Raw genomic sequence first — 57,671 nt, 5'->3', positions numbered from 1 at the left:
ATTGCCGTGTTCTTCCGCTATTCCTCGCTGGCGGCCCTGGTGGCCTCCGTGTTCGCCCCCGTCTACTACCTCCTGTGCAGTGGCGTGGTCTGGTATGCCGAGACACCGATTGCCGCCGCCATCGTCGCCATGGCGGCCCTGCTGATCTGGCGCCACCGCGAGAACATCCAGCGCCTGATGGCCGGCAAGGAATCCAGGCTGGGCAGCAAGAAGGCCGACCCGGCAGCCGCCGCTGCCAAGTCCGGCACGGCCAAAGGCAAGCCGCATTGACCGCCGCCACCGTGCTGCGCTCCACGGGCGCAGCTTGCGTGAATGGCGTGGCCGGCCAGCCGCGCTCCAGGCCCTCTCACCACTGACGACCTTCCCACATGGCATCGAGTCCATCGCAGCGCGTCTACCGCGCACCTTGCCCCGGCTGCGGCGCGCCCGTTGAATTTTCCAGCGCCCAGGCCAGCTACGCCGTCTGCGAGTTCTGCCGCAGCACCGTGGTGCGCCAGGGCGATGTGCTGCAGCGCCGCGGCTCCATGGCCGAGGTCTTCGAGGACTACAGTCCCCTGCGCATCGGCGCCACGGGCCAGATGCTGCGCAACGGCAAGCCCGAGCACTTCACCCTGGTCGGGCGGCTGCAACTCAAGAGCGAGGCGGGCGCCTGGAGCGAATGGGTGGCCGCGTTCAGCGATGGTGCGCTGGGCTTTCTGAGCGAGGACAACGGCCAGTTCGTCTGGTCCTGGCCCTGGCAGGCCGAGGTCCTGCGCAACGGGCCGTTCAAGGCCTCCGACTGGCTGCTGGGCTCGCAGCGCGTGCTGGGCGGCAAGAGCTTCACGGTCAGCAGCGTGCAGAACGCGCGGCTGGTATCGGCCCAGGGCGAGCTGGCGCAGCTGCCCGAGCCCGGCACGCCGTACCGGCTGGTGGAGCTGCGCAGCGAGCAGGGCCAGGTCCTGTCCGTGGACTTCTCGGCCCAGCCGCCTGCGCTGAGCCTGGGCGAACGCGTGGTGCTGGACGACCTCAGGCTGCAGGGCCTGCGCGACGGCGCCTCGCTCAAGGGCGAACAGGGCCGGCACTTCAACTGCCCCAAGTGCGGCGCCGTGGTGCCTGTGCGCTTTTCCACCACCAAGAGCCTGAGCTGCCCCAGTTGCGGATCGCTGGTGGACCTGAGCCAGGGCATTGGCAAGGAGCTGTCCTATGCCGAACAGAACGAGCCCGTGCGCCCCGCCATCCCGCTGGGCAGCAAGGGCGCATTGGAAGGCCTGCAATGGCAGGTGGTGGGCTTTCAGCACCGCATGGGCCAGGAGCCTGGCGACGATGAGAGCTTTGGCTGGGAGGAATACCTGCTGTTCAGCCAGAAGGCCGGCTTCGCCTTCCTGGTCGATTCCTCCGATGGCTGGAGCATGGCCCGCGTGACCACGGGCGTGCCCAAGCTCTCCAAGAACCGCAGCACGGCCAAGTACATGGGCCGGCAGTACCAGCTTGAATCGCGCTACACCGCCGAGACCACCTATGCGCTGGGCGAGTTCTACTGGCCCGTGCAGCGCGGCCAGACCACGCGCAATGTGGACTATGTGAGCGCAGGCGCCCAGAACAAGGCCTTTCTGGCCAGCGAGACCGAGAACGGCGAGACCACCTGGTCGCATGGCAGCGCCGTCTCGGCCACCACGCTGGCCACGGCCTTCGGCCTCAAGCAGCTGCGGGACCGCTCGCAGGTCGGCGTGATGTCGGGCAGCCGCTTCGGCCTGTGGACCATCGTCATCGGCGTGGTCATCCTGTGGCTGGTGTTCGTCATGCTGCGCGGCTGCATGTCGCGCCCGAACTGCGACCCGAACACCGATCCCAACTGCAACAGCTACACCCGCAGCAGCGGCGGCTCCTGGGGTGGCTACACCTCGGGCGGCAGCCACAAGTAAACAACGGAGAAACTGATCATGAACTTCGACTGGTTCAACCCCGCCGCCTTCTTCGGCTCGATCCTCTATGCGCTGGTGGGCGTGGTGGTGTTCTGGCTGTGCTTCATCATCATCGACAAGATCACGCCCGTGGACATGTGGGCCGAGATCGTGGAGAAGCACAACAAGGCGCTGGCCATGGTGGTGGCCGCCATGTGCCTGGGCATCAGCATCATCGTCGCTGCCGCCATCCACTGAGCGAGGCCGTCCGGCCCCGCATATCCCCTTTCCTGCTGCCACGCAGCCCGCCTGGCCAGGTGCGGCTGCGCTGCGCATTGCGGCGTTGCTGTGCTGCAACAAATTCATTGTTGATAATGAGCTTGCAAATGATATGCGTTTGCATTATCAATAAAATTGCCCCTTCATTCGAAGAGAGGGGGTTCCATGACCGACCATCAAGCTGCCCGCAGGCCAAGGCTTTCAGCGGGTGTGACCGCTGGCATCATCACCACTGCGCTGGCCGGCGCAGTGCACGCCCAGGAGGCCGATCCAGCTGCGGCGCAACAGGCGCAACAGGCACACACCTTGCCCACGCTGCAGGTCAACGCCTCCCAGTACGACCCTGATGACGTGCGCCCCGAAGGCGTGACCACGGCGACCAAGACCTATCTGGCGCCCAAGGACATCCCGCAGACCATCGATACGCTGGAGGTCAACAAATACAAGAGCTACGGCATCAACGACCTGGCCACCATGCTGGACGGCGTGCCGGGCGTGAACACCAGCTACGACATGCGTGGCGAGGGCGTGTACATCCGCGGCTTCAAGGCCGACGAGAGCGACATCTACCGCGACGGCGTGCGCGAAAGCGGCCAGGTGCGCCGCAGCACGGCCAATGTGGAGCGCATCGAGATCCTCAAGGGACCGGCCTCCGTGCTTTACGGCCGCAGCGCGGGCGGCGGCGTGGTCAACATGGTGAGCAAGCAGGCGCGCTTCGACGCCAAGAGCAGCATCACGCTGCGCGGCGGCTCCTGGGACAACGTGGGCGGCACCATCGACATCAACCGCGTGCTCAACGAGAACGTGGCCGTGCGCCTGACGGCCGACCGCGAGCAGGCCCACAGCTTCCGCGAAGGCATACGCAACCGCAACGAGATGGTCTCGCCCAGCATCCTGGTGGACACCCGCACGGGGTGGCGCTGGACCGGCCAGTACACCTATGACAACGTCTGGCGCGTGCCCGATCGCGGCCCGGTCTATGACCAGTTGCCAGCCGGCGTTTCCATCCGCAAGGGCTTCGCGGCACCGGGCGACTACGTGGAAGATCGCCTGCGCGTGCTGCGCTCCGACCTGTCCTACGACTTCAACAACCGATGGAACCTGCGCTGGGTGGCCAGCAAGCGCGAGGCCAGCCAGGACTTCGACCACTATTTCGCTGGTACCTACCGCGCCGCGACCGGCAAGATCACGCCCAACTACGCTTGGCAGCAGACCCGCAACACCACGCTGTCCAACACGCTGGACCTGACGGGCAAGTTCAGCACGGGCAGCATCAAGCACGACCTGCTGGTGGGCCTGGAGGCCAGCGAGGAAGAGCGCGCGCCGCGCATCGGCCAGCCCGGCAGCACGTTCTCCTACGATCCGTTGCAGCCCATAGTCTGGCCCAGCCGTCCGGTGCAGGGCAATCCGACCCAGGACAACTATCACAAGGGCAAGGGCCAGGCGCTGTACATGCAGGACCTGGTCAGCCTGACCGAGCAGTGGAAGCTGCTGCTGGGCCTGCGCTACGACAGCTACGACTTCCAGAGCACCAACAGGATCGCCAATCTCACGCGCAAGACCGACGGCAACGGCTTCAGCCCGCGCGTGGGCGTGGTGTGGCAGCCGGTGCGTGAGCACAGCTTCTATGCGTCCTGGAACAAGAGCTACTCGCCCTATGGCGGCCGCGGCATCCTGACCGTGGATACCGCCGTGGGCGCGGTGCTGGACGACGAGCCCCAGTACTCGCGCCAGTCCGAGGTCGGCGTCAAGAGCGACTGGCTCGGCGGTGCGCTGTCCACCCAGGTCTCCGTCTACCAGCTGGAGAAGTACAACATCCGCTACCGCCCCGATCCCGAGAACGATCCCTACACCTGGGCCATCCGGGGCAAGGACCGTTCGCGCGGCATCGAGTTCAGCGCGGCTGGCCGCGTGGCCAGTTCCTGGTATGTGCGCGGCGGCGTGGCCTTCATGCAGGCCAAGGTGGCTGAAGACGCGCAAAACCCTGCCAACGTGGGCCTGTACCTGCGTGACACGGCCAAGCGCAACGGCAACCTGTTCCTGCGCTATGCGCCCAAGGGCCCCTGGTATGGCGAAGTCGGCGTGACCTACACGGGCAGCCGCTTCACCAACGCCGCCAACACGGCCCTCCTGCCCGGCTACACGCGCTGGGATGCGCTGGTGGGCTGGCGCCAGGACGCATGGACGGTGACCGTGGCGCTGTCCAACCTGTTCGACAAGCAGTACTGGCGCTCCAGCTCCATGCCAGGCGCACCGCGCAGCGTTCTGGTCAGCGCCAACTACCAGTTCTGACGGAACCCCCAGGAGGCGCGCAGCGCCTTCTCCCGTTGCACGGCGCCTCTCTCGCGCACGGGGGGCGCATCGCGCACAATACCGGCCGTGCAAACCTCAGCCCCTCTTGCCGGCGTGCAGCCGGCGCGTCCCATCGACATCGCCCTGCTGGTCAGCGTCTTCGTGATCGCGGCCTGCGGCCTGCTTTACGAGCTGGCTGCGGGTGCGCTGGCTTCCTATCTGCTGGGCGATTCGGTCCTGCAGTTCTCCACCATCATCGGCAGCTACCTGTTCGCCATGGGCATAGGCTCATGGCTTTCGCGCTATTTCGAGGACCATCTGCCCGCGCACTTTCTGCGCATCGAGCTGATGGTGGCCCTGGTGGGCGGCGCGCTGCCGGCCACGCTGTTCATTGCCAATGCCTACGCGCCCGGCGCGTTCCGGTTCCTGCTGTACGGCATGGTGCTGGTGGTGGGCACCCTGGTGGGGCTGGAGATTCCGCTGGTGATGCGCATCCTCAAGCGCAATGTGACGCTCAAGGACCTGGTGTCCCAGGTGCTGACCTTCGACTACCTGGGCGCGCTGGCCGTGTCGCTGGCATTTCCGCTGCTGCTGGTGCCCAAGCTGGGCCTGGTGCGCACGGGGCTGCTATTCGGCTTCATGAATGCGGCGGTGGCGGTCTGGGCACTGCTGCTGTTTCGGCATGAGCTGCGGCGCCCGCGCGCCCATGCCCTGGCCTGCGCGGCCGTGCTGGCCCTGCTGGGCACGGGCATCTGGGGCGCCGACCATCTGACGCGCCTGGCCGACGACCATTTCTACCAGGACCGCATCGTGCTCTCCAGCAGCTCGCCCTACCAGCGCATCGTGGTGACGCAGGGGCGCCAGGGCGCGCGGCTGTACCTCAACGGCAACCTGCAGTTCGCGCAAAGCGACGAGTACCGCTACCACGAGGCCCTGGTCCACCCCGTGATGGCCGCGCATGGCGCGCCCAAGCGCGTGGCCGTGCTGGGCGGCGGCGACGGCATGGCCGTGCGCGAGGTGCTCAAGTACCCCTCGGTGGAGTCGGTCACCCTGGTGGAGCTGGACCCGGCCATGACCGACCTGTTCAAGGACAACGCCATGCTGCGCCGGCTCAATGGCGAAGCGCTCAGCGATGCGCGCGTGCACATCCTCAATACCGATGCCTTCCACTGGCTGCAGCAGGGCGGGGAGACCTTCGACGTGGTCATCGTCGATTTCCCCGACCCGACCAATTTCGCCATCGGCAAGCTGTTCACCAACAGCTTCTATGCCTTGCTGGACAAGCGCCTGGCGGCCAGCGGCTACGCCGTGGTGCAGACCACCTCGCCCCTGATCGCACGCAGGAGCTACTGGACCGTGGTGCAGACCATCGAATCCATCGGCCTGCAGGCCACGCCCTACCACGCCCATGTGCCCAGCTTTGGCGAATGGGGCTTCGTCATCGCCAGCCACCGGCCTTGGCGCGAGCCCGATGCCCTGCCTGCGGGCCTGCGCTTTCTGAGCGCGCAGACCATGGCGCTGATGTTCGACTTCCCGCTGGACATGGCGCGCGTTCCGGCCGAGGTCAACCGCCTGTCCAACCAGGTGCTGGTCAACACCTACGAGCGCGAATGGGGCAGGGTGGAGCGTTGAGCACCGGCCTCTCGCCCCTGTGGAGCCGGCGCCAATGGCTGAAGGGCATGGCCGGCGGCGCGGCCCTGGGCCTGGGCCTGCCCGGCTGCACGCCAACGCCACCGCGGCTTGAGGACCTGCCCGGCGGATTCAGCGGCGTGGCGCTGGAGCGCGGCCATGCCTTGCGCGCGTTCTGGCAGCGCCTGGCCCAGGGCCTGGCGCTGCCGCCGCCGGCCATGGTGCACCGTGCCAAGGTGGTGATTGCCGGCGGCGGCATGGCAGGCCTGGCCGCCGCGCGCGCACTGGAGCTGGCGGGTGTGCAGGGCGTGGCCCTGCTGGACACGCAGCAGGCCATGGGCGGCAACAGCCAGGGCGGCAGCATTGCGGGCCTGCCCTGTCCGCTGGGTGCCCACTATCTGCCCCTGCCCGGCGACGATGCGGCCGAGGTGCAGGACTGGCTGGAGGCCGTGGGCCTGCGCCAGCGCCGCGCGGGCCGCTGGCAGTACGACGAGCGCCATCTGTGCCACAGCCCGCAGGAGCGCCTGTTCTGGCAGGGCGCCTGGCATGAGGGCCTGCTGCCCGTCGATGGCGTGGCGCCGCGCACGCTGGAGCAGTACGAACTCTTTGCGCGCAGCGTGGCCCAGGAGATGGAGAGGGCGGTCTTTGCCATGCCGTCCATCCGTGTCTGGCAGCGCGAGGGCCGGCTGCCCGCCGCGCATGCCGCGCTGGACGGCCAGACCATGCAGGCCTGGCTGATCAGCCAGGGCATCGATGATGCGCAGCTGATCTGGTATCTGGAGTACTGCTGCCGCGACGACTTTGGCGCGGGCCTGGCGCGGGTGTCGGCCTGGGCCGGTATTCACTATTTCGCCAGCCGCCATGGCTTTTCGGCCCCGCGCCGCCAGGACGAGCGCACGGCCGAAGAAGCGGGCGACGCCGTGCTGACCTGGCCCCAGGGCAATGGCTGGCTGTCGCAGCAACTGGTGGCCGGGCTGGGCTCCACCGACCTGCAGACGGATTGCAGCGTGCTATCCATCGCCGAAGGTGCCGACGGTGTGGAAATCGACGTCTACCACCATGGCCGCCAGCAGCACGAGCGCTGGCTGGCCGCGCGCTGCGTCGTGGCCCTGCCCAGCTTCATCGCGGCACGCGTGGTGCGCGATGCGCCGGATTTCCTGCGCGCGGTGGCGGGCCGGCTGGACTGGGCGCCCTGGCTGGTGGCCAACATCCATCTGCAGCGGCCGCTGGCCGACCGGCCCGGCGCCGATCCGGCCTGGGACAACGTGCTCTTTGCCGATCCGAATGCGGGCGGTCTGGGCTATGTCGATGCCGGCCACCAGCGCCTGGATCGGCTCACGCCCCGGCCCACGGTGCTCAGCTACTACCAGGCGCTGGGCGACTGGCCTGACGGGCGCGCGCAACTGCTGGGCCAGCCTTTCAGCTTCTGGCGGGAGCGCATCGTGCGCAGCCTGCTCGGGCCACACCCCGATCTGCCGTACAAGGCCACGCGCATGGAGATCACGCGCTACGGCCACGCCATGGCCATTCCCCGGCCTGGCGACCAGCAAGTGCTCAGCCAGGTGGCGCTGCAGTCGCACCACCGGGGCCGCAGCGCGCTGTGCGCCGGCGAGCGCGTGGCCCTGCTGCCCACGCCGGGCACGCGCCGCCTGTGGTTCGCGCATTCCGACTGGGCCGGCTACTCGGTGCTGGAAGAGGCCTTCACGCGCGGCCACCATGCGGGCCTGTGGGCCGGCATGCGGACCTGAAACGGGTCAGCGCGCCGGCGTCGCGCGCTTCGGGCGTCACATTGTTCAGACAGGCCCGGGCACCTGCACCATGCGGTACAGCGACTGGCTGCCGCGTGCGGCCAGCACGCCCAGCTGCGCCAGCGTGCGCGGGTCCAGCTCCAGCGTGATGGCGGCGCGCGCCAGTGCCGAGCGGATGCGGGGGCCTTGCTCGCCTTCATGGATGACGGGCGGGTAGAGGCTGGCACCATCGGCGCCGATCACGCTGGCCACCAGCGGCGGCTGCGGCGGCTCGCCACGGCGCAGCACCACGGCGATGTCGCCGTTGTCCAGCCGCACGTAGGTGCCCGGTGGGCACAGGCCCACGGCGCGTACCAGCGCGAAGCCCACCTCGTCGGAGTAGCGCTGCTGCTGGGTGAGTGCGCGCAGCGATTCGGCGGCGCTGCGGCCTTCGCGTGACTTGCGCGGGCTGATCAGGGCCGCGTAGCGGTCCACCGTGCCCAGGATGCGCACCAGGCGCTGCACCGTGGGCAATGTGGCCAAGGGCTGCTGGGGTACGGCTTCATGGTGGCGGGCCACCAGCTCCAGCCACAGCGCGTCGTTCATGAACAGGCGCGCCAGCAGGGCCTGGCTTTGCAGCGGATGGCGCTGCACGGCCTGCTGCTGGGCGGGGGTCAGCGGCTCGCGCTGCAGCGCCAGTTCGTCCTGCAGCGCGTTCATGCCCATGTTCATGGTCAGCGCGCCGCGCACCAGGGTGCGGTGCTCGACCTCGTCCAGGCGCAGCTCGCGCGCCAGCACATGGCACAGGCAGGCGCAGACCAGGGCATGGGAGGCGCTGTAGCCCACGGTGGAGGAGCAGGCGCGCTGGAACATCAGGTACAGCGCGGCATCGCTGTCGTGGGCGATCAACTCCTGCAGCCACAGGTCGATCTGCTGCAGCTTGACCAGGAAGCCCTGCACCTGCAGCGGCGCGGACAGCAGCACGGACAGCGCGGCCTCCAGGTCGGACCACAGGCCCAGTAGGTCTTCGTAGGAATCGTCGGGGCGTCGGCTCATCGGTGGCAGGGTGCGGACAGCGGGGCGCGTGCAGGCTGCATCAGCGCCGCTCCAGCACCATCTCGCTGCCCTGGCGGGTCATCTGTACGTGGGCCAGAAAGCTGTTGCCCAGCAGCACATAGGGCATGGCAAGAGGGGCGACCACGGCGTCCACGCCAAAGACCTCGACATCGCCCACGCGCACCGAGTCCAGCCGCAGGCGCCAGCCCTGGGCATCGCCGTTGGCGGTGCGCATCATCACGGGCTGGCCCTTGAGAAAGGGCAGGCCCATGCGTTCGGCGTCGGACCGGCCTATGGCGACCGAGCTGGCGCCCGTGTCCACCATGTAGACCATGGTTTTGCCATTGATCTGGCCGCGTTCGATGAAATGGCCCCGGTTGTCGGCCTTGAGCACCACGCGCCGGCCAAGCGCGGGATCGCCCGCCGCCGCGCCCCGGCCGCCCAGGCTGATGGGCGCTTCGCCCAGGCGCAATGTCTGGCGGCGGCCCTTGATTTCCACCTCGGCCGTGTCGCCCGATACCTGCAGCACGCGCACGTCCTGCAGGCTGTCGCCGGCCGCCAGAGCGCGTGGCGTGCCGCCGTCGATGACCAGCAGGGCCTTGCTGCCCAGCACGCCGCTGAGCGCCACGGACTGCGCTGTTGCCGGTGGCGGAGCCAGCACGGACACGCCGGCCAGGCTCAGAAGTACGGCACGCAGGTGGCGCATGGGGATTGTGGTGCAGGGGCGGATGCCGGGTGATCAGTCGCGAAAGTTGTTGAAGGACAGGGGATGGTCGGCCAGGTCCTTGCGGATCAGGGCCATGGCCGCCTGCAGGTCGTCGCGCTTGGCGCCCGTGACGCGCACGGCGTCGCCCTGGATGGCGGCCTGCACCTTGAGCTTGCTGTCCTTGATCAGCTTTTGCAGCTTCTTGCCCAGCTCGGCCTCGATGCCGTTCTTGACCTTGATGGTCTGCTTGAGCTTGTCGCCGCCGATCTTCTGGGCCTTCTGGATGTCCAGGAAGCGCACGTCCACGCTGCGCTTGGTCAGCTTGTTGCGCAGGATGTCCTCGACCTGCTGCAGCTGGAAGTCGGCATCGCCGAACAGCGTGATTTCCTTGTCCTTGAGTTCGATGGCGGCCGAGGTGCCCTTGAAGTCGAAGCGGGTGCCGATTTCCTTGGCGGTGTTCTCCACGGCGTTCTTCACTTCGACGAAGTCGGCTTCGCACACGGTGTCAAAAGAAGGCATGGCAAATATTTCCTGTAAATGTTCTGAAAAAGTATCGCAGCGCGGGACCGGGCGATGCGGGCATCGGTGCCGAAGGCGTGGTGACGCGGTGCGACAATCCGGCTGATGTTAGTCGAGAAAAATGTTCCGCTGCAGCATTGCAACAGCTTCGGCATCGCCGCCCGTGCCCACACCCTGGTGCGTGTGCGCAGCGACGAGGATGTGCGCCATTTCCTGGCCGATCCGCTGTGGGGCCGCCAGCCCGTGTTCGTGCTGGGCGGCGGCAGCAACGTGGTGATCACGGGCGATGTCGATCCCGTGGTCCTCAAGATGGAGATAGCGGGCATGCGCCTGCTGCGCGAGACCGAGCGCCACTGGATCGTCGAGGCCGGTGCCGGTGAGCGCTGGCACGATCTGGTGGCCTGGACCCTGTCGCAGGGCTATGGCGGCCTGGAGAACATGGCGCTGATTCCCGGCACCGTGGGCGCATCGCCGGTGCAGAACATCGGCGCCTACGGGCTGGAGCTGCAGGACCGGTTCGAGTCGCTGGATGCCATCGACCTGGCCACGGGCGAGTCCTTCACTCTGGATGCCGCGCAATGCGCCTTCGGCTACCGCGACTCGGTGTTCAAGCACGCCCCGGCCGAGCCCACGCCCGTGGCGCGGGCACGCATGAGCGGCGTGCCGCCGCGCGGCATGGGCCTCAAGGGCCGCGCCGTGATCACGCGCGTGCGCCTGGCCCTGCCCAAGGACTGGAAGCCCGGCCTGGGCTACCTGGACCTGCAGCGCCGCCAGGCCGAGGCCGGCGTGGCCGAGCCCACGGCCCGCCAGATCTTCGACTGGGTCTGCGAGATCCGCCGCGCCAAGCTGCCCGACCCGGAGCAGATCGGCAACGCCGGCAGCTTCTTCAAGAACCCGACGGTGACGCCCGAGCAGTGCGCCGACATCATTGCGCGCGAGCCCAAGATCGTGCACTACCCCATGGACGACGGCTCCATCAAGCTGGCCGCCGGCTGGCTGATCGATGCCTGTGGCTGGAAGGGCAAATCCATGGGCCGCGCCGGGGTGTATGACAAGCAGGCCCTGGTACTGGTCAACCGGGGCGACCGGCACAGCATGGACCGCAGCGTCACCGGCGGCGAGGTCATGACGCTGGCCGGCGCGATACAGACCAGCGTCTACGAGCGATTCGGCATCCGCCTGGAGCCCGAGCCCGTCGTGGTCTGATCGATCGACGGCCTCAAAGAAACAGCGGCCCGCAGACCATGGAGGCCTGCGGGCCGCTTTGCTTGCTTTGTATCGGCGCTTCAGTGCTTCAGCGCATCAGTGGGCGGAGTGGCTGCTGCGCCAGCTCATGTAGTCCTTGTCGGTCATCAGCACCCACAGCGCCAGCACCATGACCACCACGCCGGACACCACGGCATTGCGCATGGCATCCATCTGGCCGGCAAAGCCCAGCGCCCAGGGCGAGATCACCATCCACAGTCCCAGCAGGCCTTCGGTCCATTCCTCCCACGCGCGGGGAATGAAGATGGCCCCCAGCGCAGCGGCAATCAGCGCCAGGCCGATGACCACGCCATTGGCCGTGGGCGCCATCTGGTCCTGGAACCCGAGCACCCAGGGCGAGACCGCCAACCAGGCTCCCAGCAGGACATTGATCGGGTCCTGCCAATGCTTCATGTATTTCATGGCTGCACCTCCTGCCGCCACGACGAATGAGGGCGGCAACTCGTTGGATCAAGGCCGCAGCATGCAGGTTCCATGAGGATTTTTGTGAAAGTGCCTGCTTACCAGGGCATCTCGCCCTTGTTCACCTTGGCGCCAATGTCCAGCGACAGCGCCATGCCGGCCTGCGGGTAGGCCTGCTTCATGGCGCCGATCAGCTCGGCACTGTTTGCGGCCTTGGCGGCGGCGGCCTCGAAACGCAGGAGATAGTCGCGTGTATAGGCGATGGCGCTGGCGTCCATGGCGGTGCCGGCCTGCATGTGGCCGGGCACGACGATGGCGGGCTTGAGGGCCTGCATCTCGTCCAGCTGCGCCAGCCAGGCCTTGCGCTCGGCGCTCTTTTGCGTGTCCGCCGTCCAGACATGCAGGTTGCCGAACACGCCCACGTTGCCGACGATGGCCTGCAGCGCAGGCACCCAGACATAGGGGCGGTGGGCCAGCGGGCCGGTGGTGCCGCGCAGCTCCAGCGCCTGGCCGTCCACGGTCACCGTATTGCCCTGCAGGGCCTCGGGCAGCACGGGATGGCTGGGGGCGTTGGCGCCCATCTTGGGGCCCCAGAAGGCCAGCTTGCCCTGCAGCTTGGACTCGATCTTCTCGCGCACGGCGGGCGTGGCCACGACCTTGGCCTGCGGGAACAGGTTCTTCAGCACCTCGGCGCCGAAGTAGTAGTCGGGGTCGGCATTGCTGATGAGGATGGTGGTCAGCTGCTTGCCGCTGTCCAGCACATTGGCGGCAATGCGCAGGCCGTCGGCGCGGGTGAAGCCGCTGTCCACGACCACGGCCTCCCTGGCGCCGGTGATCAGGGTGGAGGTCACGGCAAAGCTGTGTTCGTCGGCCTGGTAGACCTTCATCTGCAGCGGGGCGGGCGCCTGGGCGTGGGACAGGCCGGCCGACAGGGCCAGGGTGAGCGAAAGCACGGTGGTGCGAAGCATGTCGATTTCCTTTGAAAAAAGCACAAGACAGAAAACGGGTGGCAGCGCCGTGCTGCCATGGGTCGTACTTTAGTTTTTGAAATCGAGCAGATAAACCGCAGAATATGCGCTTGTTTGTTGCAGAAATCGAGCAGATTCATGGACCGATTGCTGGCGATGCAGGTGTTTGCCACGGTGGCCGAATGCGGCAGCTTCACGGCGGCGGCCGAGCGGCTGGACCTGTCGCGTGCCATGGCCACGCGGCATGTGGAGTCGCTGGAGCAGTGGCTGGGTGCGCGCCTGCTGCACCGCACCACGCGCCGCGTCTCGCTCACCGATGCCGGCGCGCAGTGCCTGCGCTACAGCCAGCAGATGCTGGCCCTGGCCGATGAGGTGCAAAGCGAAATGCGCGCGGGCGACAGCCAGCTGCGCGGCCTGCTGCGCGTGACCTGCAGCATGTCCTTCGGCCATGCGCAGATGGCGCCGGCCATTGCGCAGTTCATGCGGCTGCACCCGCACCTCAAGATCGACCTGCTGGTGGACGACGGCGCGCTGGACCTGGTGCAGCAGCGCATCGACCTGGCCATACGCATCAGCGCCGACCCGGGCGCCGCACTCATCGGCCGGCCGCTGGCCGTGTGCGAATCGGTGCTGGTGGCCTCGCCTGCCTACCTGGACGCGGCTGGCCGGCCGCAGACACCGGCCCAGTTGCAGGCCCACCGCTGCCTGGGCCACATGCGCGTGGGCCGCAATGTCTGGCAATTGGCGCGGCGTGACGACGAAAGCGATGAGCAGCAGATCGCCGTCACCACCTGGTTCAACGCCAACGAAGCCACCGTGCTGGCCGCCGCTGCCGTCGAGGGTGCGGGCATCGCCTTCCAGCCCACCTACCTGGTCCAGCCCATGCTGAAGGCCGGCCAGCTGGAGCTGGTGCTGCCGGACTGGCGCCCGCAGCCGCTGACCGTGCATGCGCTGTACAGCTCGCGCCGCCACCTGCCGGTGGCCGTGCGCGCGCTGCTGGATTTTCTCGTGCAGCGCTTCGAAGGCGCGCGCTGGTAGTCGGGGCGTAAAAAAGCCGCCTTGCGGCGGCTCTTCGGACTTTGCGGCGTGCGCCGCAGGCCGTGGCTCAATCCTTGCCGCCCAATTGGGGCAGGGCGGTGCTGGTGCCCAGCGACAGCAGGCCGGCCTTGGAGTAGATGGCCAGCTTGTCGCGCGTGTCCATCAGGTCCAGGTTGCGCATGGTCAGCTGGCCGATGCGGTCGGCGGGGCTGAAGGGCGCGTCCTCGACCTTTTCCATCGACAGGCGCTCGGGAGCGTAGGTCAGGTTGGGCGATTCGGTGTTCAGGATGGAGTAGTCGTTGCCGCGGCGCAGTTCCAGCGTCACGGTGCCGGTCACGGCGCGGGCCACCCAGCGCTGGGCGGTTTCGCGCAGCATGATGGCCTGCGGGTCGAACCAGCGGCCCTGGTACAGCAGGCGGCCCAGGCGCAGGCCGTTGATGCGGTACTGCTCGATGGTGTCCTCGTTGTGGATGCCGGTCACCAGGCGCTCGTAGGCGATGTGCAGCAGGGCCATGCCGGGGGCTTCGTAGATGCCGCGGCTCTTGGCTTCGATGATGCGGTTCTCGATCTGGTCGCTCATGCCCAGGCCGTGGCGGCCGCCGATGCGGTTGGCTTCCAGGAACAGCTCCACGGGGTCGGCGATTTCCTTGCCGTTGATGGCCACGGGGCGGCCTTCGTCAAAGGTCACCGACACTTCCTCGGCCTTGACCTCGACTTCGGGCTTCCAGAACGCCACGCCCATGATGGGGTTGACGATGCGGATGCCGCTGTTCAGGAACTCCAGGTCCTTGGCCTCGTGCGTGGCGCCCAGCATGTTGCTGTCGGTCGAGTAGGCCTTCTCGGCGCTCATCTTGTAGCCGAAGCCTTCCTTGGTCATGAAGGCCGACATCTCGGCGCGACCGCCCAGCTCGTCGATGAAGGTCTGGTCCAGCCAGGGCTTGTAGATCTTCAGCGCGGGGTTGGTCAGCAGGCCGTAGCGGTAGAAGCGCTCGATGTCGTTGCCCTTGAAGGTCGAGCCGTCACCCCAGATGTTGACGTCGTCTTCCTTCATGGCGGCCACCAGCATGGTGCCGGTCACGGCACGGCCCAGGGGCGTGGTGTTGAAATAGGTGATGCCGCCCGTGGAGATGTGGAAGGCGCCGGCCTGGATGGCGGCAATGCCTTCGCCGGCCAGCTGCGCGCGGCAGTCGATCAGGCGGGCCTGCTCGGCGCCGTACTCCATGGCCTTGCGGGGGATTTCGTCGTAGTCGGCCTCGTCGGGCTGGCCCAGGTTGGCGGTGTAGGCGTAGGGCAGGGCGCCCTTGTTCTTCATCCAGCGCAGGGCAGCGCTGGTGTCCAGGCCGCCCGAGAAGGCGATGCCGACCTTCTGGCCGACGGGAACGTTTTGCAGGATGGTTTCCATACGATGCTTCTCTCAATAACGATGGCGGCTGGCGTGCGGGACGCGGCTGCCGGAAAACACGGAAGGCGCCTTGGCGCCGTCAGGTCGAATGCGTCGGTCTGCTCAGGCGCTTAGGCGTAGTGGCAGATGTAGTGGTAGGCCTCGGTCACGCGGATGTCGAACTTGGAGTTCGCAGGCACCTGGAAGGACTCGCCGGCCTTGGAGGTCAGCCACTGGTCCGAGCCGTCGAGCTTGTACTCGCAGGAGCCGGCCACGCATTCCATGATCTCGGCAGCGGCCGTGCCGAAAGTCAGCTGGCTGGGCAGCACCACGCCGGCAGACTTCTTCGTGCCATCGGCCAGCGTGAAGCCGTGGCTGATGCATTTGCCGTCGAAATAGACATTGGCCTTGGTGGTCAGGGTGATGCCAGAGATGGTTTCGGTGGTCATGGAAGCTGGGCAGAGGGTGGACTAAACCGCCCATTTTAGGCCAGCACCCGGCCGCTGCCCGTACGTGCGGGCCGCCGCCATGCAAAAAGCCCCTTGTCGGGGCTTGCGGGGCGAGCGCATGGCGGCCTCAGCGGCCTCAGCGGCGCCAGCCATGGCGGTAGCCGCCGCGCCAGCCGTGATAGCTGGGGCGCGAGGCGTAGTACACGCCGGCAGCAAGGGCTGCACCAATCACCACGGGCGCCACATAGTCACCTGCCGAATACACCGGTTGCACCGGCTGGGCCGGGTAGTAACCACCGTCGTAGTAATTGTTTTCATAGACCACGGGCGGCGGCACGGGCGTGGTGGAGTACGCGGCCTGGGGCGGCTGGTTGGTGCTGTAGTAACCATTGCTGCCGTAGGCGCCGCTGTTGGCGGCGGGCTGCACGCTCAGTGCAATCCAGTCGCCAGGCGGCGTGGCGGTCCGCGTCGTGTAGTTGCGGCCCGCGTACTCATAGACCACGTCGTAGGCCACGGCGCGGTTCTGGTAGTAGGTCTGGGTGGTGCAGTTGCGCACCGTCTGGTATTGGGGCTGCTGTCCCGAGGCTTCAGCCTGGTTGCCCAGCATGGCGCCGCCAATCACGCCGGCTGCCGTGGCCGCGGCGCGTCCGCCGCCGTGGCCGATGGCGTTGCCCACCACGCCGCCCGCCAGCGCACCCAGCACGGCGCCCGCGCCCGAAGTGCTGCGCTGGCCCGAGTAGACGTTCTCATCGCGGCAGACCTGCTGGGGCACGGCCACCTGTTGCGTCACCGGGGTCACGGAAAGCACCCGGCCTTGCTCCTGGGCCAGGGCTACGGTGGCGGTCGTGGCCGCCAGCGTCAAAAGAACCAGGGATTTCATGATTGCACTCCTGTTGCGCTGGCGGTACTTCCTGCCAGGCTCCATGCAAGTGTATTCCTCGGGCCCGAAAAGCAGTTTGCGGCCGCGTAAATCCACGTAATAAGCTGTTCCAGGCCTGACGGCAGAGTCAGCGCTTGCCCTCGTGGGCCAGCTCTGCCCAGGTATCGGGCGCAAAACCCACGGTGATGCGTCCCTGCGGCCATTGGACGACCGGGCGCTTGATGACGCTGGGCTGCTGCTGCATGAGGGCTGCGGCACCGGCCGCATCCTGGGCGCCGGCCTGGGTGTCGGCATCGAGCTTGCGCCAGGTCGTCCCCTGGCGGTTGAGCAGCTTTTCCCAGCCCACGGCCTGCATCCAGGCGGGCAGTTGCGCGGCAGGGACGCCCTGTTTCTTGAAGTCGTGGAATTCGTAGGCGATGCCCTGGTCGGCAAGCCAGGCGCGGGCCTTCTTGACGGTGTCGCAGTTGGGAATGCCGTAGAGCGTCACAGTGTTTGAGGTGGTCATGATTGGTTGCAGTTGCCGCAGTCCGCGGATGGCGAGGACCCCATAAGGACACTGTCCCTGGGTAACAATAGCGCGCAGTATGCACACCTCATTTCCCACATTGGATGCATGGCTCGCATATTGCGAGCGCCTGCACCCCAAGAATATCGCGCTGGGCCTGGATCGCGTGCGCGAAGTCGCCCAGCGCCTGGACCTGCGTTTCGACTGCCCCGTGATCACGGTGGCGGGCACCAATGGCAAGGGCTCGACCTGCGCCATGCTGGAGGCCGTGGCGCTGCAGTCGGGCTTTCGTCCCGGCGTCTATACATCGCCGCATCTGGTGCATTTCGAGGAGCGCTGCCGCGTGGGCGGCGAGATCGTGAAGGCCGCCGAGCTGCTGCCGCAGTTCGAGGCCGTGGAGCAGGCGCGCGTGCAGGGCACGGAGGTGGCGCTCACCTATTTCGAATTCACCACGCTGGCCATCCTGCGGCTGATGAGCCAGTCCAGGCTGGATGTGGCGATTCTCGAGGTAGGCCTGGGCGGGAGGCTGGATGCCACCAATGTGATCGACGCCGATTGCGCCGTCATCACCAGCATCGATATCGACCATGTGGAATTCCTGGGCCCGGACCGCGAGAGCATAGGCCGCGAGAAGGCCGGCATCATGCGCGCCGGCCGGCCGGTGGTGGTCAGCGATCCCATGCCGCCGCAAAGCGTGCTGGACCATGCACAGGCCATTGGCGCCGATCTCTGGCGCCTGGGCCAGGACTTCAACTTCTCGGGCGACAAGCAGCAGTGGGGCTGGGCAGGACGCGGGCGGCGCTATGCGGGCCTGGCCTATCCGGCGCTGCGCGGCGCCAACCAGCTGGTCAATGCATCGGGTGCGCTGGCCGCGCTCGAAGCCATTCGCAGCCGCCTTCCGGTCACGGCCCAGGCCGTGCGCACGGGGCTGGCCATGGTCGAGCTGCCGGGGCGCTTCCAGATCATTCCGGGCCAGCCCACGCTGGTGCTGGACGTGGCGCACAACCCGCATTCGGTGGCGGCGCTGACGGCCAACCTCGACGCCATGGGCTACTTTCCCTGCACGCATGCGGTGTTCGGCGCCATGCACGACAAGGACCTGGCGCCCATGCTGGGCAGGATTGCCCCGCTGATCGACCGCTGGTACCTGACCGACCTGCCCACGCCGCGCGCCGAAAGCGCCGAAGTGCTGCGTCAGAAGATCGAAGCACTGCCGCCCGCACCCGGCGTGCCCCGCGAGCTGTCGGTGGCCACCTTCGCAAACCCGCAGCTGGCGCTGGATGCAGCGGTTCTGGCAGCAGGTCCCACTGATAGAATCGTGGTCTTTGGCTCGTTCTTCACGGTGGGCGGCGTGCTGCAGGACGGCCCGCCCCGGCTGAACGCCAAGCATCTGGGCACCTGAATCCAGTGATCCGCACTGCAAGCGGCCATCGTGGCCGCTGTGGTGGCCGATCTGAACGAGTCCGCACTCCATGGCATTTTTCAATTTTCGTTGGCCCGGCAAAAAAGACGACGGTGATTCGTCGTCCGCATCGAGGCGGCCCACACGGCTGGGACAGGCGGAAAGCGTCGATGTCATGCGCCGCCGGGCGCGCCACCGCCTCATTGGCGCTGCCGTGCTGGTCCTGGCGGGCGTGGTGGGTTTCCCCCTGCTGTTCGACACCCAGCCGCGTCCGATTCCCGTAGACATCCCCATCGAGATTCCTGACCGCGACAAGGTTGCGCCCCTGGTCGTGCCCGGCGCCAATGCCGTGGACGCCCATTCGCATGGCGCGGCTGCGCCGACGGGCCGCGTGTCGGCCCAGGCCTCGCTGGGTGCCGATGAGGAAGAGGTTCCCATGGGCAGGCCTTCGGCGCCGTCCGTGCCGTCCGTGCCTGTGGCGCCTCCCGTTTCCCAGGTGGCTCCGGTCAAGCCTGAAGCGAAGCCCGAGGCAAAGCCGGAGCCCAAGCCCGCCGCCAAGCCTGAGACCAAACCCGAGCCCAAGCCGGAACCCAAGCCCAGGCCGGAGCAGCCGAAGCCCGAACACAAGCCGGAGCCCAAGCCCGAACCGAAGCCGGATCCCAAGCCAAAGCCCGAACCCAAGCCCGAGCCGTCCAGGAGCGATGATGCCGCGCGTGCCCGGGCCCTGCTGGAAGGACGCAGCGCGCCCGCCGCTTCAACGGCGGCCGCGGCGACGGACGAACGCTTCATCGTGCAGGTCGGTGCCTTCTCCGACGCCGGCAAGGCCCAGGAAATCCGCGCCAAGCTGGAGCTGGCGGGCCTGAAGACATTCACACAGGTGGTGGACACCAAGGACGGCAAGCGCACGCGGGTGCGTGTGGGCCCGTTCAACGGCCGGGCCGAAGCCGACAAGGCGGCGGCGCGCGTCAAGGGCCAGGGCCTGCCGGCGTCGGTGCTCAAGCTCTGACGCGGTGACGTACATCTTGCAAAGCGGCACGGGCGCACAGAAATAGCGTATGTCCACGGTGGACTGGGTTTTGCTGGCCTGCGTGCTGGCCTCGATGCTGCTTGGCGCCTGGCGCGGGCTGGTGTACGAGGTGCTGTCTCTGCTGGGCTGGCTGGTGGCCTTTGTCGTGGCCCGCATCTGGGCGGCCGACGTGGCGCTGTGGCTGCCCATGCAGGACTGGGACATGCAGCTGCGCTACGCCGCAGGCTTTGTGCTGTTGTTCGTGCTGGCGCTGTTCGGCTGGGGCCTGGTGTCCTGGCTGTCTCGCCGGCTGATCGAGGCGGTGGGCCTGAGGCCCGTGGACCGCACGCTGGGCGCGCTGTTCGGCGTGCTGCGCGGGGCGCTGCTGGCCCTGGTGGCAACGATGGTGATCAGCTACACGCCGCTGCACCAGGGGCAGTGGTGGCAGGATTCAGCCCTGGCGCCATGGCTGATGCAGGCGCTGGCTGTGGTTTTGCCACAGCTGCCGCAGGAATGGGGACGCTATCTGCCGGCTGCATGACAAGGCGCTGCAGCGCAGGAGTCGGCCGGCAGAAACAGTTTGGATAGAGCAATCGGGCGCAGGCGTGGCCAATGGGTGGCTGCTACGGCCCAGACAGCGAAGGGCGACCTTCGCAAACGGATGGAACGCAACTATGTGTGGAATCGTTGGTGTAGTCAGCACCGCGCCCGTGAATCAACTGATCTATGACGCCCTGCTGCTGCTGCAGCACCGTGGCCAGGATGCCGCAGGCATCGTGACCCAGCAGGAGCGCAAGTTCTTCATGCACAAGGCCAAGGGCATGGTGCGCGACGTGTTCCGCACCCGCAACATGCGTGCCCTGCCGGGCACGGTGGGCCTGGGCCAGGTGCGCTACCCGACGGCCGGCAACGCGACCAGCGAGGAAGAGGCCCAGCCCTTCTACGTGAACGCGCCCTTCGGCATCGTCATGGTGCACAACGGCAACCTCACCAATGCCAAGCAACTGCGCGAGGAGCTGTCGGACACCGACCACCGCCACACCAACACCGAGAGCGACTCCGAAGTCCTGCTCAACGTGCTGGCCCACGAGCTGGCCCGCGCCAGCAGTGGCGCGCCGCTCAAGAGCGAAGACGTGTTCCAGGCCGTCAGCGCCGTGCACAAGCGCATCAAGGGCTCGTATGCGGTGATCGCGCTGATCGCCGGCTACGGCCTGCTGGCCTTCCGCGACCCGTTCGGCATCCGCCCCCTGTGCATGGGCCGCGGCGCCGACGGCTCGGTGATGCTGGCCAGCGAGTCCGTGGCCCTGGAAGGCACGCTGCACCAGCTCGAGCGCGATGTCGCCCCGGGCGAGGCCGTGTTCGTGCACAGCGACGGCCAGGTCGAAACCCGCCAGTGCGCTGAAAAGAGCGAGCTGCACCCCTGCGTGTTCGAGTACGTGTACCTGGCCCGCCCGGACTCCGTGCTGGATGGCATCTCCGTCTACCAGGCCCGCCTGAACATGGGCGAGACGCTGGCCAAGCGCGTGGTCTCCACCGTGCCGCCCAACGAAATCGACGCCATCATCCCGATTCCCGAATCCAGCCGCCCCAGCGCCATGCAGCTGGCCCAGCTGCTGGGCATTCCGTACCGCGAAGGCTTCGTCAAGAACCGCTACGTGGGCCGGACCTTCATCATGCCGGGCCAGTCCTCGCGCAAGAAATCGGTGCGCCAGAAGCTCAACGCCATCGGCAGCGAGTTCAAGGGCCGCAAGGTGCTGCTGGTGGATGACTCCATCGTGCGCGGCACCACCTCCAAGGAAATCGTGCAGATGGCGCGTGATGCCGGTGCCGTCAAGGTCTACCTGGCCTCGGCAGCGCCTCCGGTGCGCCATCCCAACGTCTACGGCATCGACATGCCCACGCGCGCCGAACTGGTGGCGCATGGCCGCACGGTCGAGGAAATCCGCCAGGTCATCGGTGCCGACGCGCTGATCTACCAGGACGTGGCCGCCATGAAGCAGACCGTGGGCAAGATCAACCCGCAGGTGCAGGGCTTCGAGGCCTCGTGCTTCGATGGCGTCTACATCACGGGCGACATCTCCGAGGACGAAGTCACGGCACTCAATGAAGGCCGCAACCGCGGCGGCGAGGAAGAGTCCAGCGACGCCTCGCGCCTGTCCCTGCCCAACGCCCAGGAAGCCTGAGCCCGAGTCCGAGCGATCGGGCTTCAGTGACAATACGGGGGCGGGCCTGAGGCCCGCCCTTTTTTGACAAATGAGCTAAAAGCGCTGGTGCTGGAGGACTGCAGGCTGCAACGCCCCGGCAGTCCCCAGGTGACAAGTGTTTCTAGCTCCTTTTTTCCGGGCACCGCCGCCATCGGCGGGCCGCGCCCGACCCCAAGGACCATCAACGTGACGAACAAGACACTTCCCGAAGGCCTGCATCCCGATACGCTGGCCCTGCGCGTGGCCGTGGAACGAAGCCAGTGGGGCGAGCACAGCGAAGCCCTGTACATGACCAGCAGCTTCGTGCAGCCCGACTGCGCAACGGCAGCGCGCCGCTTTGCCAACGAAGAGCCCGGCTACACCTACAGCCGCACCTCCAACCCCACGGTGACCAGCTTCGAGCAGCGCCTGGCCGCCATGGAAGGCACGGAATGCGCTGTGGCCACGTCCACCGGCATGTCGGCCATCTTGCTGGTGGCGCTGACCACGCTCAAGGCGGGCGACCATGTGATCTGCTCGCAGTCCATGTTCGGCTCCACCATCAAGCTGCTGGGCGGCGAGATGGCGCGCTTCGGCATCGAGACCAGCTTTGTCTCGCAGACCGATGCGCAGGCCTGGAAGGCCGCCATCCGTCCCAATACGCGATTGCTGTTCGCCGAGACGCCGACCAACCCGCTGACCGACCTGTGCGACATCGCCGCGCTGGCCGAACTGGCGCACGCCCATGGCGCGCTGCTGGCGGTGGACAACAGCTTTGCCTCGCCCGCGCTGCAGCGGCCCGCCCAGTTCGGTGCCGACCTGGTCGTGCACTCCGGCACCAAGCTGCTGGACGGCCAGGGCCGCGTCATGTCGGGCGCGGTCTGCGGCACGACGGCGCTGGTGGACAAGGTCATGGGCACCTTCCTGCGCAGCGGCGGCCTGAACCTGGCGCCGTTCAACGCCTGGGTGGTGCTCAAGGGTCTGGAGACGCTGTCCCTGCGCGTCAAGGCGCAAAGCGCCGCCGCGCTGGAGCTGGCCACCTGGCTGGAGGCCCATCCCAAGGTCGCCCGTGTCTACTACCCGGGCCTGGCCAGCCACCCGCAGCACGAGCTGGCCATGCGCCAGCAAAACGGCATGGGCGGCGGCGTGCTGTCCTTCGACGTGGTGGGCGAGGGCGCCGAACAGCTGCGCGCCAACGCCTTCCATGTGGCCGACAGCACCCTGGTGTGCTCGATCACGGCCAACCTGGGCGACGTCAAGACCACCATCACCCACCCGGCCAGCACCTCGCATGGCCGCCTGAGCGAAGAGCAGCGCCGCGTCGCCGGCATCGGCCAGGGCCTGCTGCGCATCTCCGTCGGACTGGAATACCTGGGCGACATCAAGAACGATCTGTCCCGCGGACTGGATACCCTGCAATGACACAAAAAGTACGAACCCGTTTTGCCCCGTCTCCCACGGGCTTCATCCACCTGGGCAACATCCGCTCGGCCCTGTATCCCTGGGCCTTCGCGCGCGCCACGGGTGGTGATTTCATCCTGCGCATCGAGGACACCGACGTGGAGCGTTCCACCCAGGCCTCGGTGGACGTGATCATCGAAGGCATGGCCTGGCTGCAGCTGGACCATGACGAAGGTCCGTTCTATCAGATGCAGCGCATGGACCGCTACAAGGAGGTGCTGGCCGGCCTGCAGGCTTCGGGCCATGTCTACCCCTGCTACATGAGCGTGGAAGAACTCGACGCCCTGCGCGAGCGCCAGATGGCCAACAAGGAAAAGCCGCGCTACGACGGCACCTGGCGCCCTGAAGAAGGCAAGGTGCTGCCGCCCGCGCCCGAAGGCGTGCGCCCCGTGCTGCGCTTCAAGACGCCGCAGGGCGGCGTCGTGGCCTGGGAAGACAAGTGCAAGGGCCGCATCGAGTTCCAGAACAGCGAACTCGATGACCTGGTGATCGCGCGCCCCGATGGCACGCCCACCTACAACTTCTGCGTCTGCGTGGACGATATGGACATGGCCATCACCCATGTCATCCGTGGTGACGACCACGTCAACAACACGCCGCGCCAGATCCACATCTTCGAGGCGCTGGGCGCCAGCGTGCCTGTGTTCGCCCACCTGCCCACCGTGCTCAACGAGCAGGGCGAGAAGATGAGCAAGCGCAACGGCGCCAAGGCTGTCACCCAATACCGCGACGAAGGCTATCTGCCCGACGCCATGGTCAACTACCTGGCCCGCCTGGGCTGGAGCCACGGCGACGACGAAATCTTCAGCCGCGCCCAGTTCCTGGAGTGGTTCAACCTGGACCACCTGGGTCGCAGCGCAGGCCAATTCGACGAGGCCAAGCTGCGCTGGGTCAACGCCCAGCACCTGAAGGCCCTGGACGACGCGGCCCTGGCCGATCTGGTGCGCCCCTTCGTGCTCAAGACCGGCCTGGACCAGGCCCTGCTCGACACAGACGACCGCCTGCCGCGCATCTGCGCCCTGTTCAAGGACCGCTGTGAAACCCTGGTCGATCTGGCCGGCTGGGTGCGCCTGTTCTATGTGGACGCCTTCGACCGCAACGCCGAAGACCTGGCCAAGCATGTGACCGACGCCGTGGCGCCCGCCCTGGATGCGTTCGCCGAAGGCATCGCCTCGGTGGAGTGGAGCAAGGAAGCCATTGCCGCCCTGATCAAGGAAGTGCTCAAGGCCCAGGGCCTGAAGATGCCGCAACTGGCCATGCCGGTGCGCGTGCTGACGCTGGGCACGGCGCACACGCCTTCGGTGGACGCGGTGCTGGAGCTGCTGGGTCGTGAAAAAATTCTGGCCCGTTTGAAAAACCGCTGAAAACCTGTCTATAATTCGAGTCTCTGATGCAAACGCAGCAACTAACAAGAAGCAGCGATTGCAGCATGAAGGGGGTATAGCTCAGCTGGGAGAGCGCTTGCATGGCATGCAAGAGGTCATCGGTTCGATCCCGTTTACCTCCACCAAAATTTGAGACTTGAGTTTTTACGCAAGTTCTAGGATTGACCCTATCGTCTAGAGGCCTAGGACATCACCCTTTCACGGTGAGTACCGGGGTTCGAATCCCCGTAGGGTCGCCAAGTTTGCAGCACTTGGCTCGAAAGAGCGCAAAAGCTCGAATCCCCGTAGGGTCGCCAAGTTTGCAGCACTTGGCTCGAAAGAGCGCAAAAGCTGTCTGCCAGGAGTGGTAGTTCAGTTGGTTAGAATACCGGCCTGTCACGCCGGGGGTCGCGGGTTCGAGTCCCGTCCACTCCGCCAAAATTTGTCGCTTGGTATGTAAGCGCCTTTGAAACACGAAGGCGCTTTTTTATCGGCACATGTTTGTGTATCACAGGCTTTGACCCTATCGTCTAGAGGCCTAGGACATCACCCTTTCACGGTGAGTACCGGGGTTCGAATCCCCGTAGGGTCGCCAAGTTTGCAGCACTTGGCTCGAAAGAGCGCAAAAGCAGCCTGCCAGGAGTGGTAGTTCAGTTGGTTAGAATACCGGCCTGTCACGCCGGGGGTCGCGGGTTCGAGTCCCGTCCACTCCGCCAGTATCGGATTTTTGGGGGTATAGCTCAGCTGGGAGAGCGCTTGCATGGCATGCAAGAGGTCATCGGTTCGATCCCGTTTACCTCCACCAAAATTGAGACTTGAGTTTTACGCAAGTTCTAGGATTGACCCTATCGTCTAGAGGCCTAGGACATCACCCTTTCACGGTGAGTACCGGGGTTCGAATCCCCGTAGGGTCGCCAAGTTTGCAGCACTTGGCTCGAAAGAGCGCAAAAGCAGCCTGCCAGGAGTGGTAGTTCAGTTGGTTAGAATACCGGCCTGTCACGCCGGGGGTCGCGGGTTCGAGTCCCGTCCACTCCGCCAGATTCCCTGTGCAAGCCCCCGGCATGCGCAGACAAGAAGCCACCGCAAGGTGGCTTTTTCGTTTCTGCCGCGCGCAGCTCGCCTGCATGGCTGCCTCGCGTGGTGGCGGGCAAGCCTGCGTGAAAAGCGGGCTTTGCCACAGGTTTTTTAAGGGCAAACCCGGAACTTTGCCTCAACATTCGTAACAATAGATGGTGTCCCGATCATGGGGCATTCACTTTCACTGCTCCCCGCCTTCTTCCTGCCCCATGCGCCTTGCGCCATCGTTCCTGTTTTCCTTGCTGATGCTGTTGTCCATCTTCTGTGGACAGGTGGCGGCGTCGGCATCGTCCGATGGACTGGAAAGCGACGGCTTGCTGGCACATCACCCCATCGTGACCATCGATGAGGAATTCCTGGAAGAGCTCGCGGAAGTCGAGGAAGACGACGAGACGGAGTTTGCCGAGCTGACGGCACACGGCGGCAACACCCGCCAGCTGCTGGCCCTGCTGGCCTGTGGCGAGGACCGTTCCGCCGAGATGTACTGGCCGCCCGAGCCCATCGCCGTGCAGGTGGTGTCGCTGTGGGCCCCGCCTTCGACCTATTCCCAGGCGCACCTGTCGCCCGCTCCGGGCCAGCTGCTGCGCCCTCCAAGACCTTCCCTGCTCGGCTGACCGCATATTGCGGCGCAGGCATGCCCTGCGCCCCTTGTGCCCCTTGTCGGCTGACGCATCCCACTGCCTGATCACTGCCCGTGCGCGCCTTGCTGGCGTGCATGCCATGCCGTCGTCCGCGCGCTGACTGCGCACGGCCCGGCCATGCCCGTTCCCGCGTTGTCCGCAGGGGAGGGCCCATCTCTTACTCAACCCCTCGACTGTCGTTTCGCGGCAGATGCATGCCATGGTGAATCCAACGGTATTGGCGGGAATGGCCCCCGCTCGTTTTCCATCCTTTTCGCGCAAGGCCTTGCAAGGCGCGATCTGCAGCCTGTTGCTGGGCTGGGGGGCCGGTGTCTCGGCCCAGGCCATGCCGGCCGGGTCGGCGCCCAAGGCTGCCGCAGCGCTTGCCGCCCCGGCTTCCGCCAGCGCACAGCGCTTGCCCCAGCTGAGCCTGAACGAAGTCGTTCGCGCCGTGCTGGACCACAACCCCGACCTGCGTGCAGTCGAGCAATCGCGGACCACGGCGCGCGCAGGCGTGGTCAGCGCCTCGGCGCTGCCCAATCCCAAGCTTGAATGGAACCAGGGCCGCAACAGCGCCCGCGTGCCCGGCGCGGCGGCCGGCACGGTGCAGGGCTGGGCCGTGGCGTTGCCCATCGAGAACCCCGCCGTGCGCGGTGCGCGCGTCGAGGCCGCGAGGGCAGGCGAGCAGGGCTCGGTGCACTTCGTGGCGACCACGCGCAACGCGCTCGTGGCCCAGGCGCGGCTGCGTGCCTACGAGATGGTGCTGCGCGAGGCGGAGGTCGAGGCCGCCAAGGAGGCGGTGCGCCTTCTGGAGCAGGTCCATGAGCGCGTCCGTGTCCGCGTGGACAGCGGTGAGGCGGCACGCTACGAAATCATCAAGGCCGATGCCGAAATCATCCAGGCGCGCCAGCAGGAGCAGACCGCGCGGTTGCGCGCCGAGCAGGCGCAGCTGTCGCTGGGCCGGCTGGCTGCAGGCCAGCTGCCCTTGCGCTTCGGGCTGGATGTGTCGCTGGAGGACCCGTTGCGCATCGAGGACATGGGCGAGATCGATCCCATGGAGCATCCCGAGCTGCGCCAGCTCAAGGCGGAGGTCGAGCGTGCCCAGGCGCGCCTTGATGGGGCCAAGGCCTCGCGCTGGCCGGGCGTGGAGCTGCGCTACGGCCAGACGCGCGAGCCCGACGTGCGCCTGAACACGGTGGGCGTGAGCATCCAGATCCCCTTGCTCGACCAGCACCGCGGCCCCATCGACGAGGCCGCCTCCGAGCTGGAGCGCGCGCGTCTTCAGCTGGAAGGCCGGCAGATCGAACTGCGCCAGCAGACGCTGCAGGCCTGGAAGGAGCTGGAGATGGCACGCCTGCGTACCCAGGCGCTGAGCCAGGGCTCGGTGCGCGAGGCCGAGTCGGCCCTGCGCGTGGCCGAGGCCGCCTACCGCTTCGGCGAGCGCGGCATTCTCGATGTGCTGGACGCGCAGCGCGTGCTGCGCTCCATCCGTGCAGACCTGCTCGATGCGCGCTACCAGCTGCAGGCCGCGCGCATACAGCTCGAATACCTGGCGGGCCGCTACGACGATCCGTCCGCGCTGTGAAGCGCGCCGTCCCTGCCTCACCCCCGAAATCAGAAACGAACATGTCCTTGAATATGCATTCGCAACCCGTCGCCGCCCGCTCGGGCCGCAGCACCCTGGTGAATTCGCTGGCCCTGGCCGGCCTGCTGGCCGCAAGCCTGGCGCTGAGCGCCTGCGGCAAGAACGAAGAGGCCGCCGCCAAGGCGGTGCCAGCGGCTGCTGCCGACCAGGAGCAGGACCCGATGGAGGTCCGCGTCACCGCCGAGATGGCGCCCAATTTCGCCGTCAAGCCCGTCGCCCAGGCGCAGATCGCCCTGCTGCAGGAAGTGTCCGGCCGCATCGAGGCCAATGAGCGCCAGGTGACGCGCATCGGCGCTGCGGCCACGGGCCGCGTGACCGAAGTGTTGGTCGAAGTGGGCGACCGCGTGCGCGCAGGCCAGGTGCTGGCCCGCGTGGCAAGCCCCGAGCTGACCACGGCCCAGCTTGCCTATCTGCGTGCCCACGCGGCGGCCACGCTGGCCGAGCGCGGCGTGGAGCGCGCGCGCCAGCTGATCGCGGCCGACGTCATCGGCTCGGCCGAGCTGCAGCGTCGCGAGTCCGAGCTGTCGATTGCCCGGGCCGAGCAGCGCGCTGCCGGCGACCAGCTGCGCCTGATCGGCATTCCCGACAGCGCCATCGCCCAGCTGCGCGACAAGGGCACGCTGCAGTCGCATGCGGCCGTGCTGTCCACAGGGGCCGGCGTGGTGATCGAGCGCAAGCTCAGCTCCGGCCAGGTGACCCAGCCCGGCGATCCGCTGTTCACCGTGGCCGACCTGAGCAGCGTCTGGGTGGTGGGCGCGATTCCCGAACAGATGGCCAGCGGCGTGCGCGCCGGCCAGGCCGTGGAGATCGCCGTGCCTGCCCTGGGCGAGCGCGTGCTGTCCGGCCAGATCGTGCATGTGGGCGACACCGTGACGCCCGAGACCCGCACCGTCACCATCCGCACCCAGGTGGACAACACCGAGCGCGACCTCAAGCCCCAGATGCTGGCCACCATGCGCATCCAGGGCGAGGTGCGCCAGCTGCTGGCCGTGCCGGCCGAGGCCGTGGTGCGCGAGAACGACCGCGACCATGTCTTCGTCAAGAAGGGCGAGAACCACTACCGCCTCACGCCCGTCGAGCTGGGTACCGCCAGCGGCGGCATGCGCCCCGTGAACAAGGGCGTGGCCGATGGCACGGTCATCGTCACCACGGGCGCCTTCCACCTGAACAACGAGCGCAAGCGCGCAGAGCTGGAGTAAGCCCATGATCGCTTCCATGATCCGGGCCGCACTGAGCCAGCGACTCATCGTGATCGTGCTCTCGCTGGTGCTGTGCGGCTTTGGCCTGCGCGCCGCCATGAATCTGTCGGTGGATGCCTTTCCTGACGTGACCAACGTCCAGGTCCAGGTGGCCACCGAGGCGCCAGGCCGCTCGCCCGAGGAAATCGAGCGCTTCGTGACCGTGCCGCTGGAAATCGCCATGACCGGCATGCCGGGCCTGGTGGAGATGCGCTCGCTCAACAAGAGCGGCCTGTCCATCATCACCCTGGTCTTCACCGATGCCACCGACGTGTACTTTGCGCGCCAGCTCGTCACCGAGCGGCTGATGGAGGTCACGCCGCGCATGCCCGAAGGCATCATCCCCGTGCTGGGGCCGGTGTCCACGGGCCTGGGCGAGGTCTACCAGTACACGCTGGACCATCCCGACGATGGCAAGCGCGCCCTCACGCCCGAGGAGTTGACCGAGCGCCGCACCATCCAGGACTGGGTGGCGCGCCCGCTGCTGCGCTCCATTCCCGGTGTGGCCGAAATCAATTCGCAGGGCGGCTACGTCAAGCAGTACCAGGTGGAGGTCGACCCCGGCCGGCTGCGCCACTACGGCCTGTCCGTGCGCCATGTGGTCCAGGCCATCGCCGACAACAACGCCAACGCCAGCGGCGGCATCCTGCCCCAGGTGACCGAGCAGTACCTGATCCGCGCCGTGGGCCTGGTCCAGTCGCTGGAGGACATCGGCAACATCGTTCTCAAGCAGGAAGGCGGCGTGCCGGTCTTCGTGCGCGATGTGGCCGAGGTCCAGCTGGGCCAGGAAGTGCGCCAAGGCGCCATCATCAAGGGCGGCTATACCGAAGGCGTCTCCGGCATCGTGCTGATGATGCGCGGCGGCAATGCCAAGGAAGTCGTCACCCGCGTGAAGGAGCGCGTGCAGGAGATCAACTCCAAGGGCATGCTGCCCGGCGGCCTGCAGATCGTTCCCTACTACGACCGTACCGACCTGGTCGACTCGGCGCTGTGGACCGTGGGCAAGGTGCTGATCGAGGGCATCCTGCTCGTGGTCGTGGTGCTTTTCATCTTCCTGGGTGACGTGCGCTCCAGCCTGATCGTGGTGGCCACGCTGATCATCACGCCGCTGACCACCTTCATCATGATGAACCGCTGGGGCATCTCGGCCAACCTCATGTCGCTGGGAGGGCTGGCGATCGCCATCGGCCTCATGGTCGATGCCACCGTGGTGGTGGTGGAGAACGTGTTCCACAAGCTCGGCCAGGCCGGCGACAGCATGGGCGCACGCGTGCGCACCGTGCTCTCGGCCACCACCGAGGTGGCCACGCCCACCATCTTCGGCATCGCCATCATCATCCTGGTGTTCCTGCCGCTGATGACGCTGCAGGGCATCGAAGGCAAAATGTTCGGCCCGCTGGCGCTGACCATCGCGATCTCGCTGGCGGTCTCGCTGGCCGTGTCGCTGTTCCTGTCGCCCGTGCTGTGCTCGTACTTCCTCAAGGGCGGCGCGGACCACGATACGCGCCTGATCGCCTTCCTCAAGCGCCACTACCTGCGCCTGCTGGACCTGGCCACCGCGCGCAACCGCGCCACGCTGGCCGTGGCCGTGGCGCTGCTGCTGGGCTCGCTGGGACTGTTCCCGCTGCTGGGCAAGTCCTTCATGCCCACCATGAAGGAGGGGGCGCTGACGCCGCAGATCAACCGCGTGCCCAGCATCTCGCTGGACGAGTCCATCCGCATGGAAATGGCTGCGATGAAGGCCGTGGCCGAGGTGCCCGGCGTGCTCAGCGTGGTCTCCAAGCTCGGACGCGGCGAATCGCCGGCAGACCCTGCAGGCCCCAACGAGTCCGACCCCATCGTGCTGCTGGACCCCGAGTCCGACCGCACCCAGGACGAGATCGACGAAGACATCCGCCAGCGCCTGTCCTCGATCCCGGGCGTGCAGATCGTGCTGTCCCAGCCGATCTCCGAGCGCGTGGATGAAATGGTCACGGGCGTGCGCTCGCAACTGGCCATCAAGGTCTTCGGCGACGAGCTGGGCGAGCTGCGCGACGTGTCCGAGCAGGTCGCACGCATCCTCAAGAGCGTGCCGGGCAGCACGGACATCCGTGTCGAGCGCCTGTCGGGCCAGCAGGCTCTGACCGTGGATATCGACCGCAAGGCGATCGCCCGCCACGGCCTGAACGTCACCGACGTGCAGGGCGTGATCGAGTCGGCCATCGGCGGCAAGGAAGTGACCACGGTCTACGAGGGCGAGCGCCGCTACAACGTGGTGGTTCGCTTCCCCGAGCCGTTCCGCGGCTCGCCCGCAGCCATCGGCGCCACCTTGCTGACCACGGCCACGGGCGCCCAGGTGCCGCTGAGCAGCGTGGCCCGCATCGAGCTGGTGGACGGCCCCGCGCAGATCAGCCGCGAAGGCGGCAAGCGCCGCGTGGTGGTGGGAGCCAACGTGGAAGGGCGCGACCTGGGCGGCTTCGTGACCGAAGTGCAGCAGCGCATCGACAGGGAAGTGCAGTTGCCCGACGGCTACTACTTCAAGTACGGCGGCCAGTTCGAGAACATGGAGCGCGCCATGGGCACGCTGCAGGTCATCGTGCCGCTGACCATCGTGGCCATCTTCTTCCTGCTGTTCCTGCTGTTCAACTCGGTCAAGCTGGCCGGGCTGATCATCCTGGTGCTGCCCTTCGCCTCCATCGGCGGCCTGCTGGGCCTGTTCGTGACGGGTGAATACGTGAGCGTGCCGGCATCGGTGGGCTTCATCGCGCTGTGGGGCATTGCGGTGCTCAACGGCGTGGTGCTGGTCACCTGCATCCGCAAGCTGCGCGAGGATGGAATGGACGTGGCCGAGGCCGTGCGCGAAGGCTGTGTGCAGCGCTTCCGCCCCGTGATGATGACGGCCACCGTCGCGCTGCTGGGCCTGGTGCCCTTCCTGTTCGCCACCGGCCCCGGCTCGGAGGTGCAACGCCCGCTGGCCATCGTCGTGATCGGTGGCCTGATCTCGTCCACCCTGCTCACGCTGGTGGTGCTGCCGACCCTGTACCGCTGGTTTGACGAAAAACCGCTGGAAGCCTGATGAAGGAGACACTGCAATGACCATGAAGGAAATCCGGGCCATCGTGCGCCCCAGCCGCCTGGAGCGCCTGCGCGACGCGCTGCGCGCCATTCCCAACTTCCCCGGCGTGACGCTGTTCCGTGCCGAGGGCTTCACGGCCCCGGCCGCCATCGACAAGCGCAGCGTGAAGGAGGAGTTGACCGACTTCTCCGACAAGGTCATGGTCTGCGTGCTGGCCGAGGCCTCCATGGTCGAGCCCATCCGCCAGGCCATCACCACGGCCTGCCATTCGGGCCAGGTCGGCGACGGCCTGGTCTGGGTGGTGGACATCGCCGAGATCCACCGCATACGCGATGGGCAAAGCCTGGCCTGACCCGGGCTTGGGCAGGGCGCCGGAATGCAGGGCGACATAAAAAAGTCATGCATTCCGGAATTGCCTCAAAAACGCTGTGCTACAATTTTTGAATCGCAGCAACGAAGCAGTGCAACGTTGCAGCAAGGGGGTATAGCTCAGCTGGGAGAGCGCTTGCATGGCATGCAAGAGGTCATCGGTTCGATCCCGTTTACCTCCACCAAAATTTGAGACTTGAGTTTTTACGCAAGTTCTAGGATTGACCCTATCGTCTAGAGGCCTAGGACATCACCCTTTCACGGTGAGTACCGGGGTTCGAATCCCCGTAGGGTCGCCAAGTTTGCAGCACTTGGCTCGAAAGAGCGCAAAAGCTGTCTGCCAGGAGTGGTAGTTCAGTTGGTTAGAATACCGGCCTGTCACGCCGGGGGTCGCGGGTTCGAGTCCCGTCCACTCCGCCAGATTCCTTGTGCAAACCCAGCGTCTGCACAGACAAGAAGCCACCGCAAGGTGGCTTTTTTTCGTCTGCAGATTGCAGCAGCAGGCCGCGCTCCGTTCGCTTTTCCTGCCTGCGCACCCAGCCCTTCTGTGCCCCCGCGCTGCGCTTCGGGCATCACCAGTCCGTCATGATCCAGGCCCATCATCCATGGCGAGGGAAAGCCATGGGGACGGGAATCCATAGGCACCGGCTGCCGATTTTCCAATGCCGATAGCCGTGTCTTCGTTTGCCTTGGCGGGACGTCTTCCAGACAGGTACGAGATGCCGATCCAGACCCGGTTTTGTCGCCGGATCTGTTAATGCTTCTCATTTCATGTTCTTGAAAACGTTAAAGGAGCACCACTGCATGCCTTGGTCCCGGTTCAAGTTTCAGCATGTCTGCAAGGCCGCACAGCCCTTGCCGATCCTGTTCCAGGACGCATGGGCCCGGCGAGGGCGGCCGCCGCCATGAAGCCGCCATGAAGCCGGTATGAGGCCGATCTAAGGCCCGTCTCCAAAGTCACGCCGATGCGCATCGGCGTGCACTGATGCCCTGCGGTCAGCGGTCGTGCCGCCGCTTTCCGCCTGTGCCGAGTCCCGTTCCGTCTTTTTGCACGGGCGGCGCACCGGCCGTCCATCGACCTGCGGTCGACATTTCCCCTTGACGTTCTTGCCTAGCTTGCGAGAGGAACTGCATCGTGTCCTTGAATCACACACATTCTTCGCTGGAAGAGGTCTTCATTGCTTCGCGTGGACAGTTGGTGAGGGTCGCGCGAAGAATTCTCAGGAATCCCGAACTGGCCGACGACGCCGTGCAGGACACCTATCTGCGCGTTGCCGAGATGCGCAGCGATGCCGAGATCGCCAGGCCCGCCGCCTACTGGACGCGCGCCGTCTGCAACATGGCGCTGGACTACCTGCGCCGCCAGGAGCGCGAGAACAGCTACCGCACCCACGGCGTGGATGTGGAGACGCTGGAGATACCGGACAGCCGCTCGCCCGAGCGTCTCCTGTTCGAGTCCCAGGCCATACGCCTGATCGACCAGGCCCTGGACGAGGTGCCGCCCAAGACCCGCGAGACCTTCGAGCTGTACCGCATCAAGGGTCTTACCCAGCGCCAGATCGCCGAGCACATGGAGTGTGCGCTGGGCCTGGTGAATGCCAGGATTGCCGATGCCTGCAAGGCCATCCATGTCCACCGCTCGCTGCTGGACCACCATTGAACGATGCAGCCCGGCGCACGACCCGGATCCGGCGCGCACGCGGCGTGAACAGTTTCGGATTCGGAACGTCATGTTCAACAGAGGCGCAGTACCGGATCGCCGCGATCCGGTACTGGCCTCACCGATGTTCAACCGCATTAAGGACGCCTGCATGTCTACAAGCTGCTTCGACCGCGAAGACGAAACCTTCATCGTTCTGGTCAACCACGAGGAACAGTATTCCATCTGGCCGCACTGGAAGGCCGTGCCCGGTGGCTGGACCGCCGTCGAAGGCGTGAAGGGCGACAAGAAAACCGTGCTCGACTATGTGGACGCCACCTGGACCGACATGCGTCCCAAGTCGCTGCGCGTGTGGATGCAGGAGCAGGAACAGGCGGGCTCCGGCGCCGTGCAGCACAAGGCCGTTACCGATACCGAAGCCGCTGCGGGCTGACGCGCATGCACGCGCCGCTGACCCTGCTGTGCCTGCCCTGCGCGGGCGCCAGTGCCACCATGTATCTGCGTTGGCGCAGGCTGCTGCCTCACTGGATTCGCATTGCGCCGGTGGAGTTGCCGGGGCGGGGAAGCCGGCTGGGCGAGCCTGCGGTCGAAGATTTCGGGCAGTTGGTCACGCTGCTGTGCGCCGAGCAGCGCCAGGCCATGCGCGGACGCTTTGCGCTGCTGGGCCACAGCATGGGCGCGCTGCTGGCCTTCGGTATCGCGCGGCAGCTGCGCGAGGACGGCCGCGAATTGCCGCTGGCCCTGATCGCCTCGGGCAGCCCGGCGCCAGCCTGCCGCGATCCCGAACGCTTTGCCGACAAGGGCGACGACGCCGCCCTGATTGCCGATCTGCGCAAGCAGGGCGGCACGCCCGAGGAGGTGTTTGCCAGCCCTGAACTCATGCGCATCACCCTTGATGTGCTGGGCGCCGACTACCGCGTCTGCGAGAGCTTCGCGCACACCCCTGCGCCGGGCCTGCCGCTGCCGGTCCATGTGCTGGCCGGGCGCCAGGACGACATCACGCCTGCGCGCATGCAGGCCTGGTCTCAGGAGGCCGCCGGGGCCTTCGCGCTGGACTGGTTCGAGGGCGGGCATTTCTTCATCAGGCAGCACGAGGGCGAGGTGCTGGCCGTGCTGGCCCGGCGTCTTGCCGAATGTTCGGCGGGATCACCGTCACTCCAGGGAGACTTGCATGCAGCTCGTGTCCGTGCATGAGGCCCTGTCCCAGGGCATCGAAGTCTTCAGGCTGGACCTGGACCTGATGGCCGAACTCAGCGACAGCCTGCCCCACCTCACGCCCGAGGAGCGCCGCCGCGCCGCGCGCTTCGTGCGCGCTGCCGACCGCCTGCGCTTTGCGCAGACCCGCGCTGCCGCACGGCGCCTGCTGGGCCGCAGGCTGGGCTGCTGCCCGGCCGACGTGCCGCTGGCGGTCGGCGTCCACGGCAAGCCCTTTGTGGACGAGGACCCGCAGCGGGCGCCCGTCTTCAACGTCTCGCATTCGGGCGTGCACGCGCTGATTGCGCTGGCCGACCCCTGCGGCGTGCTGCACCTGGGCGTGGACATAGAGCAGCACAAGCCCGACCTCGATGCCGAGGTCATGCTCGACGCCGTCTGCACCGACCAGGAGCGCGCCAGCGTGCGCTGCGCGCCCGATCGACTTTCGGCCTTCTACCAGCGCTGGGTCGGCAAGGAAGCCGTGCTCAAGGCCATTGGCATAGGCGTGACCGACCACCTGCGCTCCATAGGCATCAGTCCCGCAGGGGACGGACGGCTGGCCATTGCCTGCACCGTTCCCGAATGGAACCGTTTTCAAGCGATGGCGCTGCCAGCGCCGCCGGGCTACGCGGCAGCTCTTGCGTGGCGCACCAAGGAATCGACATGAACGAAACCCTCCAGCGCTTCGAGCGCAAGGCACCCGCCGGATCCCTGCTTCCCCAGCTCATCACGCCCGCCCAGCCGGGCCAGGACCTGCTGGCCGCGCTGCCGCCGCTGCGCCGCGACATCGACGAGGCCCTGCTGACCACGGGCGGCGTGCTGATGCGCGGCTTCGGCGTGCCCGATGTGGAGACCTTCCAGCGCTTCGCCTCGGCCTTCGGCCATCCGCTGCTCAAGTACGAATTCGCTTCCACGCCGCGCAGCGCGGTCGAGGCCTCCAGCGGCGCCGGCGTCTACACCTCCACCGAATACCCGGCCCACCAGAGCATTCCGCTGCACAACGAGCAGGCCTACACGCGCGAATGGCCCATGAAGATCTGGTTCCACTGCGTCACCGCCTCGCCCGAGGGCGGCGAGACGCCGATTGCCGACAGCCGTGCGGTCTACCGCCGCATTCCGGCGCGCATCCGCGAGCTGTTCGAGCCCGGAATCCTCTACGTGCGCAACTTCGGCGAGATGGACGTGCCCTGGCAGAAGGTCTTCAACACCGAAAGCCGCGCCGAGGTCGAGGCCTTCTGCCGCCATGCGCGCATGGACTGGGAGTGGAAGGAGGACGACGGCCTGCGCACGCGCCAGCTGTGCCAGGCCATGGAGCGCCACCCCGTCACGGGCGAGATGGTCTGGTTCAACCAGGCCCACCTGTTCCACATCTCGGCGCGCGAACCCGAGGAGCGCGAGGTGCTGGAGGAGATCTACGGCATCGAGAACCTGCCGCGCAACACCTTCTTCGCCGACGGCTCCACCATCGGCGACGACATCTTCGCCGAGGTGCGCGCCGCGCTGGATGCCGAGACCGTCAGCTTCCCCTGGGAGCAGGGCGACGTGCTGATGCTGGACAACATGCTCGTGGCCCATGCGCGCTCGCCCTTCAAGGGGCCGCGCAAGGTCATCGTCGCCATGGCCGAGCCGCGCAGCAATCTGGACCGTTTCTGAGAACCCGGGAGGCAGCTGACATGCTGAGTGGACAAAGTGCAATCGCGGCCGCAGGCCAGGCGCCGGCCAGCCTGGTCGAGCACCTGAGGGGCCTGGCGCAGCAGCGGCCCGACGACATCTGGCTCACCGTGGCCGCCGTGCAGGACGGCCGCGTGGTCGAGCGCAGCCACAGCTATGGCGAGTTCGACCGCCGCGTGCGCGCGCTGGCTGCACGGCTGCAGCAGCTGTGCCCCGTGGGCGCGCGCGCCCTGGTGATGATGGACAACGACGAGCACTACGCCGCCAGCATGCTGGCCTGCTTCTACGCGGGCGTGATCGCCGTGCCGGTGCCGCCGCTGGAGTCGCTGCGCGTGCAGCATCTGGAGCGGCTGCTGGGCATCGTGGGCGACGCGGACGCGGCCTGCGTGATCAGCACGGCCGAAGTGATGCAGGCCCTGCCCGGTGCCGATGCGCGCTTTGCAGGCATTGCCGCCGTGGCCGCCGATCAGGTGGACCTGGCCGATGCCGAGGCCTGGCGGCCCCATGTGCCGGCTGCCGACGACATCGCCTTCCTGCAATACACCTCGGGCTCCACCTCGGCACCCAAGGGCGTAATGGTCAGCCACGGCAACCTCATCGCCAACGAGGCCGCCATCCAGCAGCGCATGGACATAGGCGCGGGCGACCGCTTCATGTCCTGGGCGCCGCTGTACCACGACATGGGCCTGATCGGCGGCCTGCTGCAGCCGCTGTACAGCGGCCTGCCGCTGGTGCTGACCTCGCCGCGCCTCTTCCTGGAAAGCCCCGTGCGCTGGCTGGAGCTGATCTCGCGCCACCGCGCCACCATCAGCGGCGGCCCCGACTTCGCCTACCGCATGTGCCTGGAGCGCATCAAGCCGTCGCAGCTGGCGCAGCTGGACCTGTCGAGCTGGCGGCTGGCCTACACGGGCGCCGAGCCCGTACGTGCCGACACCGTCACGGCCTTCGCGCAGCGCTTTGCCGCCTGCGGGCTGCGGCCTGACGCGGCCTATGCCTGCTACGGCCTGGCCGAAGCCACCCTGTTCATCACCGGCGGCAGCTGCGGCGCGGGCGCCACGATCACGTCCTTCGATACCGAGGCCCTGGCGCAGGGCCGGGCCGAGGAAAGCTCCGGCGCCTCGCAGACCACCCCGCTGGTGGGCTGCGGCCCTGCCGTTCCCGGGCATGCTGTGGCCATCGTCGATCCGCACAGCCTGCAGGTGCTGGAGCCCGGCCGCGTGGGCGAGATCTGGGCGCACGGCCCCAGCATCAGCCAGGGCTACTGGGGCAAGCCGCAGCAAACGCAGCAGGCCTTTGTCGAGCATGCAGGCCGGCGCTGGCTGCGCACGGGCGACCTGGGCTTCGTGCACGGCGGGCAGGTCCATGTGGCGGGCCGCATCAAGGACCTGATCATCGTGCGCGGGCACAACCTCTACCCGCAGGACATCGAGCGCGTGGTCGAGGCCGAGGTCGAAGCCGTGCGCAAGGGGCGCGTGGCCGCGTTTGCGGTGGAGGGGCCTTCGGGCGAGGGCATAGGCGTGGCCGCCGAGATTTCGCGCGGCCTGCAAAAGCTGGTGCCGCGAGAGGCTCTGGTTGACGCGCTGGCTGCCGCCGTGGCCACGGCCTTTGGCGAGGCGCCGGCCGTCGTGGTCCTGCTGGAGCCTGGTGCCCTGCCGCGCACATCGAGCGGCAAGCTCCAGCGCCAGGCCTGCAAGAAGGGCTGGGCGCAGCGCAGCCTGGATGCCTATGCGGTCTGGGAGCATGGTGCCTTCGTGGACGCAACGGAATCTGCAGCGAACGACGGTGCAGACCTGTCCGCCCCGCCACGCGATGCCACCGAGACTGCGCTGGCCGTTCTCTGGTGCGAGGTGCTGCGCCGCGCCGAGCTGCCTGCGGGCGATCCGCATTTCTTCCTGCTGGGCGGCAACTCCCTATCGGCCGTGCAACTGGCTGCACGCGTGTCGCAGCAATGGGGCGTGGACTTTGCGCCAGGCCTGGTCTTTGACCGGCCCCGGCTTTCGGCCTGCGCGGCGGCACTGCGCGAACTGCAGGCGGCCGGCGCGGGAACGGGCACGCCCCGTCCTGGCCCTGTGGCGCGCGGCCCTGGTGCAAGCCAGCCCCTGTCCCACGCCCAGCAGCGGCAGTGGTTTCTCTGGCACCTGGATCCTGCGGGCACGGCCTACCACGTGGCGGTGGAGCTGCAGCTGGGCGGCACGCTGGATGCGCAACGGCTGCACACGGCCCTGGAGCACCTGGTGGCACGCCACGATGCGCTGCGCACCGTGTTCCTGCCTGACGCCGACGGGTCGGCCCGGCAGCATGTGCTGGATAGCGGCGGCCTGGAGTTCCAATGGCTGGACCTGGGCTGCGAGCCGCGGCGTGCCGCTGAAGAGGCACGCCGCCTGCACGCCAGGCCCTTCGACCTGGGCCAGGGCCCGCTGCTGCGCGCGCTGCTGATGCGGCTGGCGCCGGGCGACCACCGCCTGGTGCTGGTCATGCACCACATCGTGTCCGACGGTGTATCCCTGCAGAACCTGATGGACGAACTTGCGCAGCAATACCTCCATCTGGGTGATGCGGCGGCCGCCGCCGAGCCCGCTGCCCCCGCATTGCAATACGCCGACTACGCCGCCTGGCATGCAGCCTGGCTGGACGGCGGTGTGCGCGAGCGGCAACTGGCCTACTGGCGCGGGCAACTGGGCAGCGAGCATCCCGTGCTGGCCTTGCCCAGCGACCGGCCACGCGCCGCCGTGGCCCGCTACTCGGCTGCCCGGCATGGCTTCGCGCTGCCTGCGCCGCTGGTGGACGCGTTGCGCGCGCGTGCCGCCGAAGCCGGCTCCAGCCTGTTCATGGTGCTGCTGGCAGGCTGGCAGGCCGTGCTGCACCGCCATACCGGCCAGCAGGTGCTGCGCCTGGGCGTGCCCGTGGCGGGCCGCCAGCATGCGGGCACGCAGGGCCTGATCGGGTTCTTCGTCAACACCCTGGTGCTGCAGGCCGAGGTCGATGGCCGCACCCCGCTGGCCCGGGTGCTCGCCGCAGCACGGCACGCCACGCTGCAGGCCCAGGCCCACCAGGACCTGCCTTTCGAGCAGCTGGTGGAGGACCTGCAGCCCCAGCGCAGCCTGGCGCATCCGCCGCTGTTCCAGCTGCTGTTCAACCATGTGCATGAGGATTTGCGCGGCTTCGAGCGCATGACGGGCTGCACGGCCGAAGCGGCTGCCGTGCCCGGAGGCACGGCGCAGTTCGAGCTGTCCCTGGAAGTGCGTGAACGCGCAGGCGGCGCCGTGCGCGTGGGCATGGACTATGCGGCCGAACTGTTCCTGCCCGCCACCATGGAGCGCCTGGGCCAGCACTATCTGCGCATGCTCGAGGCCCTGGCCGATCACCCCGAGGCGACTGTGGGCGAGGTGGATCTGCTGTCGGAGGAAGAACGTGCCGAGCTGGTGGCCTGGCAGTCTGGGCAGAGCGGGCAGGGCGGCCATGCCGTCCCCGAGCTGGTCCATGCCGCCTTCGAGCAGCAGGCGCGCCGCAACCCGCAGGCCACGGCCCTGGTCTTTGGAGAAGACTCCTGGAGCTATGACGAACTCAATGCGCGCGCCAACCGCCTGGCCCACCATCTGATCGCACTTGGTGTGCGGCCCGAAGTGCAGGTCGGCATTGCCATGGAGCGTTCGCTGGACATGGTGGTCGGCCTGCTGGCCATCATGAAGGCTGGTGGCGCCTATGTGCCCATGGACCCCGAGCACCCGGCCGAGCGCCTGCGCCACATGGCCGACGACAGCGGCATCGGCGTGCTGCTGACCCAGTCGGGCCTGGTCGCAAGGCTGCCGCTCGCGCTGCAGCCGCTGTGCCTGGCGGTGGACTCCATCGATCTGGCCGGCCTGCCAGCACATGACCCGGCTGTCGCCCTGCACGGCGAGAACCTGGTCTACGTCATCTACACCTCGGGCTCCACCGGCCTGCCCAAGGGCGCGGGCAACCGCCACCGCGCGCTGTGCAACCGCCTGGCCTGGGGTCAGCAGCACCAGCCACTGGCCGCGCAGGACACCGTGCTGCAGAAGACGCCGTTCAGCTTCGACATCTCGTTCTGGGAGTTCTTCTGGCCGCTGTCCACAGGCGCCCGGCTGGCGCTGGCAGGGCCCGGGGAGCATCGCGATCCTGCGCGCATCGCGGCCCTGGTCGAGCGCCATGCCGTCAGCTGCATCCACTTCGTGCCGTCCATGCTGCAGGCCTTTCTGTCCAGTGGCCATGCCCCGTCCTGCACGGGCCTGAAGCACATCGTCTGCAGCGGCGAGGCCCTGCCGGCCGAGTTGCGCGACCGCGCACTGGCCTTGCTGCCGGGAGCCCGCCTGCTCAACCTCTACGGGCCGACCGAAGCCGCCATCGAAGTCACCTACCACGACTGCCGCGAGCCCGGCCCGCAGGCCGTGCCCATCGGGCGGCCGCTGGGCAACGTGCAGGTGCATATCGTCGACGCAGGCCTGCTGCCGGTGCCGCGCGGCGTGGCCGGCGAGCTGCTGCTGGGTGGCCTGGCGCTGGCGCGCGGCTACTGGGGCCGGCCCGCGCTCACGGCCGAGCGCTTTGTGGCCAGCCCTTCGGCGCTGGCGGGCGAGCGCGCCTACCGCACGGGCGACCTCGTGCGCTGGAACGAGCAGGGTGAGATCGAATACCTGGGCCGACTGGACCACCAGGTCAAGATCCGCGGCTTCCGCGTGGAGCTGGGCGAGATCGAGGCCGCCCTGCTGGCCGTGCCAGGCCTGCGCGAGGCGGTGGTGGTCGCAGACTCTGCCGAAGGCGGCAGCCGGCTGGTGGCCTACCTGGCCGGTGAAGGTGCCGCGCTGCAGGACCTGGCGGCGCTCAAGGCGCAGCTGGCGCGCAGCCTGCCCGACTACATGGTGCCCTCCCTTTTTGTGCGCCTGGACGCGCTGCCGCTCAACAGCAACGGCAAGGTGGACCGCAAGGCGCTGCCTGCACCCGTGCATCAGTATTCATCGGGCGGCGGCGCGCAGCCGTTCGAGGCACCCGAAGGCGGTGTGGCCGAGACCATTGCCGCCATCTGGCGCGAGCTGCTGCAGCTCGAACGCATAGGCGCCAACGAGAGCTTCTTCGACCTGGGCGGGCATTCGCTGCTGCTGATACGCGCGCACCGGCGGATCGAGGATGCGCTGGGCAGCGGGCTTTCCGTGATCGACATGTTCCAGCACCCGACCGTGGCCACGCTGGCGCGCTGCATCGAGGCGCAGCGCGGCGCGGGGGCGGCCCAGGAAGGGCTGAAGGACCAGCAGGCCGACGCGCGCGCCCAGCGCCGCCGCGCCGCGTTGCTGGGCCGCCGTGGCCTGACCGAGGAGGTGAATTGATGCGTACCCAGAATGCGGGCTACAGCGGCGTGGAGATCGCCATCATCGGCATGGGCGGACGCTTCCCGGGCGCGGACAGCGTGGACGCGCTGTGGCGCAACATCCTCGAAGGCCGCGAATCCGTGACCGCCTTCAGCGACGAGGCCCTGCGCGCCCAGGGCACGGAACAGGCCCTGCTGGACGATCCCGCCTGCGTGAAGTCCGGCGTGATGCTGGAAGGCCTGGACTGGTTCGATGCCGGTTTTTTCGGCTACACGCCGCGCGAGGCCGGCCAGATCGATCCCCAGCAGCGCGTCTTCCTCGAATGCGCCTGGCAGGCGCTGGAGCATGCGGGCTATGACGCCGAGCGGCTGGACGTGGCGGCCGGCGTGTTCGCGGGTGCGGGCGCCAATCTCTACCTCATGCGCCATCTCCTGGGACGTGCCCAGTGGAGCGGCGGCATCGCCGAGCTGATCGCCCTGCTCAACGGCAACGCGGCCGACGCCCTGTGCACGCGCGTGGCCTACAAGCTCAACCTGCGCGGCCCGGCCGTGACCGTGCAGACGGCCTGCTCCACCTCGCTGGTGGCCGTGCACATGGCCTGCCAGTCCTTGCTGGGCATGGAGTGCGACATGGCCCTGGCCGGCGGGGTCTGGCTCAACCTGCTGCAGGGCGCGGGCTACCTGCACCAGCCGGGCGCCATTCTGTCCTCGGACGGCCATTGCCGAGCCTTCGATGCGCGCGCCGATGGCACCATGCTGGGCAGCGGCGCGGGCGTGGTCGTGCTCAAGCGCCTGGACGAGGCGCTGCGCGACGGCGACACCGTCCATGCCGTGATCCGGGGCAGTGCCGTGAACAACGATGGCGCGCGCAAGATCGGCTACAACGCGCCCAGCGTGGACGGCCAGGCCGAGGCCATACGCGCCGCCCAGGCCATGGCCGGCGTCGAGCCCGCTTCCGTGGGCTATGTCGAGGCCCATGGCACGGGCACCACGCTGGGCGATCCCATCGAGATCGCGGCGCTCACCCAGGCCTTCGGCGCGGCGGGAGGACTGACGGGGCGTGCGCCCGGGCACTGCGCCCTGGGATCGGTCAAGACCAATGTGGGGCATCTGGATGCCGCAGCCGGCGTGACCGGCCTGATCAAGGCCGTGATGGCGCTGCGCCACCGCACCCTGCCGCCCAGCCTGAACTTCTCCACGCCCAACCCGCGCGTGGACTTCGCTGGCAGCCCCTTCCGCGTCCAGACCACGGCGCAGGACTGGCCTGCCGGCCCGCTGCCCCGGCGTGCCGGCGTGAGTTCCTTCGGCATGGGCGGCACCAACGCGCATGTGGTGCTGGAGGAAGCTCCGGCCACGCTGCCGGCCGTTCCATCGGAAAGCGCAGGGCGGACCCCCCAATTGCTGCTGCTGTCGGCGCGTACGCCGCAGGCGCTGCAGGCCTCGGCCAGCCGGCTGGCCAGCCATCTGGCTCAGCACCCGGGCCTGGACCTGGCCGATGTGGCCCACACGCTGCGCGTGGGCCGCAAGCGCCATGCGCACCGGCTGGCCGTGCTGGCCCATGGCGTGCCGCAGGCCATCGAGGCGCTGGACCACCCGGCGCCCCTGGTGCATTTCACGGGCAGCGCGCTCTCGCCCCAGCCCGGCCTGGCCTTTCTGTTCCCGGGCCAGGGCGCCCAGCACGCGGGCATGGCGCGCAGCCTGCATGCGCAGGAGCCGGTGTTCCGCGACATCGTGGACCGCTGCTGCGAGAGGGTGAGGACGCAGACCGGCATGGACCTGCTGCCTTGGCTGCTGGCGCATGCCGACGATGCCCAGGCCGCGCAGGCGCTGGCGCGCACCGAGGCCACGCAGCCCGCGCTGTTCATCGTCGAGTACGCCATGGCGCGGCTGTGGATGTCCTGGGACCTGCAGCCCGAGGCCATGCTGGGCCACAGCATCGGCGAGTACGTGGCGGCCTGCATCGCCGGAGTCTTCTCGCTCGACGATGCGCTGGACCTGGTGGTCGCGCGCGGTCGCATCATGCAGGCCACCGAGCCCGGCGCCATGCTGGCGGTGGGCCTGCCTGAGACTGCGCTGCAGCACTGGCTGGGCCGGGGCTGCGATCTGGCCGCCGTCAATGCGGCCGATCTGTGCGTGCTCTCGGGCCGGCCCGACGCCATTGCGGCCGCCGAGCAGGCCTTGGCCGGCACGGGCGTGCTGCTGCGCAGACTGCAGGTGTCGCACGCCTTTCATTCCGCGCTGCTCGATCCCGTGCTCGACGCCTTCGCGCAGAAGCTGGCCGGCGTTCGATTCAACCGGCCTGCCATGGCCTTCATCTCCAACCTCAGCGGCCGCTGGATCCGCGACGAAGAGGCCCAGGACCCGCGCTACTGGCTGCAGCATCTGCGCGGCACGGTGCGCTTTGCGCAGGGCCTGGACACGCTGCTGGACCCAAGCGACCGCATCCTGCTGGAAGTGGGCCCGGGCCAGGGCCTCGGCGGCCTGGCCCGGCGCCATCCCAAGGCTGGCGCACGCACCGTGCTGGCCTCGCAGGCAGCCGCCAACCGCGAGGAGTTGCAGGCCGACCAGCCCGCGCGCTGCCTGGCCCAGCTCTGGACGGCGGGCGTTGACGCGGCCAAGGCACCGCTGCTGAACAGCGCACAGGGCGCGCGCCGCGTGCCCTTGCCCGGCTATCCGTTCGAGCGCGAATCGCACTGGGTTGCCGCCACGGTGCCGGCCTCTGAGGCATCTCCAGCCTCTCCTGCTGCCCTTTCCGGAACCGATCCCCTGGACTGGCTGTATGCGCCCGTCTGGCAACGATCCGCGCCTGTGGCATGCGCCGCCACGGCCGCGGCGGGCGGCTGCATGCTGCTGCTGGCCGAGGCCGGATCGGCACTGGCCGAATCCCTGGTGCAGGCCTGGTTCGCCACCCAGTCCGTGCCCGTGGTCCGCATCGAACCGGGTCTGCGCCATGAACGCCTGGGGCCTGCCCGCCATGCGCTGCGCATGACCGAGCGCAGCGACTGGACGCGCGCCCTGGGGCAGATAGCGGCCGAGATCGGCCTGGTAGCCTGCATCTGCGATCTGTGGAGCCTGGGCACGCTGGATGACGCACAGGCGGCCGAGCGCTGCCTGCTCGGCCCGCTGGCCCTGGCCCAGGCGCTGGAAGCGATGCCCGCCGTGCGCGCAGGCGGTGGGCTGCAGATGCTGCTGGTCACGGACGGGCTGGAGGACGTGACAGGAACCGAAGCCCTGCAGCCCGCCAAGGCCATGCTCCACGGACCCTGCCTCGTGATTCCGCAGGAGCTGCCGGGCATGGCCTGCCGCATCGTCGATGTGCTGCTTGTGCACAGCGAGCAGCCCGATGGGGCGGCCGCGCTGGCGCGGCGCATCCTTGCCGAGTTCAGCGAGCCCGCACCGGCCTGCGTGGCCCTGCGCGGCCCGCACCGCTGGACCCGGCGCTACGAGCGCATTGCGGGGCAGACGGCACCCGCCGTCACGCCAGCTGCGCCAGCCACCGCGCCGCGCCTGCGCCGTGGCGGCTGCTATCTGATCACGGGCGGCCTGGGCGGCATGGGGCTGGCGCTGGCCCGGCACCTGGCCGAGCACTGGCAGGCCCGGCTGGTGCTGCTGGGCCGCTCGCCGCTGCCTGAACGGGGTCAGTGGCAGGCACTGGCGCAGGATGCGCAGACCGAACCTGCGCTGCGTGCCCGGCTGCAGCAGTTGCTGGAGCTGGAACGGCTGGGTGCCCAGCTGTGCACGGTGCAGGCCGATGTGGGCAGCAAAGCCCAGCTGCGCACTGCGTTGGAGCAGGCGCAGCGCGCGTTCGGCGAAATTCATGGCGGCATCCATGGCGTCATCCACGCCGCCGGCCTGGCCGGAGACGGCATGCTCGCGGGCAAGCGGGCACACGAGGTGATGCAGGTGCTCGCGCCCAAGCTCCAGGGCACGCGGGCCTTGCTGGCAGCCCTGGACGGGCAGCCGCTGGACTTCATGCTGCTGTGCTCCTCCCTGTCCGCCGTGGCGGGTGGCCTGGGCCGCATCGACTATGCGGCCGCCAACGCCTGCCTGGATGCGCTGGCCGTGGCCCATGGCCGCACGGCCGGCTGGCCGCTGATTTCCGTGGGCTGGGACGGATGGCGCGGCGTGGGCATGGCGGCAGGCACGTCCATGCCCGAAGGTGTGGGCATCGCACCGGAGCAGGGCGCGCACCTGTTCGAGCACATCCTGGCCAGCCCTGTGCAGTCCCATGTCTGCGTGTCCACCACCGACCTGGAGACGCGCCGCCACGCGGACCTTGCCAAGTTGCTGGACCAGGCCCTGCCCGCAGCAGCGACAACGGCAGCGACGGCCGGGCCTGCGCCCGCCCAGGCGCGGCCCGGTGGCATGGCCGGCTTCGCGGCGCCCGAGGGCGACCTGGAGACCGGTCTGGCCGCGCTCTGGAGCGGCTTCCTGGGCGTGGCTCCCGTGGGCGCCGAGGACAACCTTTTCGAACTCGGCGGCGACTCGCTCATGGCCATACAGCTGCTGGCGCGCGTGCGCCAGGCCTATGGCGTCGAAATCCATCCTGCGGCCTTGCTGCGCACGCCCACGGTGCGACGCCTGGCCGAACTCGTTGAAACCCGGCTGATCGAGGAAATCCAGGCGCTGGACGCACAAGCCGAGCCCGCCCCGACCAGCGCATCGCCGCTTTATTCGTGAAGATCGCCATGACAGCACCGCAAGATATTCAGTCCCTGCGCGCCCGGCTCAGCCCCGAGCAGCGTGCCCAGCTCGATGCCCGCCTGCGCGGCGGCGGCAGCCCGGCCGTGCGCGCTGGCCAGGACATTCCACGCCGCGATCCGGCCAGCCCGGCCCTGCTGTCCCATGCCCAGCGCAGCCTCTGGCTGACCTGGCAGCTGGCGCCCGACAGCCCGGCCTACAACCTGGCCGGCAGCCTGGACATGGAAGGCCCGCTGGACGTGGCGGCGCTGGCGGCCGCGCTGGGCGACCTGGTGTCGCGGCACGACATCCTGCGTACGCGGATCACGGCCGGCGACGATGGCCAGGCGGAGCAAGTGGTGCAGCCGATGGAGCCGGTGCAACCGGACGGGGCCACGTCACTGCAAATGCCTGTGGTCGATCTGCCGGCGCAGGCCGCGCTGGAGGACGCATTGGCCGGCTTCGCGCAGACGCCTTTCGCCCTTGACCGCCAGGCACCGCTGCGCGCCTGCCTGTACCGCCTGGGGGCGCAGCGCCACGTGCTGGCGCTGTCGCTGCACCATATCGCTGCGGACGGCTGGTCGCTGCGCATCCTGATTGACGAGCTGCTGCACTGCTACGAGGCCCGGTTGCGCGCGCAGCCCCCCGCGCTGGCGCCCATGCCCATCCAGTTCGCCGACTACGCAGCCTGGGAACGCCAGCGCCTGGACGGTGGCGAGCGAGAGCGCCAATTGCGCTACTGGCGCGATCGCCTGGGCCAGGAACACGCGCCGCTGGAGCTGCCCCTGAGCCATGCGCGCGGCGCCGTGACCGGCGCGGCCGAGGGCCGGTACCGCTTTGTCTGGTCCGCCGAGCTGTCCGACGCAGTGCGCGCGCTGGCGCGGGCGCGGGGCGCCTCGCTGTTCATGGCCATGACGGCCTTGCTGGATCTGTTGCTGTACCGCCTGAGCGGCCAGCGCCGCATCCGCGTGGGCACGCCCATTGCCAACCGGGGCAAGGCCGAGACGCATGGGCTGATCGGCTATCTGCTCAACCTGCAGGTGCTGCAGGTCGATGCCGCACCGCAGATGGGCTTTGGCGAACTGCTGGAACAGGTGCGCCAGGCCGTGCTGGATGCGCAGCAGCATGCCGACCTGCCGTTCGACATGCTGGTCGAGGCGCTGGCGCCCGAGCGCCTGCCGGGCGTGCATCCGCTGTTCCAGGTCAAGTGCACGCAGCAGGACGCCATGGAGCGCGAGCGCAGTGCCGCCGGCCTGCGCGTGCGCATGCAGACACTGACGGCAGGCCAGGCGCATTTCGACCTGAGCCTGGACTTCACCGACCGGGCCGAGGGCATCGAATGCGTGTTCATCCACGACACGGGCCTGTTCGATGCGCAGCGCATCGCCGTCTTCGCGGACAGCCTGACCCGCTGCGCGCAGCAGGTGGTGGCTGCTCCCGATGCAGCACTGGCAGCCATTGCGCTGGCCGACCCGCCTGACCCGAACGCCGTGCCACATCCCGCTGAGTCGCAGGTCGCAACAGTGCTTGCGCTGTGGAACGCCTCGGTGGCGCGCCAGGGCCAGGGCATGGCGCTGCGCGCCGAATCGCGCACCGCATCCTTCGCGCAGCTGGACCGTGCGGCCAACCGCCTGGCCGCGCAGCTGCGCGCGCAGGGCCTGCGTCCGGAAACCCGCATCGGCGTACTGGCGCCGCGTTCGCCCGAGATGGTGCTGGGCATGCTGGCCGTGCTCAAGGCCGGCTGCGTCCATGTGCCGCTGGACCCCGAGCTGCCGGCCGAGCGCCTGGCCTGCCAGCTGGACGACTGCGGCGCCCGCCTGCTGCTGGCCGCGCAGCCCGCGGCGTGGCAGCCGGCGATTCCCGTCTGGCCGCTGGCACTCTCCGACGACACCGAGCCTGAAGGCACCGCGCTGGAACCCGTCACGCTCCACCGCGATCAGGCCGCCTACCTCATCTACACCTCGGGCTCCACCGGCCAGCCCAAGGGCGTGGTGATCAGCCACGGCGCGCTGGCCAACTATGTGCAGGGCGTGCTGGCGCGGCTGGACCTGCCGGCCAGTGCCTCCAGCATGGCCATGGTGTCCACCGTGGCCGCCGACCTGGGCCATACGGTGCTGTTCGGCGCGCTGTGCTCTGGGCGCCTGCTGCACCTGATCGCCCCCGAGCGCGTCTTCGATCCCGATGCCTTTGCGGACTACATGCACACGCACCAGGTCGATGTGCTCAAGATCGTGCCCAGCCATCTGCAGGCCCTGCTGAATGCTGCCCGGCCCGAACAGGTCCTGCCACGCCATTGCCTGGTGCTGGGGGGAGAGGCCACGGGCTGGGCGCTGGGCGCGCAGATCGCCGCACTCAGCCCGGGTACCAGGGTGCTCAATCACTACGGCCCGACGGAGACCACCGTGGGAGTACTGACACAGGAGGCCGCCGCAGGCGCTCGCGAGGCCGCCACGGTCCCGCTGGGCAAGCCATTGGGCAATGGCCGCGCGCATGTGCTGGACGAATGGCTGAGCCCGGTTGGCCAGGGACTTGCCGGAGAGCTGTACCTGGGCGGCCAAGGCCTGGCGCGCGGCTACCAGGGCAGGCGTGGCCAGACCAGCGAGCGCTTTGTTGCTGATCCCTGGTGCGCAGGCCAGCGCCTGTACCGCACGGGGGACCGCGTACGGCAGCTCGTCGATGGCAGCTTCGAGTTTCTGGGCCGGCACGACGACCAGATCAAGCTGCACGGTTACCGCATCGAACTCAGGGAAGTTGCCCAGGCGCTGCAGGGACTGCCCGGCGTTGCGAGTGCCGAAGCCATCGTGCGCGAGGCCCAAAGCGGACAGCAGCGCCTGCTGGCCTATGTCGTCGCTCAAGAAGGACAGGTGCTCGATATCGCCGCGCTGCGCGAACTCCTGTCGCGTGCTTTGCCGACCTATATGCTGCCCGCAGCCATCGTGCAGCTGCCCCAACTGCCGTTGACCATGAACGGCAAGATCGACCGGAATGCCCTGCCGGAGCCTGCGCCGGAGTCCGTTGAAGGCGCTGGCCATGAGGCGCCGGTGGGAGCGGCCGAGCAGGCGCTGGCTGCGGTGTGGGCAGAGGTGCTGGGGCGCGAGCACATCAGCCGCAGGGACAACTTCTTCGAGATTGGAGGAGACTCCATCCTCGCTCTCAAGGTGGTGGCCAAGGCACGCAAGCGTGGGCTCAGACTGGTACCCAGGCAATTGTTCGAGCAGGTCAGCCTGCAGCAGCTGGCCGCCATGCTGGAGTCCTCACCGCCTGCTCAGCAGGCCACGGCGGCAGGTGCGAATCAAGCCAAGGAAGAGTCCATTGCGGTGCTGGAGGCGGCGCTGCGCAGCCAGCCGCTGCTGCCATCGCATGCCCAACTGCGCCAATGGTTCCTCTGGCAGCTGGATCCGCACAGCAGTGCCTACCACATCGCAGGCGCGCTGAAACTGGCGGGAGCGTTGGATCTGCCAGCCCTGCGCCTGAGCTTCGACGAGCTTGTGGCGCGCCACGAATCGCTGCGCACGGTGTTCCGTGCCGATGCCCAGGGCCAGGTGTGGCAGCACATCCAGGCGCCAGCGGAACTGCCCGGCTCCGCGATGCCGCTGATCGATTTCTCGACCTTGCCCGAGAACCGGCGCGATGCCGCCGTGCGGCAAGAGGCAATGGGCATCATCGCCGCGCCCTTCGATCTGTCCCGGGGGCCGCTGCTGCGGCTGGCGCTGATCCGTGTGACGCCACAGGCACATGTGCTGGTCGTGGTCATGCACCACATCGTCTCGGACGGCTGGTCCATGCAAATCATCGTGGACGAGTTCGCTCAGCGTTACTGCGCACGTCTTCAAGGGCAAAGCCTGAAGCTTGCCCCGCTGCGCCTGCAGTACGCGGATCATGCAGCCTGGCACCGGGGCTGGCTGCAGGGCGGCGAGGGGGAGCGACAACTGGCTTACTGGAAGAGCAGGCTGGGCAGCGAGCATCCCGTCATGCAATTGCCCACGAGCCAGCCACGCCGCGCAGGTGTCCGCTACCGCGCTGCACAGCATTCCATCGCGCTGTCCGCCGAGCGGGTGCAGGGCCTGCAGCGCAGGGCCCAGGCCCAGGGCATGAGCCTGTTCATGGTGATGCTGGCAGGGTTCCAGGCGCTGCTGCATCGCTATACCGGCCTGCAGGACATCCGGGTCGGCGTGCCCACCGCCAACCGGCACAGGGCAGAGAGCCAGGGCATCGTGGGTTTCTTCGTCAACACCCAGGTGATGCGCGGGCAGTTGCACGGCCAGATGACGCTGTCCGAGTTGCTGATCCAGGCCCGGGATGCCGTGGCGCAGGCCCAGGAGCACCAGGACCTTCCCTTCGAGCAGTTGGTGGAAGCGCTGCAGCCGCAGCGCAGCCTGAGCGTCAGTCCCCTGTTCCAGGTGATGTTCAACCACCAGAGAAAGGGCCGCCAGGTGCTGGAGCAGCTTCCCGGGCTGCGGTTCGAGGGCTATCTGGACATCGAGAGATCGACCATATTCGAGTTCATGCTGGACACGGTCGAGTGGGAGGATGGCCGCCTCAGCGCGCAGTTCAGCTATGCACAGGAGCTGTTCGAAGCTCCCATGGTCGAGCGGCTGGCGCGCAGCTTCGACCAGTTGCTGGCGACGCTGGTGGAAAGGCCCGGGGCGCGGCTGTCCGAGATCGACATCCTCGGCGCTGCCGACCTCCGAAATCTCGATGCGTGGAGCCGTGCAGGCGGGCAGGGGGCCAACCCTGGCTGTCTTGTGCAGATGATCGAGGGCCAGGTGCAGCGGCAGCCGCATGCGATCGCCACCGAATGTGCGGGAGAAAGCCTCAGCTACGGCGAGTTGAACCTCCGCGCCAACCGCCTGGCCCATCTGCTGATACGCAAGGGCATGGGGCCTGAGCGCCGTGTCGCCGTGGCCTTGCCGCGCGGCATTGATTCAGTGGTGGCCTTGCTGGCCATCCTCAAGTCGGGCGCCGCCTATGTGCCGCTGGACCTGGACTACCCTGCGGACAGAATCGCCGTCATGCTGGAAGACAGCCGGGCCGATGTCTTCATCCATAACGCGGATATGGGCGCCGCGCTTTCGGGCACCTTTGAAGGGCTGCCCGGCATCGACCTGCGCCGCGTGGTGTGGGCCCAGTTGCCACAGGGCAACCCGTCCGTCGCGTTGAATGCGGACAGCCTGCTGTACATCCTGTTCACCTCAGGCTCCACCGGGCGTCCCAAGGGCATTGCCATGCGGCACGGCGTGCTCTCTCAACTGGTCGCATGGCAGATCACCCGGATGCCGGGATCGGCACGAACGCTGATGTTTGCCTCGCCTTGCTTCGATGTGGGCTACCAGGAGGTCGCCGTGGCCCTCTGCTCGGGCGCCACCCTGGTCCAGACGGATGCTGACCAGAGAAGGGATTTCTCGTTGCTGCTGGCCTTGATGGAGGATCAGGCCGTGGAGCGCGTCTACCTGCCCTATGCCGTGCTCCAGCTGCTGGCCGAAGCGGCGCTGCGCCTGGACAGGCGCCTGCCCGCGCTGCGGCAGATCATCACGGCGGGCGAGCAGCTCAAGCTGACCGAGGAGCTGGCGGCCTGGCTGCGGCGCCTGCCCCGATGCCGGTTGTTCAACCAGTACGGTCCCACGGAAACCCACGTGGTCAGCAACTCGTACGTGGACGCTGGCGACGGCCGCATGCTGCCACCCATAGGCACGCCCGCGTCCACGGCCATCCTGCGCGTGCTGGACGACAGCCTGCAGCTGGTGCCGCCGGGCGTGGTCGGCGAGCTGTATCTGGGTGGTGCGCTCGCCAGAGGCTATGTGGGGCGTCCCTCGCTCACGGCGCAGCGCTTTGTGGCGGACCCGCTGGACGGCCATGCCGGGCGCCTGTACCGGACGGGGGATCTGGCGCGTTGGGATGAGCAAGGCCAGCTCGAATACCTGGGGCGCGTCGATCACCAGGTGAAGATCCGCGGCTTTCGCGTGGAGCCCGGCGAGGTGGAGGCGGCCCTGCTGGCGCTGCAGCCGGTGCGCGAGGTCGTCGTCGTGGCGCAGCAGCTGGCGAACTCAAGCCGGCTTGTGGCCTACGTCGTCGCCCATCCTGGGGCTGCTGTGGATGCCGCTGCGCTGCGTGAAGGTCTGCGGCAGTCCTTGGCCGACTACATGCTGCCTTCGGCCTTTGTCGAACTGCAGGCGCTGCCCCTGAATGCCAATGGCAAGGTGGACAGATCCAGGCTGCCCGATCCCGCTGTCGTCTCGTCGACCACCCATGAGGAACCGTCTGGAGATACCGAGCAAGGGCTGGCGCGGATCTGGTGCGAACTGCTGTCGGCGGAGCGTGTGGGCCGCAGGGACAACTTCTTCGAGTTGGGCGGCCATTCCCTGCTTGCTGCGCAGATGGTGGCACGCGTGCAAAGCACCCTGCATACCAGCCTTGCCGTCAAGGACGTGTTCGAAGCTCCCGAGCTGGCCGCCATGGCCGCTCGCATTGCCACCTCTGGTGATCAGGATGTGAAGTTCCGCGAGATCGCCTCGTTTATCGACAGTCTGGAGAACGTTTGATGGGTCTCGATCAAGTGCGGTATGTGGCGGAAAAATTCGCCGGGCTTTCCGATGACAAGCGCCGCCTTGTCTACCAGCAGCTCAGGGCGCAAGGGCTGTCTCCCGGACAATTTCCCATCCTGCCGCGTGGCTCGCAGGCGCGTGGCGAATGTGTGGCCTCGGCAGCCCAGGCACGGCAGTGGTTTCTGTGGGAGCTGGATCCTCGGAGCACGGCTTACCACCTGGCGGGCGTGATGCGGCTGGAGGGGCAATTCGATATCGAGGCGGCAAGAGCAGCACTGTCCGGCGTGGTGCAGCGCCATGAGTCGCTGCGCACGGTGTTCAGGATGGGTGAACAGGGCCAGCTTCAACAGCTCATCCGCGAACAGGCCGAGATAGATTTCAGCTGCCTGGACCTCGGCGCGTCGGGCCAAGCCCACGCACAGCAAGCCGAAGTGCAGCGCATCTGCAGCCAACCGTTCGATCTGGCCCGGGGGCCGCTGCTGCGTGCCGTGGTGTTGCGGCTTGCTCCCGAGGCGCATCTATTCGTGGTGGTCATGCACCATATCGTTGCCGATGGCTGGTCGCTGCAGATCGTGGTCAACGAATTTGCCCAGCGCTATCGGGCCTTGGTCCGGGGCGAGGCTGTGGCCCTGGCGCCGTTGGCGGTGCAGTATGCCGACCATGCGCTGTGGCAGAGAAGCTGGCTGGACGCAGGCGAGGCCGACCGGCAACTGCTGTACTGGCAACAGCAGCTGGGCGACAAGCACCCGGTTCTTGAGCTGCCGGCAGACTGGCAACGAAGGAGTGACGGACGCTACCAGGCGGCGCGACACGGCCTGGTCCTGTCCGTCGACCTGGTGCAGCGGTTGCGTGCGCTGGCTGATCGGCATGGCGCCAGCCTGTTCATGGTGCTGCTGGCAGGATTCCAGGCATTGCTGCACCGCCACACCGGCTGCGAGGATATCCGGGTGGGAGTGCCCATCGCCAACCGGCACCGGGTGGAGACCGAAGGCCTCGTCGGCTTTTTCGTCAATACCCAGGTGTTGCGCGCCAGACTGCACGGGTCCATGCCATTCAGGCAACTGCTTAACCAGACCCGCAAGGTGGCGCTGGAGGCCCAGGACCACCAGGACCTGCCTTTCGAGCGGCTGGTGGAAGCCCTGCAGCCCGAGCGCAGCCTGGGCAGCAGCCCTCTGTTCCAGGTGATGTTCAACCATCTGCGCGAGGACTACCGGGCGCTGCAGCAACTGCCAAGCCTGAAGGCCGAACTCTGCGACACCGGCGACAAGGCGGCACAGTTCGAGTGGATGCTGGAGACCACGGAGCGGCCCGATGGCAGCGTGCATGCAAGGTTCAGCTATGCGCGCGAGCGCTTCGAGCCCTCCCGCATCGCACGGCTTGCGGACCATTGGGTTCATATGCTGTCGGTATTCGCAGACCGGCCGGACTGCTGGATGGGATCGGTCGATCTGCTGCCTGCAGCGGAGACGACACAGTTGCATGCGCTGGCCCGAGCAACGCATGTGCAGGGGGATATTCAGCCCCTGCACCAGCGGATGCAGCATTGGGCCCGGCGCTGCCCTGGTGTCCCGGCGCTGGCATTCGGGCAGCAATCCCTGACCTATGCCGAACTCGACGCCCGGGCCAACCGCCTGGCCCACCGCCTGATCGCCCTGGGCGTGCGCCCCGAGACGCGCGTGGGCATTGCCATGCAGCGTTCGGTGGAGATGGTGGTGGGCCTGCTGGCCATTCTCAAGGCCGGCGGCGCCTATGTGCCGCTGGACCCGGACTACCCTGCCGATCGCCTGGCGCACATGGTGCAGGACAGCGGCATTGCTCTGGTGCTCACCCATTCGTCGGTGCGTGAGCGCATTCCCGGTGCTGCTGCGCTGCAGGTGCTGGAGATCGACACGCTGGACCTGTCGGGCGAGCCGGGCATCGACCCGCAGGTCGAGGTGAGCCCGGACAGCCTGGCCTATGTGATCTACACCTCGGGCTCCACGGGCCGCCCCAAGGGTGCGCAGCTGAGCCACCGCAACGTGGCGCGTCTGCTCGATGCCACCGATGCCTGGTTCGGCTTCGGCCCTGGCGATACCTGGACGCTGTTCCACTCCTACGCCTTCGACTTCTCGGTCTGGGAGATCTTTGGCGCGCTGTGCACGGGCGGGCGGCTGGTGGTGGTGCCGTACTGGGTCAGCCGCTCGCCCCAGGACTTCCTGGCCTTGCTGCGTGCCGAGCGCGTAACGGTTCTCAATCAGACACCTTCCGCCAGGTGGTCTTCGGCGGCGAGGCGCTGGAGCCCGAGAGCCTGAGGCCGTGGTTCGACCGCTTTGGCGACCAGGGCCCCAGGCTCATCAACATGTACGGCATCACCGAGACCACGGTGCATGTGACGTACCGGCAGATCACCAAGGCGGATTTGGACGGTGGCCGCAGCCCGGTGGGCGTGGCGATTCCGGACCTGGGCCTGTACGTGCTCGATGGCAGCCTGAACCTGCTGCCGCAGGGCGTGGCCGGGGAGCTGTTCGTGGCAGGCGAGGGGCTGGCACGTGGCTATCTCAACCGTGCAGGACTCAGTGCCGAGCGCTTCATTGCCAATCCGTTCAGCGAAGCAGGCGAGCGCCTGTACCGCACAGGCGACCTGGTGCGCTGGAGCGCCCAGGGCGAACTCGAATACCTGGGCCGGGCGGACCAGCAGGTCAAGATCCGGGGCTTTCGCATCGAGCTGGGCGAGGTGCAGTCGCAGCTGCTGGCCCAGCCCGAGGTGCGCGAGGCGGTGGTGCTGGCCAAGGAGGGGCCTGGCGGTGCACGGTTGGTGGCCTACGTCTCGTTGAACGAAGACTTGGAAGAAGGGATGCTCAGAGGCCGCCTGGGCCAGTCCCTGCCCGACTACATGGTGCCCTCGGCCATCGTCGTGCTCGATGCCCTGCCTTTGACGGCCAACGGCAAGGTGGACCGCAGGGCGCTGCCCGAGCCGGAGATGGCGAGTGCGCAGGAATACGAGGCGCCGCAAGGCGAGCTGGAGGAGACGCTGGCGAAGATCTGGGCCGAGGTGCTGGGCGTGGAGCGCGTGGGCCGGCAGGACGGCTTCTTCGAGCTGGGCGGGCATTCGCTGCTGGCCCTGGGCCTGCTGGAGCGCGTGCGCGCCCAGGGCCTGTGCGTGCAGGTGCGCACGCTGTTCCAGCATCCGAGGCTGGCGGAGTTTGCGCAGGCGGTGGAGCAGGGTCAGGGCCAGACCAATGGCGAGATCGACGTGCCGCCCAACCTGATCCCCGAAGGCTGCGCGGAGATCACACCGCAGATGCTGACCCTGGTGGAGCTGGATGCCCGGGAGATTGCGCGCATCACGGCCGGGGTGCCCGGCGGTGCAGCCAACATCCAGGACATCTACCCGCTGGCACCGCTGCAGGAGGGCATGCTGTTCCACCACATGCTGGACACGCAGCACGATGCCTACGTGACCTCGCACGAGCTGCTGTTCGACAGCCGCGAGCGGCTGGAGCACTTTGCGGCCAGCTTCAATACCGTGATTGCGCGGCACGACATTCTGCGCACGGCGGTGCTGTGGGAGGGGTTGCGCGAGCCGGTGCAGGTGGTATGGCGGCAAGCGGTGCTGCAGCTGCGGTGGCTGGAGGGCGTGCATGCGCTGCCCCAGGCGCATCGCATCGATGTGCGCCAGGCGCCCATGATCGACGGCTTTGCTGCACCCGACGGGCAGCGCTGGCGGCTGCGCCTGTACACCCACCACATGGTGGACGACAACACCACGCTGAAGCTGGCTGTCAGGGAGATAGGGCTGGTGCAGCAGGGCCTGCAGGCCCAGCTGCCCGAGCCGGTGGCGTTCAGGCGCTTTGTGGCGCAGGCGCGGCTGGGAGGCAGCAGGGCCGGGCACGAGGCGTTCTTCAGGCAGATGCTGGCAGATGTGCAGGAGCCGACGGCGCCGTACGGGTTGCTGGATGTGCGCGGGGATGGCTCCGAAGTGCAGGAGGCGCGGTTGGAGCTGGATGCGGGGCTTGCGCGGCGCATCCGGGAGCAGGCGCGCAGCCATGGGGTGAGCGCGGCGGCGCTGTTCCATCTGGCCTGGGCGCTGGTGGTGGGCAGGACCACGGGGCGGGAGGATGTGGTGTTCGGCACGGTGCTGTTCGGGCGCATGCAGGGGCAGCGGGATGCGGGCCGGGCGCTGGGGATGTTCATCAACACCTTGCCGATCCGCATCCGGCTGGGTGTGCAG

General features: G+C 67.9%; 36 protein-coding genes, 11 tRNA genes and 1 pseudogene (1 of these 48 running past the window's edge). 39 read left to right on the top strand and 9 right to left on the bottom strand.

The features are described from left to right. The 6 genes from plsY to A9976_RS27905 all read left to right on the top strand — a co-directional run. Positions 1-270: the final stretch of a glycerol-3-phosphate 1-O-acyltransferase PlsY gene (gene plsY, locus A9976_RS27930; RefSeq protein ID WP_183021666.1), read on the top strand. 411 nt of this gene lie to the left of the window's left edge; only the last 270 of its 681 coding nucleotides appear in the window; the start codon falls outside the window, past its left edge; its stop codon occupies positions 268-270. 98 nt (positions 271-368) lie between these two features. Next, entirely contained in the window at positions 369-1,901 is a 1,533-nt protein-coding gene (locus tag A9976_RS27925) for a DUF4178 domain-containing protein (protein ID WP_183021665.1), read from the top strand. An 18-nt stretch (positions 1,902-1,919) separates the two neighbouring features. Then, a complete protein-coding gene (locus A9976_RS27920) occupies positions 1,920-2,138 on the top strand; it encodes a DUF350 domain-containing protein (RefSeq protein WP_013801574.1) in 219 nt (72 codons plus the stop codon). 186 nt (positions 2,139-2,324) lie between these two features. Further along, positions 2,325-4,451 (top strand): TonB-dependent siderophore receptor, encoded by a 2,127-nt coding sequence (locus A9976_RS27915; RefSeq protein WP_183021664.1) that lies wholly within the window; start codon positions 2,325-2,327, stop codon positions 4,449-4,451. Between the two features lie 87 nt (positions 4,452-4,538). After that, on the top strand, positions 4,539-6,083 hold the full coding sequence (locus A9976_RS27910; RefSeq protein ID WP_183021663.1) for a polyamine aminopropyltransferase: 1,545 nt from the start codon (positions 4,539-4,541) through the stop codon (positions 6,081-6,083). Continuing rightward, the gene (locus A9976_RS27905) at positions 6,062-7,828 is read left to right on the top strand and encodes an FAD-dependent oxidoreductase (protein ID WP_183021662.1); all 1,767 of its coding nucleotides are present in this window, start codon (positions 6,062-6,064) and stop codon (positions 7,826-7,828) included. The genes A9976_RS27910 and A9976_RS27905 overlap by 22 nt, the downstream gene beginning before the upstream one ends. A 45-nt stretch (positions 7,829-7,873) precedes the next feature. Here the strand turns inward: A9976_RS27905 and A9976_RS27900 are convergent, their stop codons facing one another. Genes A9976_RS27900 through A9976_RS27890 form a run of 3 tightly spaced genes read right to left on the bottom strand, consistent with a single transcriptional unit; the run spans position 7,874 to position 10,088 of the window. Beyond that, the gene (locus tag A9976_RS27900; RefSeq protein ID WP_183021661.1) at positions 7,874-8,863 is read right to left on the bottom strand and encodes an HD-GYP domain-containing protein; all 990 of its coding nucleotides are present in this window, start codon (positions 8,861-8,863) and stop codon (positions 7,874-7,876) included. A gap of 40 nt (positions 8,864-8,903) precedes the next feature. Beyond that, the gene (locus A9976_RS27895) at positions 8,904-9,569 is read right to left on the bottom strand and encodes a TIGR02281 family clan AA aspartic protease (RefSeq protein WP_183021660.1); all 666 of its coding nucleotides are present in this window, start codon (positions 9,567-9,569) and stop codon (positions 8,904-8,906) included. A gap of 33 nt (positions 9,570-9,602) precedes the next feature. Further along, entirely contained in the window at positions 9,603-10,088 is a 486-nt protein-coding gene (locus tag A9976_RS27890; protein WP_012206580.1) for a YajQ family cyclic di-GMP-binding protein, read from the bottom strand. 105 nt (positions 10,089-10,193) lie between these two features. Here A9976_RS27890 and murB point away from each other — a divergent pair, with 105 nt between their 5' ends. Then, a complete protein-coding gene (gene murB / locus A9976_RS27885) occupies positions 10,194-11,294 on the top strand; it encodes a UDP-N-acetylmuramate dehydrogenase (protein ID WP_183021659.1) in 1,101 nt (366 codons plus the stop codon). Between the two features lie 96 nt (positions 11,295-11,390). Here the strand turns inward: murB and A9976_RS27880 are convergent, their stop codons facing one another. Both A9976_RS27880 and A9976_RS27875 read right to left on the bottom strand, forming a co-directional pair. Then, entirely contained in the window at positions 11,391-11,756 is a 366-nt protein-coding gene (locus tag A9976_RS27880; protein WP_183021658.1) for an SPW repeat protein, read from the bottom strand. Positions 11,757-11,854: 98 nt separating this feature from the next. Further along, entirely contained in the window at positions 11,855-12,724 is an 870-nt protein-coding gene (locus tag A9976_RS27875) for an MBL fold metallo-hydrolase (protein ID WP_183021657.1), read from the bottom strand. A gap of 138 nt (positions 12,725-12,862) precedes the next feature. Here A9976_RS27875 and A9976_RS27870 point away from each other — a divergent pair, with 138 nt between their 5' ends. After that, complete coding sequence (locus A9976_RS27870; RefSeq protein ID WP_183021656.1) at positions 12,863-13,762, top strand: LysR family transcriptional regulator; 900 nt, start codon at positions 12,863-12,865, stop codon at positions 13,760-13,762. A 67-nt stretch (positions 13,763-13,829) separates the two neighbouring features. On the opposite strand, the gene argG is transcribed toward A9976_RS27870, so the two are convergent. The 4 genes from argG to A9976_RS27850 all read right to left on the bottom strand — a co-directional run bounded on the left by argG (position 13,830) and on the right by A9976_RS27850 (position 16,977). Next, positions 13,830-15,164, bottom strand: a complete 1,335-nt coding sequence (gene argG / locus A9976_RS27865; RefSeq protein ID WP_183021655.1) for an argininosuccinate synthase — start codon at positions 15,162-15,164, stop codon at positions 13,830-13,832. Between the two features lie 110 nt (positions 15,165-15,274). Next, complete coding sequence (locus A9976_RS27860; RefSeq protein ID WP_012206574.1) at positions 15,275-15,592, bottom strand: pyrimidine/purine nucleoside phosphorylase; 318 nt, start codon at positions 15,590-15,592, stop codon at positions 15,275-15,277. A gap of 136 nt (positions 15,593-15,728) precedes the next feature. Beyond that, entirely contained in the window at positions 15,729-16,472 is a 744-nt protein-coding gene (locus A9976_RS27855; RefSeq protein WP_013801584.1) for a glycine zipper 2TM domain-containing protein, read from the bottom strand. 127 nt (positions 16,473-16,599) lie between these two features. Then, a complete protein-coding gene (locus tag A9976_RS27850) occupies positions 16,600-16,977 on the bottom strand; it encodes an ArsC family reductase (RefSeq protein WP_063325854.1) in 378 nt (125 codons plus the stop codon). Between the two features lie 79 nt (positions 16,978-17,056). Between A9976_RS27850 and folC the strand changes: the two genes are divergently transcribed. From folC to A9976_RS27695, 31 genes and pseudogenes are all read left to right on the top strand, one after another. Next, positions 17,057-18,379, top strand: a complete 1,323-nt coding sequence (gene folC, locus A9976_RS27845) for a bifunctional tetrahydrofolate synthase/dihydrofolate synthase (protein ID WP_013801586.1) — start codon at positions 17,057-17,059, stop codon at positions 18,377-18,379. Positions 18,380-18,449: 70 nt separating this feature from the next. Further along, a complete protein-coding gene (locus A9976_RS27840) occupies positions 18,450-19,385 on the top strand; it encodes an SPOR domain-containing protein (protein WP_183021654.1) in 936 nt (311 codons plus the stop codon). Positions 19,386-19,434: 49 nt separating this feature from the next. After that, positions 19,435-19,926, top strand: coding sequence for a CvpA family protein (locus tag A9976_RS27835; RefSeq protein WP_012206569.1), 492 nt, complete (start codon positions 19,435-19,437; stop codon positions 19,924-19,926). Positions 19,927-20,059: 133 nt separating this feature from the next. Further along, positions 20,060-21,568, top strand: a complete 1,509-nt coding sequence (gene purF / locus A9976_RS27830) for an amidophosphoribosyltransferase (RefSeq protein WP_034395856.1) — start codon at positions 20,060-20,062, stop codon at positions 21,566-21,568. Positions 21,569-21,775: 207 nt separating this feature from the next. After that, the gene (locus A9976_RS27825) at positions 21,776-22,990 is read left to right on the top strand and encodes an O-succinylhomoserine sulfhydrylase (RefSeq protein ID WP_183021653.1); all 1,215 of its coding nucleotides are present in this window, start codon (positions 21,776-21,778) and stop codon (positions 22,988-22,990) included. After that, the gene (gltX, locus tag A9976_RS27820; protein WP_183021652.1) at positions 22,987-24,393 is read left to right on the top strand and encodes a glutamate--tRNA ligase; all 1,407 of its coding nucleotides are present in this window, start codon (positions 22,987-22,989) and stop codon (positions 24,391-24,393) included. The genes A9976_RS27825 and gltX overlap by 4 nt, the downstream gene beginning before the upstream one ends. 70 nt (positions 24,394-24,463) lie before the next feature. Beyond that, positions 24,464-24,539 (top strand) — tRNA-Ala (locus A9976_RS27815). Positions 24,540-24,577: 38 nt separating this feature from the next. Then, a tRNA-Glu gene (locus tag A9976_RS27810) sits at positions 24,578-24,653 on the top strand. A gap of 101 nt (positions 24,654-24,754) precedes the next feature. Continuing rightward, positions 24,755-24,831, top strand: a tRNA-Asp gene (locus tag A9976_RS27805). Positions 24,832-24,912: 81 nt separating this feature from the next. Next, a tRNA-Glu gene (locus A9976_RS27800) sits at positions 24,913-24,988 on the top strand. Positions 24,989-25,032: 44 nt separating this feature from the next. Beyond that, positions 25,033-25,109 (top strand) — tRNA-Asp (locus A9976_RS27795). A gap of 13 nt (positions 25,110-25,122) precedes the next feature. Continuing rightward, positions 25,123-25,198, top strand: a tRNA-Ala gene (locus A9976_RS27790). 36 nt (positions 25,199-25,234) lie between these two features. Beyond that, positions 25,235-25,310: transfer RNA gene (locus A9976_RS27785), tRNA-Glu, on the top strand. A gap of 44 nt (positions 25,311-25,354) precedes the next feature. Beyond that, positions 25,355-25,431: transfer RNA gene (locus tag A9976_RS27780), tRNA-Asp, on the top strand. A 248-nt stretch (positions 25,432-25,679) separates the two neighbouring features. Next, positions 25,680-26,084, top strand: coding sequence for a hypothetical protein (locus A9976_RS27775; RefSeq protein ID WP_012206565.1), 405 nt, complete (start codon positions 25,680-25,682; stop codon positions 26,082-26,084). A 226-nt stretch (positions 26,085-26,310) separates the two neighbouring features. Continuing rightward, positions 26,311-27,675: a TolC family protein gene (locus A9976_RS27770; RefSeq protein ID WP_183021651.1), complete on the top strand. Its 1,365-nt coding sequence runs from the start codon at positions 26,311-26,313 to the stop codon at positions 27,673-27,675. A 41-nt stretch (positions 27,676-27,716) separates the two neighbouring features. Further along, complete coding sequence (locus A9976_RS27765; RefSeq protein WP_183021650.1) at positions 27,717-28,934, top strand: efflux RND transporter periplasmic adaptor subunit; 1,218 nt, start codon at positions 27,717-27,719, stop codon at positions 28,932-28,934. 4 nt (positions 28,935-28,938) lie between these two features. Then, entirely contained in the window at positions 28,939-32,028 is a 3,090-nt protein-coding gene (locus A9976_RS27760) for an efflux RND transporter permease subunit (protein WP_183021649.1), read from the top strand. Between the two features lie 16 nt (positions 32,029-32,044). Further along, entirely contained in the window at positions 32,045-32,380 is a 336-nt protein-coding gene (locus tag A9976_RS27755; RefSeq protein ID WP_183021648.1) for a P-II family nitrogen regulator, read from the top strand. A 126-nt stretch (positions 32,381-32,506) separates the two neighbouring features. Then, a tRNA-Ala gene (locus A9976_RS27750) sits at positions 32,507-32,582 on the top strand. Between the two features lie 38 nt (positions 32,583-32,620). Next, positions 32,621-32,696: transfer RNA gene (locus A9976_RS27745), tRNA-Glu, on the top strand. Positions 32,697-32,740: 44 nt separating this feature from the next. Further along, positions 32,741-32,817 (top strand) — tRNA-Asp (locus A9976_RS27740). Positions 32,818-33,532: 715 nt separating this feature from the next. Then, complete coding sequence (locus A9976_RS27735) at positions 33,533-34,057, top strand: sigma-70 family RNA polymerase sigma factor (protein WP_088164188.1); 525 nt, start codon at positions 33,533-33,535, stop codon at positions 34,055-34,057. Between the two features lie 151 nt (positions 34,058-34,208). Continuing rightward, positions 34,209-34,490 carry an MbtH family NRPS accessory protein gene (locus A9976_RS27730; RefSeq protein ID WP_183021647.1) on the top strand — a complete coding sequence of 94 codons (282 nt, stop codon included), beginning with the start codon at positions 34,209-34,211 and terminating at the stop codon, positions 34,488-34,490. Between the two features lie 5 nt (positions 34,491-34,495). Next, complete coding sequence (locus A9976_RS27725) at positions 34,496-35,251, top strand: thioesterase II family protein (RefSeq protein ID WP_183021646.1); 756 nt, start codon at positions 34,496-34,498, stop codon at positions 35,249-35,251. After that, positions 35,229-35,918, top strand: coding sequence for a 4'-phosphopantetheinyl transferase superfamily protein (locus tag A9976_RS27720; RefSeq protein WP_183021645.1), 690 nt, complete (start codon positions 35,229-35,231; stop codon positions 35,916-35,918). The genes A9976_RS27725 and A9976_RS27720 overlap by 23 nt, the downstream gene beginning before the upstream one ends. After that, positions 35,915-36,904, top strand: a complete 990-nt coding sequence (locus A9976_RS27715) for a TauD/TfdA family dioxygenase (protein WP_183021644.1) — start codon at positions 35,915-35,917, stop codon at positions 36,902-36,904. The genes A9976_RS27720 and A9976_RS27715 overlap by 4 nt, the downstream gene beginning before the upstream one ends. Positions 36,905-36,924: 20 nt before the next feature. Next, positions 36,925-42,258 carry a non-ribosomal peptide synthetase gene (locus A9976_RS27710; RefSeq protein WP_183021643.1) on the top strand — a complete coding sequence of 1,778 codons (5,334 nt, stop codon included), beginning with the start codon at positions 36,925-36,927 and terminating at the stop codon, positions 42,256-42,258. Continuing rightward, a complete protein-coding gene (locus A9976_RS27705; RefSeq protein WP_183021642.1) occupies positions 42,258-46,919 on the top strand; it encodes a beta-ketoacyl synthase N-terminal-like domain-containing protein in 4,662 nt (1,553 codons plus the stop codon). The genes A9976_RS27710 and A9976_RS27705 overlap by 1 nt, the downstream gene beginning before the upstream one ends. Positions 46,920-46,927: 8 nt before the next feature. Next, positions 46,928-53,458, top strand: coding sequence for a non-ribosomal peptide synthetase (locus A9976_RS27700; RefSeq protein WP_183021641.1), 6,531 nt, complete (start codon positions 46,928-46,930; stop codon positions 53,456-53,458). Further along, positions 53,458-57,671: pseudogene (locus A9976_RS27695) on the top strand (amino acid adenylation domain-containing protein); the annotation flags it as partial. The gene A9976_RS27700 and the pseudogene A9976_RS27695, both read left to right, overlap by 1 nt.

The organism is Delftia sp. UME58 (assembly GCF_014170385.1).
GTDB classification, from domain to species: Bacteria; Pseudomonadota; Gammaproteobacteria; order Burkholderiales; family Burkholderiaceae_C; genus Comamonas; species Comamonas acidovorans.
The sequence above is the reverse complement of the archived record's forward strand: the minus strand, read 5'-3'. Positions and strand labels throughout refer to the sequence as shown.

Excerpts from the sequence above, each read along its gene's own strand:
- A9976_RS27925 (WP_183021665.1), top strand. The coding sequence starts at position 369 with ATGGCATCGAGTCCATCGCAGCGCGTCTACCGCGCACCTTGCCCCGGC.
- A9976_RS27920 (WP_013801574.1), top strand. The coding sequence starts at position 1,920 with ATGAACTTCGACTGGTTCAACCCCGCCGCCTTCTTCGGCTCGATCCTC.
- A9976_RS27915 (WP_183021664.1), top strand. The coding sequence starts at position 2,325 with ATGACCGACCATCAAGCTGCCCGCAGGCCAAGGCTTTCAGCGGGTGTG.
- A9976_RS27905 (WP_183021662.1), top strand. The coding sequence starts at position 6,062 with ATGGGGCAGGGTGGAGCGTTGAGCACCGGCCTCTCGCCCCTGTGGAGC.
- A9976_RS27900 (WP_183021661.1), bottom strand. The coding sequence starts at position 8,863 with ATGAGCCGACGCCCCGACGATTCCTACGAAGACCTACTGGGCCTGTGG.
- A9976_RS27895 (WP_183021660.1), bottom strand. The coding sequence starts at position 9,569 with ATGCGCCACCTGCGTGCCGTACTTCTGAGCCTGGCCGGCGTGTCCGTG.
- A9976_RS27890 (WP_012206580.1), bottom strand. The coding sequence starts at position 10,088 with ATGCCTTCTTTTGACACCGTGTGCGAAGCCGACTTCGTCGAAGTGAAG.
- murB (WP_183021659.1), top strand. The coding sequence starts at position 10,194 with ATGTTAGTCGAGAAAAATGTTCCGCTGCAGCATTGCAACAGCTTCGGC.
- A9976_RS27880 (WP_183021658.1), bottom strand. The coding sequence starts at position 11,756 with ATGAAATACATGAAGCATTGGCAGGACCCGATCAATGTCCTGCTGGGA.
- A9976_RS27875 (WP_183021657.1), bottom strand. The coding sequence starts at position 12,724 with ATGCTTCGCACCACCGTGCTTTCGCTCACCCTGGCCCTGTCGGCCGGC.
- A9976_RS27870 (WP_183021656.1), top strand. The coding sequence starts at position 12,863 with ATGGACCGATTGCTGGCGATGCAGGTGTTTGCCACGGTGGCCGAATGC.
- argG (WP_183021655.1), bottom strand. The coding sequence starts at position 15,164 with ATGGAAACCATCCTGCAAAACGTTCCCGTCGGCCAGAAGGTCGGCATC.
- A9976_RS27860 (WP_012206574.1), bottom strand. The coding sequence starts at position 15,592 with ATGACCACCGAAACCATCTCTGGCATCACCCTGACCACCAAGGCCAAT.
- A9976_RS27855 (WP_013801584.1), bottom strand. The coding sequence starts at position 16,472 with ATGAAATCCCTGGTTCTTTTGACGCTGGCGGCCACGACCGCCACCGTA.
- A9976_RS27850 (WP_063325854.1), bottom strand. The coding sequence starts at position 16,977 with ATGACCACCTCAAACACTGTGACGCTCTACGGCATTCCCAACTGCGAC.
- folC (WP_013801586.1), top strand. The coding sequence starts at position 17,057 with ATGCACACCTCATTTCCCACATTGGATGCATGGCTCGCATATTGCGAG.
- A9976_RS27840 (WP_183021654.1), top strand. The coding sequence starts at position 18,450 with ATGGCATTTTTCAATTTTCGTTGGCCCGGCAAAAAAGACGACGGTGAT.
- A9976_RS27835 (WP_012206569.1), top strand. The coding sequence starts at position 19,435 with ATGTCCACGGTGGACTGGGTTTTGCTGGCCTGCGTGCTGGCCTCGATG.
- purF (WP_034395856.1), top strand. The coding sequence starts at position 20,060 with ATGTGTGGAATCGTTGGTGTAGTCAGCACCGCGCCCGTGAATCAACTG.
- gltX (WP_183021652.1), top strand. The coding sequence starts at position 22,987 with ATGACACAAAAAGTACGAACCCGTTTTGCCCCGTCTCCCACGGGCTTC.
- A9976_RS27775 (WP_012206565.1), top strand. The coding sequence starts at position 25,680 with ATGCGCCTTGCGCCATCGTTCCTGTTTTCCTTGCTGATGCTGTTGTCC.
- A9976_RS27770 (WP_183021651.1), top strand. The coding sequence starts at position 26,311 with ATGGTGAATCCAACGGTATTGGCGGGAATGGCCCCCGCTCGTTTTCCA.
- A9976_RS27765 (WP_183021650.1), top strand. The coding sequence starts at position 27,717 with ATGTCCTTGAATATGCATTCGCAACCCGTCGCCGCCCGCTCGGGCCGC.
- A9976_RS27760 (WP_183021649.1), top strand. The coding sequence starts at position 28,939 with ATGATCGCTTCCATGATCCGGGCCGCACTGAGCCAGCGACTCATCGTG.
- A9976_RS27755 (WP_183021648.1), top strand. The coding sequence starts at position 32,045 with ATGACCATGAAGGAAATCCGGGCCATCGTGCGCCCCAGCCGCCTGGAG.
- A9976_RS27730 (WP_183021647.1), top strand. The coding sequence starts at position 34,209 with ATGTCTACAAGCTGCTTCGACCGCGAAGACGAAACCTTCATCGTTCTG.
- A9976_RS27725 (WP_183021646.1), top strand. The coding sequence starts at position 34,496 with ATGCACGCGCCGCTGACCCTGCTGTGCCTGCCCTGCGCGGGCGCCAGT.
- A9976_RS27720 (WP_183021645.1), top strand. The coding sequence starts at position 35,229 with ATGCAGCTCGTGTCCGTGCATGAGGCCCTGTCCCAGGGCATCGAAGTC.
- A9976_RS27715 (WP_183021644.1), top strand. The coding sequence starts at position 35,915 with ATGAACGAAACCCTCCAGCGCTTCGAGCGCAAGGCACCCGCCGGATCC.
- A9976_RS27710 (WP_183021643.1), top strand. The coding sequence starts at position 36,925 with ATGCTGAGTGGACAAAGTGCAATCGCGGCCGCAGGCCAGGCGCCGGCC.
- A9976_RS27705 (WP_183021642.1), top strand. The coding sequence starts at position 42,258 with ATGCGTACCCAGAATGCGGGCTACAGCGGCGTGGAGATCGCCATCATC.
- A9976_RS27700 (WP_183021641.1), top strand. The coding sequence starts at position 46,928 with ATGACAGCACCGCAAGATATTCAGTCCCTGCGCGCCCGGCTCAGCCCC.